Origin of the sequence: Enterobacter sp. SORGH_AS_0287, assembly GCF_031453695.1 — a bacterium.
GTDB lineage: Bacteria > Pseudomonadota > Gammaproteobacteria > Enterobacterales > Enterobacteriaceae > Enterobacter > Enterobacter ludwigii.
Genome location: NZ_JAVIZW010000001.1, coordinates 3448800 through 3506470 on the forward strand (window position 1 = coordinate 3448800; position 57671 = coordinate 3506470).

At 55.7% G+C, this 57671-nt stretch carries 54 protein-coding genes, 1 tRNA gene and 3 pseudogenes (1 of these 58 only partly in view); 33 read left to right on the forward strand and 25 right to left on the reverse strand.

Annotated features, from left to right (window positions below; genetic code table 11):
• Positions 1-5: 5 nt before the first annotated feature.
• The 3 genes and pseudogenes from rpmG to radC all read right to left on the reverse strand — a co-directional run bounded on the left by rpmG (position 6) and on the right by radC (position 1316).
• A complete protein-coding gene (rpmG, locus tag QE396_RS16345; RefSeq protein ID WP_003024094.1) occupies positions 6-173 on the reverse strand; it encodes a 50S ribosomal protein L33 in 168 nt (55 codons plus the stop codon).
• Positions 174-195: 22 nt separating this feature from the next.
• On the reverse strand, positions 196-432 hold the full coding sequence (gene rpmB, locus QE396_RS16350) for a 50S ribosomal protein L28 (RefSeq protein WP_002436699.1): 237 nt from the start codon (positions 430-432) through the stop codon (positions 196-198).
• 217 nt (positions 433-649) lie between these two features.
• Positions 650-1316, reverse strand: a pseudogene (gene radC, locus QE396_RS16355) (DNA repair protein RadC).
• 172 nt (positions 1317-1488) lie between these two features.
• Between radC and coaBC the strand changes: the two are divergent.
• The 3 genes from coaBC (at position 1489) to slmA (ending at position 3853) form a co-directional block, all read left to right on the forward strand.
• Positions 1489-2700, forward strand: a complete 1212-nt coding sequence (coaBC, locus tag QE396_RS16360; protein WP_127353175.1) for a bifunctional phosphopantothenoylcysteine decarboxylase/phosphopantothenate--cysteine ligase CoaBC — start codon at positions 1489-1491, stop codon at positions 2698-2700.
• On the forward strand, positions 2678-3136 hold the full coding sequence (gene dut / locus QE396_RS16365) for a dUTP diphosphatase (RefSeq protein WP_014168052.1): 459 nt from the start codon (positions 2678-2680) through the stop codon (positions 3134-3136). Before coaBC ends, dut begins: the two co-directional genes overlap by 23 nt.
• Positions 3137-3256: 120 nt before the next feature.
• Positions 3257-3853 (forward strand): nucleoid occlusion factor SlmA, encoded by a 597-nt coding sequence (gene slmA / locus QE396_RS16370; RefSeq protein ID WP_020882692.1) that lies wholly within the window; start codon positions 3257-3259, stop codon positions 3851-3853.
• 39 nt (positions 3854-3892) lie between these two features.
• On the opposite strand, the gene pyrE is transcribed toward slmA, so the two are convergent.
• Both pyrE and rph read right to left on the reverse strand, forming a co-directional pair.
• Entirely contained in the window at positions 3893-4534 is a 642-nt protein-coding gene (gene pyrE, locus QE396_RS16375) for an orotate phosphoribosyltransferase (protein ID WP_014168048.1), read from the reverse strand.
• Between the two features lie 68 nt (positions 4535-4602).
• On the reverse strand, positions 4603-5319 hold the full coding sequence (gene rph / locus QE396_RS16380; RefSeq protein WP_013094888.1) for a ribonuclease PH: 717 nt from the start codon (positions 5317-5319) through the stop codon (positions 4603-4605).
• Between the two features lie 125 nt (positions 5320-5444).
• On the opposite strand from rph, the gene QE396_RS16385 reads away from it, so the two are divergent.
• On the forward strand, positions 5445-6308 hold the full coding sequence (locus QE396_RS16385) for a YicC/YloC family endoribonuclease (RefSeq protein ID WP_020882693.1): 864 nt from the start codon (positions 5445-5447) through the stop codon (positions 6306-6308).
• Between the two features lie 252 nt (positions 6309-6560).
• On the forward strand, positions 6561-7178 hold the full coding sequence (locus QE396_RS16390; RefSeq protein ID WP_020882694.1) for a trimeric intracellular cation channel family protein: 618 nt from the start codon (positions 6561-6563) through the stop codon (positions 7176-7178).
• A gap of 68 nt (positions 7179-7246) precedes the next feature.
• Here QE396_RS16390 and ligB read toward each other — a convergent pair whose 3' ends face one another.
• Entirely contained in the window at positions 7247-8917 is a 1671-nt protein-coding gene (gene ligB, locus QE396_RS16395; protein WP_020882695.1) for an NAD-dependent DNA ligase LigB, read from the reverse strand.
• Between the two features lie 251 nt (positions 8918-9168).
• On the opposite strand from ligB, the gene gmk reads away from it, so the two are divergent.
• The 5 genes from gmk to recG are packed head-to-tail and all read left to right on the forward strand — an operon-like array spanning position 9169 to position 15035.
• Positions 9169-9792, forward strand: coding sequence for a guanylate kinase (gmk, locus tag QE396_RS16400; protein ID WP_014168044.1), 624 nt, complete (start codon positions 9169-9171; stop codon positions 9790-9792).
• A gap of 54 nt (positions 9793-9846) precedes the next feature.
• Positions 9847-10122 carry a DNA-directed RNA polymerase subunit omega gene (gene rpoZ, locus QE396_RS16405; protein WP_000135058.1) on the forward strand — a complete coding sequence of 92 codons (276 nt, stop codon included), beginning with the start codon at positions 9847-9849 and terminating at the stop codon, positions 10120-10122.
• Positions 10123-10141: 19 nt separating this feature from the next.
• Complete coding sequence (spoT, locus tag QE396_RS16410; RefSeq protein ID WP_014168043.1) at positions 10142-12256, forward strand: bifunctional GTP diphosphokinase/guanosine-3',5'-bis pyrophosphate 3'-pyrophosphohydrolase; 2115 nt, start codon at positions 10142-10144, stop codon at positions 12254-12256.
• A gap of 4 nt (positions 12257-12260) precedes the next feature.
• Positions 12261-12950, forward strand: coding sequence for a tRNA (guanosine(18)-2'-O)-methyltransferase TrmH (gene trmH, locus QE396_RS16415; protein WP_014168042.1), 690 nt, complete (start codon positions 12261-12263; stop codon positions 12948-12950).
• Positions 12951-12953: 3 nt separating this feature from the next.
• Positions 12954-15035, forward strand: a complete 2082-nt coding sequence (gene recG / locus QE396_RS16420) for an ATP-dependent DNA helicase RecG (RefSeq protein ID WP_020882696.1) — start codon at positions 12954-12956, stop codon at positions 15033-15035.
• 2 nt (positions 15036-15037) lie between these two features.
• Here the strand turns inward: recG and gltS are convergent, their stop codons facing one another.
• Positions 15038-16240, reverse strand: a complete 1203-nt coding sequence (gene gltS / locus QE396_RS16425; protein WP_014168040.1) for a sodium/glutamate symporter — start codon at positions 16238-16240, stop codon at positions 15038-15040.
• A gap of 225 nt (positions 16241-16465) precedes the next feature.
• Here gltS and xanP point away from each other — a divergent pair, with 225 nt between their 5' ends.
• Positions 16466-17857: a xanthine/proton symporter XanP gene (gene xanP / locus QE396_RS16430; protein ID WP_020882697.1), complete on the forward strand. Its 1392-nt coding sequence runs from the start codon at positions 16466-16468 to the stop codon at positions 17855-17857.
• A gap of 119 nt (positions 17858-17976) precedes the next feature.
• Complete coding sequence (locus QE396_RS16435) at positions 17977-19680, forward strand: AsmA family protein (protein ID WP_020882698.1); 1704 nt, start codon at positions 17977-17979, stop codon at positions 19678-19680.
• A 60-nt stretch (positions 19681-19740) separates the two neighbouring features.
• Here QE396_RS16435 and yicI read toward each other — a convergent pair whose 3' ends face one another.
• Both yicI and QE396_RS16445 read right to left on the reverse strand, forming a co-directional pair.
• Positions 19741-22059 (reverse strand): alpha-xylosidase, encoded by a 2319-nt coding sequence (yicI, locus tag QE396_RS16440; protein WP_020882699.1) that lies wholly within the window; start codon positions 22057-22059, stop codon positions 19741-19743.
• 12 nt (positions 22060-22071) lie between these two features.
• Positions 22072-23463 (reverse strand): glycoside-pentoside-hexuronide family transporter, encoded by a 1392-nt coding sequence (locus QE396_RS16445; RefSeq protein WP_020882700.1) that lies wholly within the window; start codon positions 23461-23463, stop codon positions 22072-22074.
• 287 nt (positions 23464-23750) lie between these two features.
• Between QE396_RS16445 and QE396_RS16450 the strand changes: the two genes are divergently transcribed.
• Positions 23751-23845, forward strand: a tRNA-Sec gene (locus QE396_RS16450).
• A 322-nt stretch (positions 23846-24167) separates the two neighbouring features.
• Here QE396_RS16450 and QE396_RS16455 read toward each other — a convergent pair.
• Positions 24168-24605, reverse strand: coding sequence for a GNAT family N-acetyltransferase (locus QE396_RS16455; protein WP_032669531.1), 438 nt, complete (start codon positions 24603-24605; stop codon positions 24168-24170).
• A gap of 62 nt (positions 24606-24667) precedes the next feature.
• Between QE396_RS16455 and QE396_RS16460 the strand changes: the two genes are divergently transcribed.
• Positions 24668-24823, forward strand: coding sequence for a hypothetical protein (locus QE396_RS16460; protein WP_153852750.1), 156 nt, complete (start codon positions 24668-24670; stop codon positions 24821-24823).
• 76 nt (positions 24824-24899) lie between these two features.
• On the opposite strand, the gene QE396_RS16465 is transcribed toward QE396_RS16460, so the two are convergent.
• The gene (locus QE396_RS16465) at positions 24900-25946 is read right to left on the reverse strand and encodes a class I SAM-dependent methyltransferase (RefSeq protein ID WP_020882703.1); all 1047 of its coding nucleotides are present in this window, start codon (positions 25944-25946) and stop codon (positions 24900-24902) included.
• 77 nt (positions 25947-26023) lie between these two features.
• Complete coding sequence (locus QE396_RS16470; protein WP_020882704.1) at positions 26024-26548, reverse strand: lipocalin family protein; 525 nt, start codon at positions 26546-26548, stop codon at positions 26024-26026.
• A 117-nt stretch (positions 26549-26665) separates the two neighbouring features.
• On the opposite strand from QE396_RS16470, the gene QE396_RS16475 reads away from it, so the two are divergent.
• From QE396_RS16475 to QE396_RS16490, 4 genes are all read left to right on the forward strand, one after another.
• The gene (locus QE396_RS16475; protein WP_014168030.1) at positions 26666-27391 is read left to right on the forward strand and encodes a MerR family transcriptional regulator; all 726 of its coding nucleotides are present in this window, start codon (positions 26666-26668) and stop codon (positions 27389-27391) included.
• Positions 27392-27490: 99 nt separating this feature from the next.
• Positions 27491-27901, forward strand: a complete 411-nt coding sequence (gene uraH / locus QE396_RS16480; protein ID WP_014168029.1) for a hydroxyisourate hydrolase — start codon at positions 27491-27493, stop codon at positions 27899-27901.
• A gap of 102 nt (positions 27902-28003) precedes the next feature.
• Complete coding sequence (locus QE396_RS16485; RefSeq protein WP_020882705.1) at positions 28004-28963, forward strand: DUF523 and DUF1722 domain-containing protein; 960 nt, start codon at positions 28004-28006, stop codon at positions 28961-28963.
• 148 nt (positions 28964-29111) lie between these two features.
• Positions 29112-30200 carry an AAA family ATPase gene (locus QE396_RS16490; protein WP_020882706.1) on the forward strand — a complete coding sequence of 363 codons (1089 nt, stop codon included), beginning with the start codon at positions 29112-29114 and terminating at the stop codon, positions 30198-30200.
• Positions 30201-30306: 106 nt separating this feature from the next.
• Here QE396_RS16490 and QE396_RS16495 read toward each other — a convergent pair whose 3' ends face one another.
• The 3 genes from QE396_RS16495 to QE396_RS16505 all read right to left on the reverse strand — a co-directional run bounded on the left by QE396_RS16495 (position 30307) and on the right by QE396_RS16505 (position 33048).
• Positions 30307-31260 (reverse strand): GlxA family transcriptional regulator, encoded by a 954-nt coding sequence (locus QE396_RS16495; protein WP_020882707.1) that lies wholly within the window; start codon positions 31258-31260, stop codon positions 30307-30309.
• Positions 31261-31286: 26 nt separating this feature from the next.
• The gene (locus tag QE396_RS16500) at positions 31287-32066 is read right to left on the reverse strand and encodes an MBL fold metallo-hydrolase (RefSeq protein WP_020882708.1); all 780 of its coding nucleotides are present in this window, start codon (positions 32064-32066) and stop codon (positions 31287-31289) included.
• Positions 32067-32160: 94 nt separating this feature from the next.
• Positions 32161-33048 (reverse strand): LysR family transcriptional regulator, encoded by an 888-nt coding sequence (locus tag QE396_RS16505; protein ID WP_020882709.1) that lies wholly within the window; start codon positions 33046-33048, stop codon positions 32161-32163.
• A 198-nt stretch (positions 33049-33246) separates the two neighbouring features.
• Between QE396_RS16505 and QE396_RS16510 the strand changes: the two genes are divergently transcribed.
• Positions 33247-34443: an MFS transporter gene (locus tag QE396_RS16510; RefSeq protein ID WP_020882710.1), complete on the forward strand. Its 1197-nt coding sequence runs from the start codon at positions 33247-33249 to the stop codon at positions 34441-34443.
• Positions 34444-34445: 2 nt separating this feature from the next.
• On the forward strand, positions 34446-35474 hold the full coding sequence (locus QE396_RS16515; RefSeq protein WP_020882711.1) for an alpha/beta hydrolase: 1029 nt from the start codon (positions 34446-34448) through the stop codon (positions 35472-35474).
• A gap of 43 nt (positions 35475-35517) precedes the next feature.
• Here the strand turns inward: QE396_RS16515 and nlpA are convergent, their stop codons facing one another.
• Together nlpA and QE396_RS16525 are read right to left on the reverse strand one after the other, a co-directional pair.
• Positions 35518-36318, reverse strand: a complete 801-nt coding sequence (gene nlpA, locus QE396_RS16520; protein WP_020882712.1) for a lipoprotein NlpA — start codon at positions 36316-36318, stop codon at positions 35518-35520.
• 108 nt (positions 36319-36426) lie between these two features.
• Entirely contained in the window at positions 36427-37944 is a 1518-nt protein-coding gene (locus tag QE396_RS16525) for an MDR family MFS transporter (RefSeq protein ID WP_032669507.1), read from the reverse strand.
• A 78-nt stretch (positions 37945-38022) separates the two neighbouring features.
• On the opposite strand from QE396_RS16525, the gene QE396_RS16530 reads away from it, so the two are divergent.
• Complete coding sequence (locus tag QE396_RS16530; RefSeq protein WP_020882714.1) at positions 38023-38670, forward strand: TetR/AcrR family transcriptional regulator; 648 nt, start codon at positions 38023-38025, stop codon at positions 38668-38670.
• On the opposite strand, the gene QE396_RS16535 is transcribed toward QE396_RS16530, so the two are convergent.
• Positions 38667-39086, reverse strand: a complete 420-nt coding sequence (locus QE396_RS16535; protein ID WP_014168016.1) for a GNAT family N-acetyltransferase — start codon at positions 39084-39086, stop codon at positions 38667-38669. The two genes, QE396_RS16530 and QE396_RS16535, sit on opposite strands and share 4 nt — an antisense overlap.
• Positions 39087-39272: 186 nt before the next feature.
• Here QE396_RS16535 and QE396_RS16540 point away from each other — a divergent pair, with 186 nt between their 5' ends.
• The 5 genes from QE396_RS16540 (at position 39273) to QE396_RS16560 (ending at position 46012) form a co-directional block, all read left to right on the forward strand.
• On the forward strand, positions 39273-39842 hold the full coding sequence (locus QE396_RS16540; RefSeq protein WP_020882715.1) for a TetR/AcrR family transcriptional regulator: 570 nt from the start codon (positions 39273-39275) through the stop codon (positions 39840-39842).
• A 146-nt stretch (positions 39843-39988) separates the two neighbouring features.
• A complete protein-coding gene (locus QE396_RS16545; protein ID WP_020882716.1) occupies positions 39989-41110 on the forward strand; it encodes an efflux RND transporter periplasmic adaptor subunit in 1122 nt (373 codons plus the stop codon).
• Entirely contained in the window at positions 41110-44220 is a 3111-nt protein-coding gene (locus tag QE396_RS16550) for an efflux RND transporter permease subunit (protein WP_020882717.1), read from the forward strand. The genes QE396_RS16545 and QE396_RS16550 overlap by 1 nt, the downstream gene beginning before the upstream one ends.
• The gene (locus tag QE396_RS16555) at positions 44220-45584 is read left to right on the forward strand and encodes an efflux transporter outer membrane subunit (protein ID WP_020882718.1); all 1365 of its coding nucleotides are present in this window, start codon (positions 44220-44222) and stop codon (positions 45582-45584) included. Before QE396_RS16550 ends, QE396_RS16555 begins: the two co-directional genes overlap by 1 nt.
• 131 nt (positions 45585-45715) lie before the next feature.
• Entirely contained in the window at positions 45716-46012 is a 297-nt protein-coding gene (locus QE396_RS16560) for a YicS family protein (RefSeq protein ID WP_020882719.1), read from the forward strand.
• Positions 46013-46039: 27 nt separating this feature from the next.
• Here QE396_RS16560 and QE396_RS16565 read toward each other — a convergent pair whose 3' ends face one another.
• Positions 46040-46990, reverse strand: a complete 951-nt coding sequence (locus QE396_RS16565) for a LacI family DNA-binding transcriptional regulator (RefSeq protein WP_014168010.1) — start codon at positions 46988-46990, stop codon at positions 46040-46042.
• 293 nt (positions 46991-47283) lie between these two features.
• Here QE396_RS16565 and QE396_RS16570 point away from each other — a divergent pair, with 293 nt between their 5' ends.
• From QE396_RS16570 to QE396_RS16595, 6 genes are all read left to right on the forward strand, one after another.
• Complete coding sequence (locus tag QE396_RS16570) at positions 47284-47598, forward strand: PTS sugar transporter subunit IIB (RefSeq protein WP_020882720.1); 315 nt, start codon at positions 47284-47286, stop codon at positions 47596-47598.
• 11 nt (positions 47599-47609) lie between these two features.
• Positions 47610-48935, forward strand: coding sequence for a PTS cellobiose transporter subunit IIC (locus tag QE396_RS16575; RefSeq protein ID WP_014168008.1), 1326 nt, complete (start codon positions 47610-47612; stop codon positions 48933-48935).
• Positions 48936-48952: 17 nt separating this feature from the next.
• Positions 48953-50335: a glycoside hydrolase family 1 protein gene (locus QE396_RS16580; protein WP_020882721.1), complete on the forward strand. Its 1383-nt coding sequence runs from the start codon at positions 48953-48955 to the stop codon at positions 50333-50335.
• Complete coding sequence (locus QE396_RS16585) at positions 50335-50637, forward strand: PTS lactose/cellobiose transporter subunit IIA (RefSeq protein WP_014168006.1); 303 nt, start codon at positions 50335-50337, stop codon at positions 50635-50637. Before QE396_RS16580 ends, QE396_RS16585 begins: the two co-directional genes overlap by 1 nt.
• Before the next feature lie 138 nt (positions 50638-50775).
• Entirely contained in the window at positions 50776-52155 is a 1380-nt protein-coding gene (locus QE396_RS16590) for a carbohydrate porin (RefSeq protein WP_020882722.1), read from the forward strand.
• 140 nt (positions 52156-52295) lie between these two features.
• Positions 52296-53201, forward strand: coding sequence for a DMT family transporter (locus tag QE396_RS16595; protein ID WP_020882723.1), 906 nt, complete (start codon positions 52296-52298; stop codon positions 53199-53201).
• A gap of 40 nt (positions 53202-53241) precedes the next feature.
• Here QE396_RS16595 and nepI read toward each other — a convergent pair whose 3' ends face one another.
• Positions 53242-54432 carry a purine ribonucleoside efflux pump NepI gene (nepI, locus tag QE396_RS16600; protein ID WP_020882724.1) on the reverse strand — a complete coding sequence of 397 codons (1191 nt, stop codon included), beginning with the start codon at positions 54430-54432 and terminating at the stop codon, positions 53242-53244.
• Positions 54433-54639: 207 nt separating this feature from the next.
• On the opposite strand from nepI, the gene QE396_RS16605 reads away from it, so the two are divergent.
• Complete coding sequence (locus QE396_RS16605; RefSeq protein ID WP_020882725.1) at positions 54640-55638, forward strand: aldo/keto reductase; 999 nt, start codon at positions 54640-54642, stop codon at positions 55636-55638.
• Between the two features lie 65 nt (positions 55639-55703).
• Here the strand turns inward: QE396_RS16605 and QE396_RS23520 are convergent.
• From QE396_RS23520 to QE396_RS16625, 5 genes and pseudogenes are all read right to left on the reverse strand, one after another.
• Positions 55704-55829, reverse strand: a pseudogene (locus QE396_RS23520) (acetyl-CoA C-acetyltransferase); the annotation flags it as partial.
• Positions 55823-56002, reverse strand: a pseudogene (locus tag QE396_RS16610) (acetyl-CoA acetyltransferase); the annotation flags it as partial. The pseudogenes QE396_RS16610 and QE396_RS23520, both read right to left, overlap by 7 nt.
• Positions 55999-56412, reverse strand: coding sequence for a carboxymuconolactone decarboxylase family protein (locus tag QE396_RS16615; protein WP_014167999.1), 414 nt, complete (start codon positions 56410-56412; stop codon positions 55999-56001). The pseudogene QE396_RS16610 and the gene QE396_RS16615, both read right to left, overlap by 4 nt.
• Positions 56399-57619, reverse strand: coding sequence for an MFS transporter (locus QE396_RS16620; protein WP_020882727.1), 1221 nt, complete (start codon positions 57617-57619; stop codon positions 56399-56401). The genes QE396_RS16615 and QE396_RS16620 overlap by 14 nt, the downstream gene beginning before the upstream one ends.
• Before the next feature lie 21 nt (positions 57620-57640).
• Positions 57641-57671, reverse strand: partial view of an HAD family phosphatase gene (locus QE396_RS16625; RefSeq protein ID WP_020882728.1) — the 3' end only. 563 nt of this gene lie beyond the right edge of the window; the window shows 31 of its 594 coding nt (coding positions 564-594); its start codon lies beyond the right edge, outside the window; the stop codon is at positions 57641-57643.

Sequence of the window (57671 nt, forward strand, 5' to 3'; positions counted from 1 at the left end):
TAAAATTATTTGATTTTAGCTTCTTTGTACAGTACGTGCTGGCGTACAACTGGATCGAATTTTTTCAGTTCCAGTTTTTCCGGCTTAGTACGTTTGTTCTTCGTGGTGGTGTAGAAGTGACCTGTACCAGCAGAAGAAACCAGCTTGATTTTCTCGCGAATACCTTTAGCCATGATTTATTTCCTCTTTAAGTACTTAGTACTTTTCGCCACGGGCACGCAGTTCGGACAGAACTGTATCAATGCCTTTCTTATCGATTACACGCATACCTTTAGCAGATACGCGCAGGGTGACAAAACGCTTCTCGCTCTCAACCCAGAAACGGTGAGAGTGCAGGTTCGGCAGGAAACGGCGTTTAGTCGCGTTCAGTGCGTGGGAACGGTTGTTACCGGTCACCGGACGCTTGCCAGTAACTTGGCAGACTCGGGACATGTCTATTCTCCAAAAATCAAATTAGCTCGAGCTTCGTATGGGGTATCGGCGCCTCGTCAGGCTTTACAGCCCGGTCATCGCATAGTTCTATGGAACTCTCGATTGCCAGGCCCAAATGCCAAACCCGAGATTCTCAAAGGTGGCGTAGTATACGCTGACTCGGCGGTGTGCTCAAGTCCCGAACAGACAAAGATCCCGATGGATCGCGAGAAATAGCCTAAATCCAGCCATGTTCTGCAAAAGAAATGTACTCGCCGCGACCAATTATCAGATGGTCGAGCACACGAATGTCCATGAATTGACAGCATTTGATAATGCGTTCGGTCATCTCTTTGTCAGCTCTGCTTGGTTCTGCACAGCCAGAGGGGTGATTATGCGCGAGTATCACGCCGGCTGCATTCACTTTTATCGCTTCCCGCACAATTTCTCGTGGATGAACCTCAACGTGGCTCAGTGTTCCGGAAAAAAGACGGCTATGTTTTAGTACCCGGTTCCTGTTATCAAGAAAGATCACCATAAAGATCTCGCGCTCCAAATCTGATAACTGGCTCTGGAGAAATACGCGTGTCATATCCGGGGTGAGTATGGGATCTTCCTCTTCCATACGGACGTCGTAAAAAACGGCGGGCCAGTTCAGCAATCCCCCTCAGTTGGGCGAACTTCGCCACGCCAATTCCTTCGACGTGCCTGAATTCCGTCAGATCCGCCGTCAATAAGCCATACAGCGAACCAAAATGGTCGATAAGCTCTTTTGCCAGCGTAAATACCGTTTTGCCGGGCGTTCCGGTGCGTAAAAAGAGTGCCAGCAACTCGTCGTCCTTTAACAACGTGACGCCATAGCGCAGCATTTTTTCACGCGGTAGCAGCAGTTCAGTCTCTTCCATGCCTGTCTCCTTCGGTTTGCCATCATGCTGCCACAGCCACCCCCGGCGCTCGACGCCCACTTTTCATTCCTGCGTAACGCCTCGCAAACTGACCGAAGGACAAAATCACCCCCTTTTTGGGATTGTGATAAAATGCCCGCTCTCTGGTGAAACCCAACAGGAAAGAATCATGATGAGCCTGGCCGGTAAAAAAATCGTTCTTGGCGTGAGCGGCGGTATCGCTGCCTATAAAGCGCCAGAGCTGGTGCGTCGTTTGCGCGAGCGCGGGGCGGATGTGCGGGTCGCGATAACGGAAGGTGGCAAAGCCTTTATCACGCCTCTGAGCCTGCAGGCCGTTTCAGGGTACCCCGTCTCTGACAGCCTCCTTGATCCGGCCGCCGAAGCCGCGATGGGCCATATTGAGCTGGGAAAATGGGCAGACCTGGTTATCCTTGCCCCCGCCACAGCAGATTTAATTGCCCGCGTAGCAGCCGGCATGGCAAACGATCTGGTCTCGACCATTTGCCTGGCCACGCCCGCACCTGTTGCCGTCGTCCCCGCGATGAACCAGCAGATGTACCGCAACGCCGCCACCCAACATAATCTGACGACGCTGGCCTCACGCGGCCTGCTCATCTGGGGGCCGGAAAGCGGTAGCCAGGCGTGTGGTGATGTGGGTCCTGGTCGTATGCTTGACCCGCTGACCATCGTTGAGCTGGCCGCCGGCCATTTTTCACCTGTCAACGATCTGCAACATCTCAACATCATGATTACCGCGGGCCCAACGCGCGAGCCGCTGGACCCGGTGCGTTACATTACCAACCATAGCTCCGGTAAAATGGGCTTTGCGATTGCTGCCGCGGCGGCAAAACGCGGTGCAAAGGTCACGCTGGTGAGCGGCCCGGTCTCGTTACCGACACCGCCATTTGTGCAGCGTATTGATGTCACCACCGCCCTGGAGATGGACGCCGCCGTACAGGCGCATGCGCAGAACCAGCAGATTTTTATCGGCTGCGCGGCTGTTGCAGATTACCGTGCCGAAACCATTTCCGGGTCAAAAATTAAAAAGCAAGGCGATGAATTAACACTAAAAATGGTGAAAAATCCGGACATTGTTGCGGGTGTCGCCGCACTGAAAAGCCATCGTCCTTACGTTGTTGGGTTTGCCGCAGAAACAAATAATGTGGAAGAATATGCCCGGCAAAAACGTACCCGCAAAAACCTCGATTTGATTTGCGCGAACGACGTATCGCTGGCCACGCAAGGATTTAACAGCGACAGCAACGCACTGCACCTTTTCTGGCAGGATGGAGATAAAGTCTTACCGCTTGAGCGCAAGGAACTCCTGGGCCAACAATTACTGGACGAGATCGTTACCCGTTATGATGAAAAAAATCGACGTTAAGATTCTGGACCCGCGTGTTGGTAAGCAATTTGCGCTGCCAACCTATGCCACCTCCGGCTCTGCCGGTCTTGACCTGCGCGCCTGTCTCGATGACGCCGTAGAGCTGGCTCCGGGTGCAACCACCCTGATCCCAACCGGCCTGGCAATCCACATTGCTGACCCGTCGCTGGCAGCGGTGATCCTGCCGCGTTCTGGTCTGGGTCATAAGCATGGAGTGGTACTGGGTAACCTGGTCGGCCTGATCGACTCTGACTACCAGGGTCAACTGATGGTTTCCGTCTGGAACCGTGGTCAGGACAGCTTCACCATTGAACCGGGCGAGCGTATCGCACAGATGGTCTTTGTACCGGTGGTTCAGGCAGAATTTAACCTGGTGGAAGACTTTGACGCCACCGACCGTGGCGAAGGCGGCTTCGGCCATTCCGGGCGCAAATAACCGCCCGACCGACACGTATCCCACAGCGCCATAATGCAATAACAAACCGCAAACGTCAGTTTGCGGTCGCTGTGTGGATGCCAGCCTGGCAAGTGCTTATTTTCAGGGGTATTTTGTAACATGGCAGAAAAACAAACCGCGAAAAGGAACCGTCGCGAAGAAATACTTCAATCTCTGGCGCTGATGCTTGAATCCAGCGATGGTAGTCAACGCATCACCACCGCAAAACTGGCCGCCTCCGTGGGCGTGTCTGAAGCGGCGTTGTATCGTCATTTTCCGAGCAAAACCCGGATGTTTGACAGTCTGATCGAATTTATCGAAGACAGTCTGATCACTCGCATCAACCTGATTCTGAAAGACGAAAAAGACACGACTGCGCGTTTGCGTCTGATTGTGCAGCTCATTCTGGGCTTTGGTGAGCGCAATCCGGGCTTAACCCGTATCCTGACTGGCCATGCGCTGATGTTCGAGCAGGACCGATTGCAGGGCCGTATTAACCAGCTCTTCGAGCGTATTGAAGCACAACTGCGCCAGGTACTGCGCGAGAAAAAAATGCGTGAGGGTGAAGGTTACAGCACCGATGAAACGCTGCTGGCAAGTCAGATCCTGTCGTTTTGCGAAGGCATGCTCTCCCGCTTTGTACGCAGCGAGTTTAAATACCGTCCAACGGACGATTTTGACGCCCGTTGGCCGTTAGTGGCGGCACAGCTGCAATAATCTTCAGGCCCGGTAAGCAGAACGCCACCGGGCTTGATATTACACGCCGAAAGCTTCGCGATACCCACGTACCGCAGCCAGATGATCCGCCATCTCAGGCTTCTCTTCCAGATACGCAATCAGGTCTTTCAGGGTGATGATTGAGGTCACTTTACAGCCGTAATCGCGCTCAACTTCCTGGATAGCAGAGATTTCGCCACGCCCGCGTTCCTGACGATCCAAAGAGATCAGCACGCCAGCAAGCGTAGCGCCGTTGGCCTGAATAATCTCCATCGATTCGCGAATAGCGGTACCGGCGGTGATCACATCGTCCACCAGCATAACGCGACCCTGCAGCGCGCTGCCTACCAGATTACCGCCTTCACCGTGGGTTTTAGCCTCTTTACGGTTAAAGCAGTACGGTACGTCGCGGTCGTGGTGTTCCGCCAGCGCAACCGCAGTGGTAGTGGCAATCGGAATGCCTTTATAGGCCGGGCCAAACAGCAGGTCAAAATCAATGCCGGAGTCCACCAGCGCTTCGGCATAGAAACGGCCTAACAATGCCAGATCGCGCCCGGTATTAAACAGTCCGGCGTTGAAGAAATAGGGGCTCTTACGCCCGGATTTCAGCGTAAACTCGCCAAATTTCAGGACCTGCTTGTTAAGCGCAAACTCAATAAACTCACGCTGCCAGGATTTCATGGGCTTACTCCTCCGACTTTTGCTTTTGTACGAACAAAAAAAAGGCGACTCATCAGTCGCCTTTAAAATCAATTTTCTAACGCCGCCTTCTGCGTCGTTACGATAGATTCAATTCCCCCTCGGGCCAACGCCAGCAAGGTAAGAAGTTCTTCATGGGTGAACGGCTCACCTTCTGCCGTGCCCTGCACCTCAATGATGCGACCGTCTTCAGTCATCACCACGTTCATGTCAGTCTCGGCAGCGGAATCTTCGACGTATTCCAGATCGCAAAGCGCTTCACCGTTAACGATACCCACGGAAACAGCCGCGACCATCCCTTTCATCGGATTCGTTTTCAGCTTACCGGCTGCAACCAGCTTATTCAGGGCATCAGCCAGCGCCACACATGCACCGGTAATCGACGCCGTACGCGTACCACCGTCTGCCTGAATGACGTCGCAGTCCAGAGTAATGGTAAATTCACCCAGTGTTTTCAGATCAACGGCGGCGCGCAGCGCACGTGCGATCAGACGCTGGATTTCCATGGTACGGCCGCCCTGCTTGCCTTTTGCCGCTTCGCGGGCGTTTCGGGTATGGGTTGCACGCGGCAACATGCCATATTCCGCAGTGATCCAGCCCTGGCCCTGACCTTTCAGGAAGCGTGGAACGCCCTCTTCGATGGACGCGGTGCACAGCACTTTGGTGTCACCAAACTCAACCAGTACGGAGCCTTCTGCGTGTTTTGTATAGTTACGGGTCAGGGTGACGGGACGCACCTGATTGGCGCTACGACCTGCTGGACGCATGATGAAATCTCCGGCTTGAAACGAATGTGGCTGCGCATTATACGGATAAAGGACGCTTATTCCTATCCTGAGAAGCCCCCGAAAGCTATAATCCCCCCATCTCTCCTTTAAAAACGGGAATGTCTATGATCCGCAGTATGACCGCCTACGCCCGGCGTGAAATCAAGGGTAGCTGGGGTAGCGCTACATGGGAAATGCGCTCGGTAAACCAGCGCTACCTGGAAACGTATTTCCGTATGCCGGAGCAGTTCCGCAGCCTTGAACCTGTTGTACGCGAGCGTATCCGTGCTCGTCTGACGCGCGGTAAAGTGGAATGTAACCTGCGTTTTGAGCCTGATGCCAGCGCCCAGGGTGAGCTGATCCTCAACGAAAAACTGGCGAAACAGCTCGTCACTGCAGCGAACTGGGTCAAGATGCAAAGCGATGAAGGGGAAATCAACCCGGTCGATATTCTGCGCTGGCCTGGCGTCATGGCCGCCGGTGAGCAGGATCTGGACACGATTGCCGCTGAAATTCTCAGTGCCCTCGACAGCACGCTGGATGACTTTATCATTGCCCGCGAAACTGAAGGCCAGGCCCTCAAAGCGATGATTGAGCAGCGTCTGGAAGGTGTGACCACCGAAGTGGCTAAAGTCCGTACCCATATGCCTGCGGTCCTGCAATGGCAGCGTGAGCGCCTGGTGGCCAAACTGGAAGAAGCGGAAGTTCAGCTGGAAAATACCCGTCTGGAACAAGAGCTGGTGCTGATGGCACAGCGCATTGACGTCGCCGAAGAGCTGGATCGTCTGGAAGCGCACGTTAAAGAGACTTACAACATCCTGAAGAAGAAAGAAGCCGTAGGGCGTCGTCTCGACTTTATGATGCAGGAGTTCAACCGCGAGTCGAACACCCTGGCCTCTAAGTCGATCAATGCTGAAGTGACCAACTCCGCCATTGAACTGAAAGTGCTGATTGAGCAGATGCGCGAGCAGATCCAGAATATCGAGTAACGCTTTATTCAAGCCGCTTTCTCATCATGGCCCCGTTCAGGGGCCATTTTTTTATCGGAACAGGCTATCGGCGGCAAACGCCTATAACATGAATAATTGTAATGTGAAAATTACCGTTTAACGCCATCACACCCAGCCAAACAACGTTTAGTCATTACCAAAAATAAGGCTAACGTCCTCACACAAGAAAAACTAAATCGTGACAGACCGCACAAAACGCTACCCTGTTGCCCTCACTATCGGGGGGAACACATGCTGCTACATATCCTTTATCTCGTCGGGATCACTGCCGAAGCCATGACCGGTGCACTCGCTGCCGGACGCCGTCGTATGGATACGTTTGGGGTCATCATTATTGCTACCGCCACCGCGCTGGGAGGCGGATCGGTACGTGATATCCTGCTGGGGCATTACCCTCTCGGCTGGGTTAAGCACCCCGAGTACATCATCATTGTGGCTGTCGCCGCAGTGCTGACCACTATCCTTGCTCCTGTAATGCCCCATCTTCGACGTCTGTTTTTAGTGCTTGATGCTCTGGGCCTGGTCGTGTTCTCCATCATCGGGGCACAAATTGCGCTGGATATGGGCGAAAGCCCGGTGATTGCCACTATTGCCGCAGTCGTGACGGGCGTATTTGGCGGCGTACTGCGCGATATGTTCTGCAAACGCATTCCCCTGGTCTTTCAAAAAGAACTCTACGCCGGGATATCCTTTGCATCAGCCGTTCTGTATATCGCTTTACAGCATTATGTTTCCAGCCATGACGTCGTGGTCATCGCCACCTTGTTATTTGGCTTCACGGCTCGCTTGCTTGCGCTGCGCTTGAAACTGGGACTGCCCGTGTTTCATTACACTCAGGACACCCACTGACTGGCCGCCATCTATTCTCCCCGATAAAGTGGCGGCATTTATCCGCGATAAGCGACAGCAAGCTCATGTCAGAATCCTTGCACTCCCTGTTTGCCGAGCCAGGCAACCAGGCCGGCAATGCCAGGATCATGAATAAACGCAACAAGCTGCCGGGCTTTCTCCTTTCCTGTGCCGGGAAGCGCCTGCCAGTCTGCTGCGTTACGCTCACGCATTTTCTGCCACGTCAGGTCTCCCATAGCGTTTAGCGAGGCCTGCGTCAGCGGAACACCCAATGCCATGATCCAACGAATAAAGGGTCGCTCACGTACCAGATTAAAGCGATGCCAGAGCGCCAGCCCGCGTGCTGCGGAAAACCCCGGGGTAGACTCCAGCTGCGCCTGCGTTAATGTCAGCCATGAGAAGATATGTTCAAAATGATGCGCCTGATGCAGCGCCCGCCAGCCTGACTCACCGACTCCTTCAATATTCAGCACGTGCTTTGAACTGAGCCACTTCAGGCGGGCAAAGAACTGCTCCATACACGCCGGCGAGGCGTAAAAACAGCTCTGCGCATGATAATGCGAGGCCGGGGGTGTGGGCTTTTGTCTCTCTTCCCCCCGCCAGACCACCTTATCGAACCGCGGGATACCCTGCCCGGCCAGACTGACCTGTATCTGATCACCCGTCGCAATATCCAGCCTCTGCCAGCGTTCAACGGACCCAAGACTGACCCGTTGTACCTGCTTATCATCCAGCAGGACAGGGACCAGCGCCGCCACGACCGAGATTTTTCCCGTGCGCCCCACGGCAAAATGAATATCTCTTACTTCGGCAATCTGTGCGACCGGGGGGTATTTCCATGCGACGACCCAGCTGCCTTCTCCGGGCAACCAGTTTTCGCCGGGAGGAGCATCCGCGGACCGCACCACAATGCCGTCCGTGGCAAAGGGTAATGCCGTGTTGTGCCACGTCGAGCGCTGTTTCTCGACAGCATCAACAGCCTGTACAGGCAAGGTATAACGTGCCGTCAGGGAAAAGCCGGCTTTAGATAACTCAGACAGCGCACTCGACATCACTTTCGGTCCATCCGGCCAGGCCCAGATAAATATCCCTGTCTGGCTCAGAAGCGGACTGTCCTTTTGCCGCATCATCGCGCCCGCCACTTTTGCCCGTGCGTTCATTCCCCCCATCTGTCGCTGAAGATGGTTGTCGCGTAACCAAAAAAGCTCTCCCTGTAAGACGCTATTGGCCAGCGCTCCGGTCACTTTTTTGGGCACTGCGGGAATTAAATACACTTGTGCAGTCCAGTCTTCACCTTTAAGCCCATCACCACGACTGATAGCCTGGGTTAACTTTCCGTCGCGATACACCAGCGTCACTGCCACCCCGTCGACTTTTGGCTGCATCCAGAGAGTGTCACGACCACGCATCCACTGGCGTAGCTCTTCTTTACTGGCCGCTTTATGCACTCCCGTATGGGCAACAGGATGTCTTACGCTCCCCGTTAGAACCGGTAAGGCCTCCTCAGCAGGTATATCGCCGAAGCAGCGCTGCCACTGCTTTAAACGGCCATTGAGCTGGTCATAGACGTCGTCATTCACCTCGCTCACGCCCTGCTTCCAGTAGGCATCATCCCAGCGTTTGACTTGCGCACTCAATGTCGCAATCTCTTTCTCTGCTTTTGTCTGAGACCACACGGGACATACCGCTGCACCGTAGCCGCACCACAACAGCATTAATCCGCTCATCCATCGCCACATCGCCACCCCTCCTTTGCAATGGTGGAGGTATAACCCGACGCGGAAAACCGTGCTAATGGCCATCTTTCACTCTGCGAGGCGTTGTCAGACGTTTATTTTTATTGCTGCAAAACAGCTGTAAAACCTGAAAACGGCGCGCAAAATTCAATAATGCAGGGGAAAAAGTGTGACAAAGGCTACGTCACACAGCGGCGACGTGTATAATAAGCCCGTATGTAGGACTTCTTCGTTAACACATACAAAAGACTCTCATGGCTCAAGGCACGCTTTATATTGTTTCTGCCCCTAGTGGCGCGGGTAAATCCAGCCTTATTCAGGCACTGTTAAAAACCCAACCGTTGTACGACACACAGGTTTCTGTTTCTCACACCACGCGTAAACCGCGTCCGGGTGAAGTGCACGGTGAACACTATTTCTTTGTTGATCACGATGAATTCAGAGCGATGATTGGCAGAGACGCGTTTCTTGAACACGCAGAAGTTTTCGGTAACTACTACGGCACTTCGCGTGAAACCATTGAGCAGGTTCTGGCCACGGGCGTAAATGTGTTCCTGGATATCGACTGGCAGGGCGCACAGCAGATTCGCAAGAAAATGCCTGATTCACGCAGTATCTTTATTTTACCGCCATCGAAAGATGAGCTGGATCGCCGACTGCGTGGCCGCGGTCAGGACAGCGAGGAAGTGATCGCCCGGCGTATGGAGCAGGCAGTTGCAGAAATGAGCCATTACGCGGAATATGATTACCTTATTGTGAATGATGATTTTGATGCCGCGCTGAGCGATCTCAAAACCATTCTTCGCGCAGAACGCTTGCGTATGAGCCGCCAGAAGCAGCGACATGACGCATTAATCACCAAACTGTTGGCAGACTGAACCCACTTTCAGTATCATGCCCAGTCATTTCTTCACCTGTGGAGCATTTTAAGTATGGCACGCGTAACTGTTCAGGACGCTGTAGAGAAAATTGGTAACCGTTTTGACCTGGTGCTGGTCGCCGCGCGTCGCGCTCGTCAGATGCAGGTAGGCGGTAAAGATCCGCTGGTACCGGAAGAAAACGATAAAACTACCGTTATTGCACTTCGCGAAATCGAAGAAGGTCTGATCAACAATCAGATCCTCGACGTACGTGAGCGCCAGGAGCAGCAAGAGCAGGAAGCCGCAGAACTGCAGGCCGTAACCGCCATTGCTGAAGGTCGTCGTTAATTAAACCTGCGGGTCGCCCTTGTATCTGTTTGAAAGCCTGAATCAACTGATTCAAACTTACCTGCCTGAAGATCAGATTAAGCGTCTTCAGCAGGCGTATCTCGTTGCACGTGACGCTCACGAGGGCCAGGCACGTTCAAGCGGTGAACCCTATATCACGCACCCGGTAGCGGTGGCCTGTATTCTGGCCGAGATGAAACTCGACTACGAAACGCTGATGGCCGCCCTGCTGCATGATGTGATCGAAGATACCCCTGCCACCTACCAGGATATGGAACAGCTGTTTGGCAAAAGCGTTGCCGAGCTGGTGGAAGGGGTCTCTAAGCTTGATAAGCTGAAATTCCGCGACAAGAAAGAGGCGCAAGCCGAAAACTTTCGCAAGATGATTATGGCGATGGTGCAGGATATCCGCGTCATTCTTATCAAACTTGCTGACCGTACCCACAATATGCGCACGCTGGGCTCACTTCGCCCGGACAAACGTCGCCGCATTGCCCGTGAAACCCTCGAAATCTACAGTCCGCTGGCGCACCGTTTAGGTATCCACCACATTAAAACCGAGCTGGAAGAGCTGGGTTTTGAAGCGTTATACCCGAACCGCTATCGCGTGATTAAAGAGGTGGTGAAAGCCGCACGCGGCAACCGTAAAGAGATGATTCAAAAGATCCTCTCTGAAATTGAAGGACGTTTACAGGAAGCGGGAATTCCGTGCCGCGTCAGCGGTCGCGAAAAACATCTGTACTCCATTTACTGCAAAATGGTGCTCAAAGAGCAGCGTTTTCATTCGATCATGGATATCTACGCGTTCCGCGTGATCGTCCACGACTCTGATACCTGCTACCGCGTGCTGGGCCAGATGCACAGCCTGTACAAACCGCGTCCAGGGCGCATGAAAGATTACATCGCCATTCCAAAAGCGAACGGCTATCAATCTTTACATACCTCGATGATCGGTCCACACGGCGTGCCTGTTGAAGTGCAGATCCGCACCGAAGACATGGACCAGATGGCGGAGATGGGTGTGGCTGCACACTGGGCTTATAAAGAGCACGGTGGCGAAAGCAGTACGACCGCACAAATCCGCGCCCAGCGCTGGATGCAAAGCCTGCTGGAGCTGCAGCAGAGTGCGGGTAGCTCGTTTGAATTTATCGAGAGCGTTAAATCCGATCTCTTCCCGGATGAGATTTACGTTTTCACCCCAGAAGGCCGCATTGTCGAACTGCCTGCAGGCGCTACGCCGGTCGACTTTGCTTACGCCGTGCATACCGATATCGGCCACGCCTGCGTGGGCGCGCGTGTCGACAGGCAGCCTTATCCGCTCTCTCAGCCGCTTTCTAGCGGCCAGACGGTGGAAATTATTACCGCACCGGGCGCACGCCCGAACGCGGCCTGGCTGAACTTTGTCGTGAGTTCCAAAGCACGTGCCAAAATCCGCCAGTTGCTGAAAAACCTTAAGCGCGATGATTCCGTCAGCCTGGGGCGTCGTCTGCTCAACCATGCGTTGGGTGGTAGCCGTAAGCTGGCTGAAATCCCGAAAGAGAACATTCAGCGTGAGCTGGAGCGCATGAAGCTCGCCTCGCTTGATGACCTGCTGGCAGAAATCGGCCTCGGCAACGCCATGAGCGTGGTCGTGGCGAAGAACCTGCAGCAAGGTGATACCACGGCGATCCCGACGACGACGCAAAGCCACGGTCATCTGCCGATCAAAGGCGCGGACGGCGTACTTATCACCTTCGCGAAATGTTGCCGTCCTATCCCGGGTGACCCGATTATTGCGCACGTCAGTCCGGGTAAAGGTCTGGTTATCCACCACGAATCCTGTCGTAACATCCGCGGCTATCAAAAAGAGGCGGAGAAGTTCATGGCAGTCGAGTGGGATAAAGAGACGGCACAGGAATTTATCACCGAAATTAAGGTGGATATGTTCAACCACCAGGGTGCCCTGGCGAACCTGACGGCAGCAATCAATACGGCCTCTTCCAACATTCAGAGCCTGAACACGGAAGAGAAAGATGGCCGCGTCTACAGCGCCTTTATTCGTCTGACCGCCCGTGACCGCGTGCATCTGGCGAACATTATGCGCAAGATCCGCGTGATGCCGGACGTGATTAAAGTCACCCGTAACCGAAACTAGACTTATGAATTCAAAACGTTACGAGCGTATCTGCGAAATGCTCGCCAGGCGTCAGCCTGACCTGACGGTCTGCATGGAGCAGGTCCACAAACCTCATAACGTCTCTGCAATTGTCCGTACCGCAGACGCCGTAGGCGTGCATGAAGTGCACGCCGTCTGGCCGGGTGCCCGCATGCGAACCATGGCTTCAACTGCCGCAGGCAGCAACAGCTGGGTGTCCGTCAAAACCCACCAGACTATTGGCGAAGCCGTATCGCACCTGAAAGGTCGCGGTATGCAGGTCCTGGCCACTAACCTGTCCGCAAAAGCCGTCGATTTTCGTGAGATCGACTACACCCGCCCGACCTGTATTTTGATGGGTCAGGAGAAAACCGGGATCACCCAGGAAGCGCTGGATCTGGCGGATCAGGATATCATCATCCCCATGATCGGCATGGTGCAGTCTCTCAATGTCTCCGTGGCCTCTGCGCTCATTCTCTATGAAGCGCAGCGCCAGCGTCAGAACGCGGGCATGTACAAGCGCAGCAACAGCATGCTGCCGGAAGAGGAGCAGCAGCGCCTGCTGTTCGAAGGTGGTTACCCGGTGCTGGCTCGCGTCGCGAAACAGAAAAAACTGCCTTACCCCCACGTCAACGCGCAGGGCGAAATTGAAGCCGATGCCGAGTGGTGGGCCACCATGCAGTACGCAGGATAACCGATGAAAGGCCGTCTGCTGGATGCCATACCGCTCAATAGCCTGACGGGCGTAGGTGCGGCGCAAAGCAGTAAACTGGCAAAAATTGGCCTGCACACCGTGCAGGATCTCCTGCTCCATCTCCCCCTGCGTTATGAAGACCGCACCCAACTCTATAAGATTGGCGATCTGCTGCCTGCCATTTACGCCACCGTTGAAGGCGAAGTACTGAACTGCAATATCACCTTTGGCGGACGCCGGATGATGACCTGTCAGATCAGCGACGGCACCGGCATTCTCACTATGCGCTTTTTCAACTTCAATGCGGCCATGAAAAACAGCCTTGCGACCGGTCGCAGGGTGCTGGCCTATGGTGAAGCCAAACGCGGGAAATATGGCGCAGAGATGATCCACCCGGAGTATCGCGTTCAGGGAGATCTGAGCACGCCGGAGCTGCAGGAGACCCTAACCCCGGTTTATCCGACGACCGAAGGCATCAAGCAGGCAACGCTGCGTAAACTCACTGACCAGGCGCTGGAACTGCTGGATACCTGCGCCATTACCGAGCTACTGCCGCCTGAGCTGGCTCAGGGCATGATGAGTCTGCCCGAGGCGCTGCGCACCCTGCACCGCCCGCCGCCAACCCTGCAGCTTAGCGACCTGGAAAGCGGCAAACACCCCGCTCAACGGCGTCTTATCCTTGAGGAATTACTGGCTCATAACCTGAGCATGCTGGCGGTAAGAGCGGGCGCGCAGCGTTTTCATGCCCAGCCCTTAAGCCCGCGAGATGAACTCAAAGATAAGCTGCTGGCCTCCCTGCCGTTTAAACCTACCGGTGCACAGGCACGCGTCACGGCCGAGATTGAACGCGATATGGCGCTTGATGTGCCCATGATGCGCCTGGTTCAGGGGGATGTGGGTTCCGGTAAAACGCTGGTTGCAGCCCTGGCTGCCCTGCGCGCAATTGCCCACGGCAGGCAGGTGGCGCTAATGGCCCCCACCGAACTGCTGGCTGAACAGCACGCTAATAACTTCCGCGCGTGGTTTGCCCCGCTTGGGATTGAAGTGGGCTGGCTTGCCGGGAAGCAAAAAGGTAAAGCGCGTCAGGCACAACAGGACGCCATTGCCAGCGGTCAGGTACAGATGATTGTCGGCACGCACGCGATTTTCCAGGAGCAGGTACAGTTTAATGGTCTTGCCCTGGTGATTATCGACGAACAACACCGCTTCGGTGTACACCAGCGTCTGGCGCTGTGGGAGAAAGGGTTGCAGCAGGGCTTCCACCCGCATCAGCTGATCATGACTGCCACACCTATCCCGCGCACCCTGGCAATGACCGCCTACGCCGATCTCGATACATCGACCATCGACGAACTGCCGCCGGGCCGTACACCGGTCACCACGGTCGCCATTCCGGACACACGCCGGAGCGATATCATCGACCGCGTGCGCAACGCCTGCACTCACGAAGGCCGTCAGGCCTACTGGGTCTGCACGTTAATTGAAGAGTCTGAACTGCTTGAAGCGCAGGCCGCGGAAGCGACGTGGGAAGAGCTGAAGCTGGCGCTGCCCGAGCTGAACGTGGGTCTGGTTCACGGGCGGATGAAGCCTACTGAGAAACAGGCGGTGATGCAGTCGTTCAAACAGGGTGAACTGCATTTGCTGGTTGCCACAACGGTGATTGAAGTCGGCGTAGACGTCCCCAATTCAAGCCTGATGATCATCGAAAACCCGGAACGTCTTGGCCTTGCGCAACTCCATCAGCTGCGCGGCCGCGTTGGCCGCGGTGCTGTCGCCTCTCACTGCGTGCTGCTCTACAAAGCACCGCTCTCGAAAACCGCACAGATGCGTTTGCAGGTGCTGCGCGACAGTAACGACGGTTTTGTGATTGCACAAAAAGACCTGGAGATCCGCGGCCCAGGCGAACTGCTGGGCACGCGTCAGACGGGTAACGCCGAATTTAAAGTGGCGGATTTACTGCGCGATCAGGCCATGATCCCCGAAGTTCAGCGCCTCGCACGCCATATTCATGAGCGCTACCCCGAACAGGCGGCAGCGTTAATTGAGCGCTGGATGCCGGAAACCGAACGCTATTCTAACGCCTGATCTCAGGCAAACATCGGCAGCATCAGGTAAAGCTTGATCACCAGCGCGTTGACGATATCAATGAAGAACGCCCCGACCATCGGGACCACCAGAAACGCCATATGCGAAGGCCCAAAACGTTCGGTGATCGCCTGCATGTTGGCGATAGCCGTTGGCGTTGCCCCCAGACCAAACCCACAATGCCCGGCCGCCAGCACTGCTGCATCGTAGTTTTTGCCCATCATGCGCCAGGTTACAAACATGGCGTAGAACGCCATAAACAGCGCCTGAACGGCCAGAATAGCCACCATCGGCAGCGCCAGTGAGGCCAGCTCCCAGAGCTTGAGGCTCATCAGGGCCATCGCCAGGAACAGCGACAGGCAGACGTTACCAAGCACCGATACGGCACGTTCAAATACGCGGTAGAAGCCCATCAGCGCCAGACCGTTACTCAGCAGCACCCCAACAAACAGCACGCACACAAACGTCGGGAGCTCGAACGCTGAACCTGCCAGCCATTGCGCAACCACTTTGCCCACCGTCAGACAGATGGCAATCATCGCGATAGTTTCAATCAACACCAGCGAAGTGATGGTGCGTCCGACGTCGGGTTTTTCAAAGGCAGTGGGCACCAGCTCATCGTCCGGTCTTCCGTCTGGCGTACCAGAGTGCTTCACCAGATACCGCGCCACCGGCCCGCCGATCAGGCCGCCCAGCACCAGACCGAAGGTGGCGCAGGCCATCGCCACTTCGGTGGCGTTTTCAAAGCCGTAGCGCTCAGTAAACAGCTTGCTCCACGCCGCCCCGGTACCGTGGCCACCAGAGAGGGTGATTGATCCGGCCAGCAGCCCCATCAGCGGATCCAGCCCCAGCAGCGTGGCCATCCCGATACCAATGGCGTTTTGCATCACTAGCAGCCCTACCACCACGATCAGAAATACGCCGAGCACTTTGCCACCCGTCCGCAGGCTCGCCAGGTTGGCATTCAGGCCAATGGTGGCAAAGAAGGCCAGCATCAGCGGATCTTTCAGGGACATATCAAAATCAATTTCCCAGCCCATGCTTTTCTTCAGCACCAGCAGGGCCAGCGCCACCAGCAGTCCGCCGGCAACAGGTTCAGGAATGGTGTATTTCTTCAGAAGGGAAACGCTGTGTACGAGCTTACGGCCAAGCAGTAAGACCAGCGTTGCGGCAACAAGGGTCGACAACGTATCGAGATGAATCATAAAAGGCTCCTGTTATGCGCGTGTTCCATACACACGCGGCGTTATCCTGGGCCGGCTTGCGCTCGTCATGAGCCGCCGGCGCAAAAAGTGTAATTTTTTTTCCCCATGGGTTGTAGAAAACCTGCTCACAGCGGCAGATTTTCTTGTCTTTTTTTGTTGGCAATCGTTTGCTTTTACCAGGTGGTCAGATAAAATGCCCGCTTTTCCACCGTGGGATTGCCGCCGATGTCCGTTAACACCCTTGAGTCTTCCGATGCGCAACCGATTGCGCAGAAGCAAAATAGCGAACTGATTTACCGCCTTGAAGACCGTCCGCCTCTTCCTCAGACGCTCTTTGCCGCCTGCCAACACCTGCTGGCTATGTTCGTTGCGGTGATCACCCCGGCGCTGCTCATCTGCCAGGCGCTTGGTTTACCGGCTCAGGATACACAGCACATCATCAGTATGTCCCTCTTTGCCTCCGGCGTGGCGTCCATTATTCAAATTAAAGCGTGGGGCCCGGTGGGGTCTGGATTGTTGTCGATCCAGGGCACCAGTTTTAACTTTGTCGCACCGCTGATCATGGGCGGTACAGCCCTCAAAACCGGCGGCGCGGATGTTCCGACCATGATGGCGGCGCTGTTTGGCACGCTGATGCTGGCCAGCTGCACCGAGATGGTGATCTCCCGGGTACTGCACCTGGCGCGTCGCGTGATCACGCCGCTGGTATCCGGCGTGGTGGTGATGATCATTGGCCTGTCGCTGATTCAGGTTGGCCTGACCTCCATCGGTGGCGGTTATGCGGCAATGAGCGACCACACTTTTGGTGCACCGAAAAACCTGCTGCTGGCCGGCGTGGTGCTGGCAATCATTATTCTGCTTAACCGTCAGCGTAACCCGTATCTGCGTGTGGCATCGCTGGTGATCGCCATGGCGGCCGGTTATCTGCTGGCCTGGGCGCTGGGTATGCTGCCGGAGAACACCCCGCAGACCAACAGTGCGCTGATCACCATTCCAACGCCGCTGTACTACGGCCTGGGCATTGACTGGGGTCTGCTGTTGCCGCTGATGCTGGTCTTTATGATCACCTCGCTGGAGACGATTGGCGATATCACCGCCACGTCTGATGTCTCCGAGCAGCCGGTCTCCGGCCCGCTGTATATGAAACGCCTGAAAGGCGGCGTGCTGGCGAACGGCCTGAACTCGTTTGTCTCTGCGGTCTTCAACACCTTCCCGAACTCCTGCTTCGGCCAGAACAACGGCGTGATCCAGCTGACTGGCGTTGCCAGCCGCTACGTTGGTTTTGTGGTGGCACTGATGCTGATCGTCCTCGGCCTGTTCCCGGCGGTAAGCGGTTTTGTGCAGCATATACCTGAACCGGTGCTGGGCGGCGCAACGCTGGTGATGTTCGGGACCATCGCGGCTTCCGGTGTACGTATCGTCTCTCGCGAACCGCTGAACCGCCGCGCCATCATGATCATTGCCCTGTCGCTGGCCGTGGGTCTGGGTGTTTCACAGCAACCGCTGATCCTGCAGTTTGCCCCGGACTGGGTGAAAAACCTGCTCTCTTCCGGCATTGCGGCAGGCGGTATCACCGCGATTGTTCTGAACCTCGTTTTCCCGCCTGAGAAAAATTGATCGCCCTCACGGCAGGCTGTCAACGCCTGCCGTGACATCTCTTTACACCATTCCCGCCTTGAGCATTGCGCATAAATCGTGCATAACTCCCTTATGTGCGTTTCGCGGGATGGAAGACCATGAAATTTATTGGAAAGGTACTCGTCTATCTTCTGGTGGCCCTGCTCATTGTGGTGCTGGCGCTCTATATTCTGCTCCAGACCCGCTGGGGAGCATCTCAGGCCAGCAACTGGATAACGGTGAATACCGATTACGAACTCAATTTCGACCTGATGGATCACCGCTTTTCGTCACCTTCCCACATCATTCTGGAAAACGTCACGTTTGGCCGCGACGGTAAACCCGCCACGCTGGTGGCCAGGAAAGTCGATATTGGTCTGAGTAGCCGACAGGTCACCGATCCGCTGCACATGGACACCATTACCCTGTTCGATGGCACGCTTAATCTTTCTCCTCAGACGGCACCGCTCCCGTTCCAGGCGGACCGTTTGCAGTTGAACAACATGGCCTTTAACAGCCCCAATACGGAATGGGATCTTAGCGCACAGAAAGTGACGGGCGGCGTCAGCCCGTGGCAGCCAGAAGCAGGCAATGTGCTGGGTAAAAACGCACAGATCCAGGTGAGCGCAGGCTCGCTTACCCTGAATGGCGTGCCGGCCACCAACGTGCTGATCCAGGGACAACTCAACGGCAAAGAGGTGGTGCTGAACACCATTGGTGCCGATATGGCGCGCGGTTCGCTCACCGGGTCCGCCCTGCGCAACGCTGACGGCAGCTGGATTATCGACACCATGCGTCTGAATGAGATCCGCCTGCAAAGCGATAAGTCACTGGTGGATTTCTTCGCGCCTCTGACCACCATTCCCTCGCTGCAGATTGGCCGTCTGGAAGTGACTGACGCACGCCTGCAGGGGCCGGACTGGGCGGTGACCGATCTCGATTTAAGCCTGCGCAACCTGACACTCAGCAAAGGCGACTGGCAAAGTCAGGAGGGGCGTTTGTCCATGAACGCCAGCGAGTTTATTTATGGCTCTCTGCATCTGTTCGACCCGATCATGAATGCGGAGTTCTCCCCGCAAGGCGTGGCGCTGCGCCAGTTTACCTCCCGCTGGGAGGGCGGCATGGTACGTGCTTCCGGCAACTGGCTGCGCGAGGGTAACGCGCTGGTGCTGGACGATGTCGCCATCGCCGGGCTGGAATACACCCTGCCACAGAACTGGAAAACGCTGTGGATGGAGCCGTTACCGGAATGGCTTAACAGCCTGACGCTGAAAAAATTCGGCCTGAGCCGCAACCTGGTTATCGATATCGACCCGGCCTTCCCGTGGCAAATCACCTCTCTTGATGGCTATGGTGCGAACCTGCAGCTGGCGAAAGATCGCCAGTGGGGCGTATGGGGTGGCAGTGCAACGCTGAACGGCGCGGCGGCGACCTTTAACCGCGTGGACGTGCGTCGTCCGTCGCTGGCGCTGAACGCTAACGCCTCAACGGTAAACATTACCGACCTGAGTGCTTTCACCGAAAAAGGCATTCTGGAAGCCACGGCGACGGTTTCACAGCTTCCGCCACGGCAGACCACAATCAGCCTGAACGGACGCGGCGTGCCGCTCAACGTGCTGCAGGCGTGGGGCTGGCCGGCGCTACCCATTGGCGGTGATGGCAATATCCAGCTAACCGCCAGCGGCAGCGTGCAGGCCAACGCACCGCTGAAACCGACGGTTAACGGGAAACTGAACGCGGTAAATATGGATAAACAGCAGGTGCAACAGACGATGACGGGGGGAGAGGTGTCGACACTATCCTCGCCCCAGCCCTCTCCCTGAAAGGAAGAAGAAGCAAACCCTTCCCTCCCCCCGTTGGGGAGAGGGTTAGGGTGAGGAAAATTAAAGGTGTACCACCACCTCATTACCCTCCGCTTTCACCACCACGCCCCACTCGCTCCCGGCCTCTGAGCCGCCTTTTACACCACTCAGTTTCTGCACGTTGCGCAAGCAGACCGACCAGGTTCGCGCGTCACCTGTGCCGGTAATGGTCACGGTGTCGCCGCTGCGTGTGGCTTTCAGCGTAAATGTCACAGAACCGTCCGCCGCAGGCACTTCGCTCACCGCCATCGAGCCATCACCCAGGTTAAACAGCTGGAAAGCTGTCCCTTCGTTCCAGGCGTAGTCCGGTTTCTGTTGATTGTTGCCCAACGCCAGCAGGGTGTTATCGCGCACATAGACCGGCAGGCTGCGGAAATCATGCTGCTGTTTATGCCAGCGGCTCCCCTCGATTTCATCGTTATGCCAGAGATGGGTCCAGCGCCCTTCCGGCAGGTAAAACTGCACGTCACCGGCCTCAGAAAACACCGGGGCTACCATCACCGACTCCCCCAGCATGTACTGACGGTCGAGGTAATCGCATGCCGGATCGTCCGGGAACTCCAGCATCATCGCCCGCAGCATCGGTGTGCCATACTCGCGAGCCAGGGCACCCTGGCGATAGAGATACGGCATCATCTGACATTTCAGCTGAGTGAAGTGACGCACCACATCACAGGACTCATCATCGTACGCCCACGGTACGCGGTAAGATTTGCTGCCATGCAGGCGGCTGTGGCTGGATAAGAGCCCAAACGCGCACCAGCGTTTGTAGACGTGTGCCGGCGCGGTGTTCTCAAATCCACCGATGTCATGGCTCCAGAAGCCAAAGCCGGACAGACCAATCGACAGCCCGCCGCGCAGGCTTTCCGCCATCGACTCGTAGTTGGCGTAACAGTCTCCACCCCAGTGCACCGGGAACTGTTGCGCACCTACCGACGCCGAGCGGGCAAACAGCACCGCCTCATCCGCGCCCACCGTTTCTTTCAGTACGTTCCACACCAGTTCGTTATAAAGGTATGCGTAGTGGTTGTGCATCTTCTGCGGATCGGAACCGTCAAACCACTGGACGTCCGTCGGGATGCGCTCGCCAAAGTCGGTCTTAAAGCAGTCGACGCCAATATCCACCAGGCCTTTCAGCTTGTCGGCATACCACCGGCACGCGTCCGGGTTAGTGAAGTCATAAATCGCCAGGCCCGGCTGCCATTTGTCCCACTGCCACAGGGAACCGTCCGGGCGCTTGAGCAGGTAGCCCTTCTCTTTCAGTTCGCGAAATACCGGCGACTTCTGGCCGATGTACGGGTTAATCCACACGCAAACCTTCAGCCCTTTCTCCTTCAGGCGGCGGATCATCCCCTGCGGATCCGGGAAAGTCACCGGGTCCCACTCAAAATCACACCACTGGAAGGCCTTCATCCAGAAGCAGTCGAAGTGGAAGACATGCAGCGGCAGATCGCGCTCCGCCATGCCATCAATAAAGCTGTTCACCGTGGCTTCATCGTAGTTAGTGGTAAACGAAGTCGTGAGCCACAGGCCGAAGGACCATGCCGGGGGCAGTGCCGGACGCCCGGTGAAGCGCGTATAACGGTTCAGGACCTCTTTTGGCGTCGGGCCGTCGATCACGAAGTACTCCAGATACTCCCCTTCGACGCTGAACTGCACTTTGGAGACTTTCTCCGAACCCACTTCGAACGAGACGTTTTCCGGGTGATTCACCAGCACGCCGTAGCCGCGGTTGGTCAGATAGAACGGGATATTTTTGTATGACTGCTCGGTACTGGTGCCGCCGTCGCGGTTCCAGGTCTCGACCGTCTGGCCGTTGCGCACCAGGGCGGTAAAGCGCTCGCCCAGACCGTAGACCGTTTCACCTACGCCCAGATCCAGACGCTCAAAAACATAATTACGATCGGTACGGGTATCCTGCACGTAACCGTTGTTTTTCAGCTGACTGCCGGTAATACGCTGTCCGTTGCGCAGAAAATCCAGCGCCCAGCACTCGCCTTTGGTGACGCGCACGCTAAGGTGACCGCTTTTCAGCTCAGCAAATTCGGCATTGTTTTCAATCTCAACGTTCACCTCTTTGATGACATTCAAAGGATAGTGCGGACCGTTGTTCAGCGCGCCCTGGAAGTGCTCGATGCGCACGCCAACAATCCCTTCCTCCGGGGAGAAAAGACGGACGGTGAACATCAGGGTATCAAGCTGCCAGGTACGTTCTCGTACATCACGCGGCGCCACGTACACCACAAGGTCATTGCCCTGCTGCTCTACATCGAACACCTGAACCGGGCAGGTGACGTTCAGGCCCGGTTGAATGAGCCAGTTTCCATCACTGATTTTCATACTCTCGTCCTCTTAGTTCTGTAATTCTTTACTGACCGGCAGGTTGTCAAACTCCTGCTGATTGCGGCGCGCGCCGTGTGCCAGCTCGCTCATGATTTTGGTCAGGAAGGGCGTTTTCAGGGTGTAGTAGCGTTTGGCGATGATGGCGCTCAGCACGTAGCAGACCGCCGGGGCCAGGGTGAACAGGCCGATAATGATGCTGATGGTCGCGCTGTTCTGGGTTTTAGCTGCGGCGTCATAACCCCCCCCTGCCAGCATCCAGCCGATCATCGCCCCGCCCAGCGCCAGGCCGAGTTTCAGCACAAACAGCGTGCCCGCGAAGCTGATGCCGGTAAGACGCTTGCCGTTGGTCCATTCGCCGTAGTCGACGGTATCGGACATCATGACCCACTGGATCGGCGTCACCAGCTGATGCAACACCCCAATCACAAAGATGAAGGTGAACATCACCACCGTGGCATGCATGGGAACGAAGAACATCGCCACGCTGACCACCGCCAGGGCGGCGTTGGTCCACCAGAAGATGCTGACCTTGCATTTCCAGTCGGTGAGCGGTTTCGCCAGCGCAGAGCCAATCAGGTTGCCGACACAGTAGGTGGTGAGGAACGCGACAAAGATTTCCGGCGAGCCCATGATCCAGGTGCAGTAGTACATCATCGCGCCGCCACGCACGCAGACGGCGAGGATATTGAGAATGGTCAGCACACCAACAATACGCCACTGGTCGTTGTGCCAGATATCTCGCAGGTCTTCGCGCATGGAGGTGGTGCTCGGCGGCACCTGGATGCGCTCTTTGGTGGTGAAGAAGCAGAACGCCAGCATCAGGAACGCGACCACCGACAGCACGGCGATCCCGCCCTGGAAACCGAACGCTTTGTCATCGCCACCAATCAGGTTAACCAGCGGCATCATCAGTACCGTCGAGAGCATGCCGCCCGCAGTCGCCAGCACAAAGCGCCAGGACTGCAGGGAAATACGCTGCGTCGGATCGTTGGTGATCACACCGCCCAGCGCGCAATAAGGGATGTTAACCACGGTATAGAGCAGCGTCAGCAGCGTGTAGGTAATGGCGGCATAGATCATTTTGCCGTTGAGGCTGAGGTCCGGCGTGGTGTAGGCCAGCACGCAGACAATGCCGAACGGGATAGCTCCGAACAGTATCCACGGCCGGAATTTACCCCAGCGGCTGCGGGTGCGGTCAGCGATCAGGCCCATGCACGGGTCCGAAATCGCATCCAGCGCACGTGCCAGCAGGAACATCGTGCCGACAAACCCGGCAGGAATGCCGAAGATATCGGTATAGAAAAACATCATGTACAACATAACGTTATCGAAAATGATGTGGCTGGCGGCGTCACCCATGCCGTAACCAATCTTCTCTTTTACTGACAATACGTCGCTCATTTTTTTATCCTTCACGCTGTAGGGGGCGCTGAGACCGGTTACAGATTTTTAAACCATTGTTTCAGGAGCGGGTATTGCGTTTTCTGGTTAGCTGGTTACGTTTCTTGTTTTTTGTGATCGCGGTAAATATTGACGAGCACGAAATGCTAACCTGAGGATTTTCTTAGGAATTAACTGAAACAGGGGTGTTAAGGTCAAAAGAGAGGTGAAAAAAGTGTGCCGGGGTATGTGGTAAATGCCTGAAAGTAGCTATAATGCGCCCCGCCTCCATGTAGCAATGCAGGCGCGGAAGATCGTCATCTCCGGTGAGGTGGCTGGACTTCAAATCCAGTTGGGGACGCCAGCGTTCCCGGGCAGGTTCGACTCCTGTGATCTTCCGCCAAAATTCTTTGAAGAGATTATTCTCATATTTGTTCCACCATTAAACCCAAATAATAATTAAATCTATTCACTAAAATTTTTTATGTGACTCTTCTGCTTTTCAGTAATTCTTAAGTCATCCTTTTTAGTTTTCTCACCCACAAATATTCAGGCATTAAACTTTACCCATGTGTTTTAACTAATTAATTACGTTGATATTGATTTGTTCGGTTATATTACGGATATCATAATAGCCAAACTTTAATCGTAAGGTATAATTCCTGAACGGCAAAACGCGTTTCATTTCATATCTAACGAGTAGGATATCTGCGTTAAGTTAGCATTCACTCACCCAACCGCATATGCAACAACGGAAACGCATTCCCCTGTCCGTCGCGTTCTGAGCGCCCGACCTGCACAAACCCCATATGCTGATAAAACGCAACGCCCTGCGGGTTTTGCTCGTTTACATCCACTTCATTCGCACCAAAATGCGCAATGGCATAGTTCAGCAGCAATTTCCCTACGCCTTTTCCCCGGCTCGCATCATCCACAAACAGCATTTCAATGCGGTTTTCATCGACGCCTAAAAAGCCATGAATAACACCCGCTTCATCGCGGGCAATCATAACCTTGAGATTGGGCAGATAGGCATTGAGCAATAACGGGCGCAGGGTCGCAATATCACTTTCCTGCAAAAAATGGTGGGTGGCACGAACGGAAGACTCCCAGACTGTGACGAGACGTTCGAAGTGTGAGGGGTGTGCGGTTTCGATTTTCATGAGGGGGATCATTATAGAGCGCAGCGATTAAATCAAGTATCCAGAAGCATGGAGGCAATAAAATGAAGACCTTAAATGAAGTAATAAACTCTCGAACCTGTGAAAGTCGAGAGCGTATCAAGGAAATGGCCCGGAAGTTGGTTCAGGAGACTGGTCAACAGATAGAGCATGAAAAGCAAGAATCCCCAACAGACATTGAGAATAAAGAAACCAGCTAATCCTTCATGGTAGTTGTTCGGGTAAACCGAACAACTGAGGAACGGTAAATATTCTAGCGCCCTGTCCCCCCTCACCCTAGCCCTCTCCCTCAGGGAGAGGGAACTGACCGTGCGGTTTGTTATCCCCCACCTTAATCTCCATCACTGCATATACCCCGTCTTTCGGGACCACCACGGTGACATTTTCCACCGGCACGCCTGCCGCGATATGAATATCCTGCAGCTGCCGGAGCGTCCGCGGGTAAATATCCTCCCAGCCGATACAGCGCAAAATAAAATCGATTTGTGGGCTGCTGGCCAGCATATTCGAGACAATCACCGCCCCGCCGGGCTTTATCAGCCGCAGCGCACGCTGGAGAAAAATCACCGCATCGGCATCGTTGAAATAGTCGAAAATCCCGAGTGCATCCACCAGTTCGGCCTGATGCTCGCCCAGCTCATGCAGTAAATCTTCGTTACGCACCAGCGTATGGAGCAAGTTGCGCCTGAGCAGGGTCAGCTGTTCACCCACGATAATGCCTTCCTGCGCCGCCATGGTTTCGGCCCAACTGAGCGCCACAGGGTCTTTATCCACCAGCGTCAGATACACCTGCTGGCCGTCGAGCTTCGCCTCGCGCAGCGCCTCCAGCACGGGGATTGCAGCCCCGCTTGCCAGGCTCACCCAATTGTTATCGTTCCCGTTGCGGATGTATTTATCCACCATCGCAGCCAGTACTTTTGCACGGGAGCGCACACCAATGGCATCGTTCGCATGGATAAACCACTGGCGGCTGTCGCTGTCCATTCGGGTTCCGTCTGGCAGGCGCTCCTCCAGCGGGTTTTGCACCACAAAAAGCGCCAGCGCGGAGGGAACCAGCCGGGTACGCCACGCGGTGAGCGCCGGACGATTGCGGTAGGCTTGCCCGGAATAACGGTTCTGTGGGACAAGCACGGCCTGTCCCCCCTCTTCGTATTCAATCAACGGAGGACGAAGCGCCGGGTCGGCTTTCAGCGCCCGGTTAATCGAATTGATCTCACGGGCAGTGTCGTCTTTCATCGGCCACTGGTCGCTAATATCCGGAAATGACGCACTGAAAATGGTCATATTTTCCGGTGCGTCGCCGCGAAAAGGCTGCCAGTTCATGTCGTCGTCTCCCGTTGAGCTTTTAACGGAAGTCTATCCAGGCGAGCCAGTAAAACCCTACGAAGAAAGCACGATCTTCACTGCTTAACCCACACCAGCTGATCAACCTTGAAGCCCAGACTGCGTGCGGTATTCAGGTAGTCCTGTTTCACGGCATCCGGAATCGTCGGCGTACGAGACAGGATCCACAGATAGTCGCGGTTCGGCCCGCTCACCAGCGCATACTGGTACTTATCGTCCAGCTTGATCACGTTATAGCCGCCGTAGAAGGGGCCGAAGAACGACACCTTCAGCGCTGCCGTCGTCGGTTCGCCGGTAAAGTACGCTTTGCCTTCACTCTCATTCCACTTGTTTTTGACCGGGTCGAAACCCCGGTTAAGCACGCTGATGCCACCGTCGCTGCGCTCGCCATAGGTGGCGGTCACCTGCTCCAGACCCCGTTCGAAGCGGTTTTCCAGGCGGGCAACTTCATACCACTTGCCGAGATAGCGGCTGGCTTCAAAATTTGAAATGGGCTTTACGCCTTTCGGTGGCGTAGGGGATTTGCAGGCCACCAGAGTCAGGGCAATGGCGACACCCGTCACAACAGGCCATAGTTTCATGAGAATTCCTTTCATTTGCACGGTTGGAAGTAAAGTGTAGTGCACCGTTACGGCGCTTCATCCCGTGAGGGAAAATTCGTAGTATATTGAGAGTATTCCTCCACTCTGGACACGGACATGGCTTACTCCATCGGCGAATTCGCCAGACTCAGCGGGATCACCGCCACGACGCTGCGGGCATGGCAGCGTCGCTATGGTTTACTCAAGCCACAGCGCACGGAGGGCGGCCATCGCCAGTACAGTGATGAGGACGTCCAGCAGGCACTGAAAATCCTCGACTGGGTGAAAAAAGGCGTGCCCATCGGCCAGGTCAAACCGCTACTGGAACGCCCCGTCCCGCGCCGGACCAACAACTGGCAAACGTTGCTTGAGACCATGCTGCAACGCCTGCAGGACGGGAAAATTGAATCCCTGCGCCAGATGATTTACGACGCCGGCCGCGAATACCCCAGGCCAGAGCTGGTTGCAAATGTGCTGCGTCCGTTGCGCAGCCAGATGTCAGCCAACATCCCTGCCGCCATGACCCTGCGCGAGATCCTCGACGGCATTATCATCGCCTACGCCTCGTTCTGCCTTGAGGGCGACAAAAAAGCGCCGGGTGATAACATCCTGCTTAGTGGCTGGTACCTGAATGACCCGTGTGAAATCTGGCTCGAGGCCCTGACGCGTACCGGACAAGGACACCGTATCGATATTTTGCCTACTCCCTCCACGTCATTGGCGCCTGAGATTTTCCCCGAGCGCAAATGGCTTCTGGTGACCAGCGGTAAACTGACCGCCGCCCGGAAAAAGCAGGTGGCGCAGTGGCAGCAGCAGGTATCCCTTGAAGTGATTATCCTCTGATTATTTTCTCCTGCGGTAAACTTCACGAAAAGTTGAATATTTTTCCGTCCCGCAAATGCTAACGTTTTCCTGTGACTGACAACCCCACAGGAAAACACAATGAAAAAAACAACCCCTCTGCTGATGCTGGCCGCCATGGCCTTTACCCCTGCCGCGTTTAGCGCCCCTGCCGGCACCCTGAGCGTACATATTCTCGACCAGCAAACCGGGATGCCGCCATCTGACGTTACCGTCACGCTGGAGAAGCAGCAGCAGAACACATGGACCCAGATTGCCAGCGGCAAAACCGACCACGACGGACGTATCAAATCACTCTATCCGCAGGATCAAGACATGCAGCCAGGCGTGTATAAAGTGACCTTTAAAACCGCTGATTACTTCCACGGCAAAAAGCTGGACACCTTCTTCCCGGAGATCCCAGTGCTATTTACCGTGACCCGAACCAACGAGAAACTTCACATCCCGCTTCTGCTGAGCCAGTATGGCTACTCGACCTACAAGGGCAGTTAAGAAACATTGATTTTAAAGGATAATAAAAAATAACTCCGCCAATACTTGGACAAATTACTCATGTTGTGTAAGTTTTAGATATACGAACTGGAGACACACACCATGACAATGAAACCTGTAATCGGTATTAGCGGATGTTTGACCGGTTCCGCCGTTCGCTTCGACGGCGGACATAAGCGTATGGGCTTTGTCATGGACGAACTGGCCCAGTGGGTGAATTTCAGGCCCGTCTGCCCTGAGATGGCCATCGGCTTGCCGACGCCACGCCCTGCACTGCGTCTTATCGTGACGGACAGCGGTGAAACCCAGATGCGTTTTAGCCACGCCCCGCACGAAGACGTTACGCAAAAGATGGCTGACTTTACGGCAGATTATCTGCCTAAAATCGGCGATCTGGCGGGATTTATCGTCTGTGCAAAATCCCCCAGCTGCGGCATGGAACGCGTGCGGCTGTATGATGAAAACGGCAACCGGGGCCGCAAGGAGGGTGTCGGGCTGTTCACTGCCACCCTCCTTGAAACCCTGCCGTGGTTACCCGTGGAAGAAGATGGCCGCCTGCACGATCCGGTGTTGCGGGAAAACTTTGTTGAGCGTGTTTTCGCGCTTCATGAACTGAACACACTGCGCGCCCAGGGTCTGACGCGCCGTGCGCTATTGGACTTCCACAGCCGCTACAAACTTCAGCTGCTGGCGCACCATCAGGCGGGTTATCGTGAAATCGGCCCGTTCGTTGCCACGCTGCACGAGTGGGAAGATCTGGACGCCTTCTTTGTGGCGTACCGCGAAAAGCTGATGACCATCCTGAAGAAACCGGCCTCGCGGAAAAATCACACCAACGTGCTGATGCATATTCAGGGGTATTTCCGTAACCAGCTCAACAGCCGTCAGCGCGGCGAACTTCGCGACGTGATCCTGCACTACCGTAACGGGCAATTGCCCATCCTCGCGCCGATCACGCTGCTGAAGCACTACCTGGCCGAATACCCTGACCGGTATCTGATGACGCAAAACTACTTTGATCCCTATCCTGATGATTTGGGTCTGCGTCTGGCAGTCAAGTGATTATAAAAATGCGAAGGCCCCATTGACCCTCAGAGGCCCAAAGCAGTACCCCGTTTAGACGACACCCTCACTGTCGTCTCTTTTTTTGCATTTAACCTTAAAGACTGTAATTATATACAGGCCTACAGTGCAAAAAAGGAGCCTGCCTGTGATCAAAAGCCTGCACATCCAAAACTACCGCTCGATTCGCGACATGTCGCTGGAGCTGGAAGCGCTCAATATCGTCTTCGGCCCGAACGGTACCGGGAAATCGAATATCTACAAGGCGATACACCTGATGCACAGCGCGGCGCAGGGGCAGTTCTCCCAGGCGCTGGCAAATGAAGGCGGTATTCTGAAGGTGTTCTGGGCAGGTAAGACCCGTAGCGACCAGCTCCGGCGGATGAACCTCGCGGTGGAAACGGACACTTACGAGTACGAGCTGCAGGTGGGCTTTGTCGAGCAACTGCCCTATCCCTCCCAGTTTCAGCTCGATCCGGTCATTAAAGAAGAGTCCATCTGGCTTACCGGTCAGCGCCGTCGCCCTTCATCACAGCTGATGAAGCGCAGGAATCAGGCGGTATTTCTCAACAACGTGCACCACGAAAAAGTGACTCACAGCGGCACGCTGTATGAAAACGAATCGGTGTTCGGGCAGCTCGGTGAACCGCATCTCTACCCGGAAGTGTCGCAAATGCGCGAGTCCCTGCGTAACTGGCGCTTTTATCATGAATTTTCCGTCTCGTCCGGCTCGGCGATGCGTGCCCCGCAGGTCGGTTTCCGCTCCCCGGTACTGGCCAGCGACGGCGCCAACCTGGCGGCCGCATTTCAGACCATTGTCGAGATTGGCGATGAAATGTTGCTGATGCGCATTCTCGACCAGGCCTTCCCCGGCTGCGAGTTTTACAGCGACAACACCGGCGGCCGCTTTCGCATGATGATGCAGCGCGAGGGGCTGAGCAGGCCGCTGGAACCGGCGGAGTTTTCCGACGGCACGCTGCGCTTCCTGTGCCTGGCGGTAGCGCTGTTAAGCCCGCGCCCACCGGCCTTTATCGCGTTGAACGAACCGGAAAATAGCCTGCACCCGCAGATGCTGCCCGCGCTGGCGAGCTTAATCGCCGAGGCCAGCCGCTACTCGCAGATCTGGCTCACCAGCCACTCGCCGGAGCTGGCGAAGTTGATTGAGAAGCAGCGGTCGTTTTCGCTGTATCAGCTGTCTATGGTTGAGGGGGAGACGCGGGTGGAGAGGCTGGGGTAAGCCCGGTGCGAAAGCATGCGCTGCCACCGCCTGCGTGATACCTTCCGTTAAGATAAAATATAAAGGCCTTTATTTGCCTCTTAACTCTTGAGTTAGCAGTAATAAATTAATGACGAAGCCGAAAAGTCTTACGCCACTCTGCCGGACTCACGCCAAAACGCGCCTTAAATTGCTGGCGCCAGGTCACAGCAGAGTTAAACCCTACCAGCTCTGCCACGCTTTCAATGGGCATATTCCCGGCTTCTAACAGTATCTGGCTGCGCCGCAGGCGCTCGGTGGTCAGCCAGTCGGCCACGCTCATTCCGGTGGCTTTTACAAAATGGCGGGTAAGCGTGCGGCGGCTCATCGATACCACCTCTGCCAGCGAGTCCAGATTATGCGGTTCGGTAATGTGCTGCTGGAGATAGTCAATCAGGGAGTTGATTCGTCCGTCACGGGTATCTTTTGGTACCGGCTGGGCAATAAACTGTGCCTGCCCCCCCTCGCGGTGTGGCGGCACGATCATACGGCGGGCAATCTGGTTGGCGACCACGCTGCCAAAGCGCTGGCGGATGATGTACAGGCAGCAGTCAAGCGCGGCAGCGGTACCCGCAGAGGTGATGATATTGCCGTCATCGACGTAGAGCGCATTGATATCCAGCTTTACGTCCGGGAAAAGCGTCTGAAACTGATGTTCAAACTCCCAGTGCGTGGCCGCGCGTTTACCGTCGAGAATGCCCGCATAACCCAGCACAAACGACCCCAGACAAAGCCCGACGATCTCCGCCCCGTTGTCTCTGGCCTGGACCAGGCTGTCGAGAAGCGTCTGGGGCGGGCGTTGCTGGACATGCTGCCAGTAAGGCACCACGACGATATCTGCCTGGCCGATGGCGGAGAAATCGTGAGTCGCGTTAAGCGCAAACCCGTCTTTGGATGTCAGTAATCCGGGTTTTTCGGCGCAGATCAACACACTAAAGCGCTTTTCGCTGGATACCGTATCACCAAACAAAATGCAGGGAACGGAGTAGTGGAACGGGCTGAACCCGTCTACCGCAACAATCGCGACGTTGATTAGCGCCATGTGTCTCTCCTTTCCCCTGGTGATGCTCAGAATATAACGGTTTCACCATCCTCGGGAATGCTCACCGCATCACCAATCAGGTTCGCGTCAACGTACTCACGCAGCGCATGGCGGGTCAACAGACAGTGGTTGATGGCCTCCATATGGGTCGCCACAATTTTCGCCTGCGGCAGCAGGAAGTGGACGTTGAGCACATCTTCCTGGCCCATGATAATCGGCCCAAACCCGATGACGTGAGCATAGCCCGCGTTAAGCACCACCACATCCGGCTGATGCTTTTGCAGATCGGCTGCCACTTCATTACGCCAGATGGTATCCCCGACAATGTAGAGCGTCTTCTCATCAGGATGACGTAAAACCACGCCACAGGCTTCACCCAGCCGTTCCGCCAGCTCCGGCACGGCGTAAGCACGATCGGTACCGTGCTGGCCGCCGCGGGTTTTCACGATCCGGATATCGCCAAACGCCGTCTCCTCGGTCATTACCGTCAGGTGGGTAAATCCCTGGCTGCGCAGCAGCGCGGCGTCGCTGTCGTTCTGCACAAAGACAGGTTTATCTTTGCCGATCAGTTCCACTGCGGCGCGATCCCAGTGATCGTCATGGGTATGGGTGACGATCACCGCATCCGCCTCCAGCAACGTGTTGACGTCAACGGGTAGCTCAACCATCGGGTTGCGGATCTCCGCATGCGCCGTGCCGGGGAAGCCCGGATAAGCGCCCTTCGGGGCCAGCATTGGGTCGATTAAAAAGCGTTTCCCGGCGTAGGTAATCAGCTGAGTGGCATTACGAATCTGGGTGATGTTCATGGGTATTCTCCTCATAGTGTGAAGAGGAGAATAGCCCGATGCCGCGCGTAACAATGTGGGCCACAGGGCGATGATCGATGAAATCGGGTCAACGTTATCGCATCCGCAACGCATCCACCACCAGCGAAAAGGCCGGCGACGGCTGCTTTCGGCTCGGGTAGTAGAGATAATACCCCGGGAAGGGCAGACACCAGGGTTCCAGCACGCGGATTAACCGGCCTTCAGCAATATGATCGCCAAACTCGTCTTCGGGCAGGAAAGCAATCCCGAATCCCGCCAGGGCAGCTTCGACAATATGCCAGGAAGTATTAAAGGTCAGCTGGCCATTCACGCGCACGTTCAGATCGCCACCGTCCTGATCAAAATCCCAGACGTAAATCCCGCCGGATTTAATCATCCTCTGGTTAATACACTGGTGCTGCGTCAGCTCATGCGGCGTTTGCGGAACAGGATGACGGGCGAAGTAGTCCGGCGAGGCGACCGCGGCCATACGCAACTGCGGGCCTATCGGCAACGCGATCATGTCTTTATCGATGGTATCTCCCATACGAACGCCCGCATCGAAGCGGTCGGCAACGATATCGCGAAAACCGTGATTGGCATCGAACTCGATGTGAATGTCGGGGTATTGCCGCAAAAGTGGCGTCAACTTAGGTAACAGAGTGCGCGATAACACATCGGGTCCACAGGTGATCCTCACCGTGCCGGCGGGCTTGTCGCGAAGCTCCGTCAACATGTCCAGCTCTGCTTCGATCTCATCGAAACGGTTGCCAATGGCGTTGAGCAAGCGTTCGCCGGCTGCGGTGGGGGAAACGCTGCGGGTGGTGCGGGTCAGCAGGCGGATCTGCATCCGGTTCTCCAGCCCGGTTATGGCCTGGCTTAACGCGGGCTGGGTCACGCCCAACTGTGCCGCAGCACGGGTAAAACTGCCCTCACGCGCCACGGTGACAAAAGCAAAAAGATCGTTCAGGTTACGCTTCATCACACCCTCATTTATAAGCCATACTTATAAGCTCATTAAGCATTGATTAGCTAGTCAGAATACACCCGCCGTGTAAAATTTTCACTGTGACCTGACGTCAACCACATTCCAACCTTTCATCTGCATGCGTTATTCCCGTGAATAGCGCCCGGCCCCGGCTTGTCCGAATCTGGCCGAACGAATAACAAGGTAAACACGATGTCCGCTATGGTGAACGAAACATCAGCGCGCCAGTCCCGTGCCTGCTGGAGCGGCGTGCTGGCAATGACCCTCTGCGCTTTTACGCTGGTCGCCTCAGAATTTATGCCTGTAAGTCTGCTGACGCCCGTCTCGCGGGATCTCGCCGTCAGTGAAGGCCTGGCGGGTCTCGGGATCGCGATATCCGGCGCGCTGGCCGTATTGACCAGCCTGTTTCTCTCTTCTCTTGCGGGAGGCATTAACCGCAAATCGCTGCTGCTGGGCCTGACGGCGTTGATGGCCGTCTCCGGTCTGATTATCGCCGTGGCTGAGAGCTATCCCCTTTATATGCTGGGACGCGCACTGCTTGGCGTGGCCATTGGCGGCTTCTGGTCGCTCTCCGCGGCGACCGCAATTCGCCTTGTGCCACCGCATCAGGTTCAACGTGCGCTCGCCATTTTTAACGGTGGCAACGCCCTGGCGACCGTCGTTGCGGCTCCGCTCGGCAGCTGGCTGGGGGCGACAATCGGCTGGCGCGGTGCCTTTTACTGTCTGGTGCCCGTGAGCCTGCTCGCGTTTATCTGGCAGTGGTTCAGCCTGCCTTCCATGTCCGTGGAAAAGCGCACCGCGTCGTCCACCAGCGCCTTCGGCCTGCTGAAAAACCCTCTGGTGGCAAAAGGAATGGTCGCGTGCGGCGTCTTTTTCATGGGGCAGTTCGCGCTGTTTACCTATGTGCGTCCGTTCCTGGAAACCGTGACTTTCGCCAGCGCGACGCAGTTATCGTTAATCCTGCTGGTGATTGGCGTGGCGGGTTTTATCGGTACCCTGCTGATCGGCACGTTTCTGCGCCGCGGATTTTACACCACGCTGGTCGCCATTCCCGTGGTGATGGCGCTGATTGCCGCAGCACTGATGGCCTTCGGCCATCACCTTGCCGCCGTCACCGCCCTGCTCGGCCTCTGGGGACTGGTCGCGACGGCCGCCCCCGTTGGCTGGTGGACCTGGGTTGCCAGAACGCTTCCTGAAAATGCCGAGGCGGGGGGCGGACTGATGGTGGCAATGGTGCAGCTCTCCATTGCGCTCGGCTCCACGCTCGGTGGCCTGGCCTTTGACCACAGCGGCTGGCAAAGCACCTTTGCACTCAGCGGTGTACTGCTTATCGCCGCTGCCATGTTCACGTTTTACACCTCACACAACGACACACTTTACAGGAGTTAATCATGAGAAGATTCACCATGGCGCTCGGGCTGTTAGTCAGCGCCTTCGCCGCCAGCGCTGCCGATATGTCCCGGGGCGCAGATAATTTCTACAAAAGCGATAAGGTTACGCAGCAGAAGGTGACCTTTAAAAACCAGTATCAGATGAACGTCGTCGGCAATCTGTATAGGCCAAAAGAGGCGGATAAAAACGCCAGACTGCCGGCGATCGTGGTCGGCCATCCGATGGGCGCGGTGAAAGAGCAAAGCGCCAGTCTCTATGCGCAAAAGCTCGCGGAACAGGGCTTTGTCACCCTGGCGATTGATCTCTCATTCTGGGGGGAAAGCGAAGGTAAACCGGGGCATCTGATCTCACCAGAAATCTATTCCGATGATTTCAGCGCGGCCGTGGATTATCTGAGCACTCAGTCTTTTGTCGATCCACAGCGCATCGGTGCGCTGGGCATTTGCGGCAGCGGCAGCTTCGTTATTAGCGCGGCGAAAATTGACCCGCGCATGAAAGCGATCGCCACCGTCAGCATGTATGACATGGGCTCCGCCTTCCGCAACGGTCTCAACCATTCCGTGACGGTTGAACAGCGTAAAGCGATGATTGCCTCTGCCGCTGAGCAGCGTCTGAAAGAATATCAGGGTGCAGAGACAGCCTACATTCCCGGGACGGTAAATAAGCTGGATGATTCTACGCCGGCTATCCAGCGTGAGTTCTTCGATTTCTATCGCACCGAACGCGGCGGGTACACGCCACAGGGCGAGGAAGAGGCGCTGACGACGAAACCGATGATGAGCAGCATCGGTAAGTTTATGAACTTCTATCCGTTCAACGATATCGAAACCATTTCACCGCGTCCGATGCTGTTTATCACGGGTGATAAAGCGCATTCGAAAGAGTTTAGCGAAGACGCCTATAAACGCGCCGGTGAACCGAAAGAGCTGTATATCGTGCCGAATGCAGGCCACGTTGACCTGTATGACCGCACGGATCTGATCCCGTTTGCAAAACTGGCCTCGTTCTTTAAAGCCAACCTGAAATAACCCGGTAAGGCGTATAACACCCTGTTATACGCCTTTGTCCTGACTACCAGCCCGGCACCGCGCCACCGTTAAAGAGAGTCTCTGCGGCCTTCGCCACTTCCGGCGACTGATACGACTGGATAAATTCCTTCACGTTTTCCGCGTCTTTGTTGTCTTCCCGCGTCACCACGATGTTCACATACGGCGAGTTTTTATCTTCAATAAACACGCTGTCATGCACCGGCGACAGCCCGGTTTGCTGGAGATAGGTGGTGCTGATAATGGCAACATCCACTTTCGGATCATCCAGCACGCGCGGCAGTTGCGCCCCTTCCAGCTCCATAATGTTCAAATGCTTCGGATTGGCGGTGATATCCAGCGCCGTCGGCAGCAGGCCAACGTCCGGCTTCAGGGTAATCAGCTTCTCTTTTTGTAACAGCAGCAGTGCGCGGCCAAGGTTGGTCGGATCGTTTGGAATGGCGATGGTCGCGCCGTCCTTCAGCTCAGACACGGATTTGATCTTGCGGGAGTAGCCGGCCATCGGGAAAACAAAGGTGTTCGCCACAGCAACCAGCTTGTAGTGATGCGCCTTGTTATCTTCTGCCAGGAACGGGCGATGCTGGAAGACATTGGCATCAAGATCGCCCTGACTGGTGGCATCATTGGGCAACAGCGAGCCGCTGAACCCCACCAGTTCCACATCCAGACCGTATTTCTCTTTCGCCACTTTTTTAGCGACTTCCGCGACATCCTGCTCAGCGCCGTTAATCACGCCGACTTTGATGTGTTTGGCATCGCTGCCGCCTTGATCGCAACCTGCCAGCAGCAGGCCAGCGAGAACCAGAGCACCCAATCGAAGTTTCACGAGACATATCCTTTTGATAAACGTTTCAGTGACTATATCGACAACGGTACGGCTGGCTAAAAAACGAAAAAGCATCAATAAGACGGATAAGTTATATGTGCGGGGGTGCTATTGATCCGACCTGAGCATGTCCGCACGGCGTAACGGCGTTTCCCGTAAAAACCACGACAGTACAAACGCCAGCACCATAATGCTTGCCGCCAGCAGGAACACCGCGTGAATGGCTGAGCCAAACGCGGCCAGGTAATCGAGCCGCAGGGCTTCTGGCAGCCGATGAATGGCCGCTGGATTGAGCTCATGCGGTAACTCCGCCCCTTGCGGTAAACGGTCCATCAGACCCGATTGCAAAACGTGGGTGAAGACCGCGCCAAACAGCGCGACGCCGATGGCCCCGCCAATGGAACGAAACAGCGTGACCCCGGAAGTCGCTACCCCGTATTGATCGGCAGAGACGCTGTTCTGCACGGCCAGCACCAGTACCTGCATGACCAGCCCCAGACCCATCCCCAGCACGCCGGTAAAAATGTACAGCTGCCAGGTCGGCGAGTGGATCGAGATACGCGTCAGCAGCACCATGCCCACCACGCCAAGCAACGTACCGGCGATCGGAAACAGACGGTATTTTCCGGTACGGCTGATAATCCGCCCGCTGATGATCGAGGTTAGCAGCAGTCCGCCCATCAGCGGGATCAGCTGCAGACCGGCCTGAGTCGGCGTGGCGTCTTTCACAACCTGCAGATAGAGCGGCAGGAAGGTGACCGAGCCAAAGAGCGACATCCCGATAATAAAGCCAATCAGGCTGCAGAGCAGAAAGCTGCGATCGCGGAACAGCGAGAGCGGAATGATCGGCTCCCAGGCCAGACGCTCCTCATAGATAAACCCGGCGATACCCGTCAGGCCAAAGGCCAGAATGCACCACAGCTGCGGGTCGTTCCACTGGCGTATCGTCCCGCCTTCAGTGGTAAACAGGATGATACACAGCAGCGCCATGCTGAGGTAAATCGCCCCCAGATAATCAATCTCGTGCTTGTTGCGCCGTGCGCTGCCGTGGAACACCGCGCCTATCACCAGCAGGGCAAAGAGGCCGAGCGGCAGATTGATATAAAAAATCCAGCGCCAGGAGGCGTGCTGCACGATAAACCCGCCGATAAGCGGCCCGATCACCGTCGCCAGACCAAATACTCCGCCAAACAGCCCCTGATAGCGGCCACGCTCCGCAGGCGGAATAACGTCCGCCACGGCGGCCATACTGATGACCATCAGACCGCCGCCGCCCAGCCCCTGCAGGCCGCGCATCAGCACCAGTTGGGTCATGTTTTGCGCCAGACCGCAGAGCACCGACCCCGCCAGAAACAGCACAATAGCGATTTGAAGGACGATTTTACGCCCAAACAGATCGCCGAATTTTCCGTACAGCGGCACCACAATGGTCGAGCTGAGGATATAGGCCGTCACCACCCAGGAGAGCTTATCCAGGCCACCCAGTTCCCCAACGATGGTGGGCAATGCCGTGGAAACAATCGTCTGGTCCAGCGCCGAAAGCAGCATCACCAGCAGCAACGCGCAGAACAACAGCTTTATCGACGGCGCGTTTTGCGCAGGTTGAGTCATTACGTCGGACTCCATAAGAGATCGCTTGAAATTAATTAATTGGATAATTAATATTTAAGTAAGTGATGAATAAGATCAAGAGATCCTGCGACTATGCCAGCACATAAGGACAATTCTGAACCGCGCCGCCCCGGTCGACCACGCGGCGGAAAGCGGGCAACCGCCAGCCGCGAACAGCTGCTGGATATTGCGTTGAGCCTCTTTTCCCGCCAGGGGATCGCTCAAACCTCGCTGAACGCCATCGCCAAAGAAGCGGGCGTAACGCCAGCGATGCTGCATTACTACTTCAATTCACGAGAACAATTGCTCGACGCGATGATTGAGGAGCGCTTCCTGCCCTTACGTAATCGGATCGGCACAATTTTCGCCGAAAACCCCGACTCGCCGGTCAACGCATTAACGCAAATGGTGAAGGTACTGGCCGAGCTGGCGGAGCAGCACCGCTGGTTTGCCCCGCTGTGGATGCAGGAGGTCATCGGGGAGATGCCTGTACTGCGCACGCATCTGCACGCGCGGTTCGGTGACGACAAATACCAGGCAACGCTTGCCACCCTTAAACGCTGGCAGCAGGAAGGGCAACTGAACCGGGCACTCGCGCCAGAACTGCTGTTCACCACGCTGCTAAGCCTGGTGCTGGTGCCGTTCTCAAGAATGCGCAACGACGAGAGGCTACACGCCCTCTCGCCAGAGATCATTGTGCGTCATGCGCTGGCCGTGATGGGCAACGGCATCGGCGGTTAAAGGGATTTGGTCAGATAATGCCTTTGCATACCCGGGTACGGGTAATCCGGCAACGACATCTGCAGCTGATAGCCCTGCTTTTCATAGAATGGACGTGCCTGGAAGCTGACCGTATCCACCAGCGCATGGGTGCAGCCTTTGCGTCGGGCTTCGTCTTCTGCCGTTTTGATAAGCTGGCTGCCGACGCCCGATCCCCGCACGGTGTCGCTGACCCACAGAAAATCGATGTTTAGCCAGTCGCCTTTGCGCACGCCAATTAACCCGCCCAGCATCACGCCCTTATCGTCTCGCACATAAACGCCAATGTCGCCGCTAAAGTTTGAGAGATCTAAAAATTGTCCGTTGTAGGCACGAAGCCCTGTTAATAATTCTTCTTTTTCATCGTGTGTGACGTTATCCGTCGTGCTCAGATGCATATTTTTCTCCTTATTTTCTGTGCAATCTTAATATTGCACAGCCTTTCCTTCATCAAAACTCCTTTTTTTCTCCATTCTTTAAACATTGAAATATTCATTCAATAAGTACTTAAAAAAAGTCTTTCCAATACGCACCTGAAACGTATAATGAGAACGATCATTCTCACTTTTATAGGGTAACCGACGATGAGCACAAAACTGGAAGAACGCCAAAAGCAGCGTCAGGACGATATCATCGCTGCCGCGCGTCAGTGCTTTCGCGCCAGCGGTTTTCATGCGGCCAGCATGTCGCAGATCGCCAGTAAGGCAAAGCTCAGCGTCGGGCAAATCTACCGTTATTTCAGTAACAAAGATGCGATTATTGAAGAGATGATTCGCCGTATCATCGACTCACGCATCGAAGAGATTCAGGGTAAAACGCTGGTCGAGGGGATGCCTCAGGCGCTCGCCTGGCGACAGACCCTGAATGAAGATGACGATGCGCTGATGCTTGAGATGTCGGCTGAAGCCACGCGTAATCCCCAGGTGGCGGCCATGCTGGTCGAAGCGGAAAAGCGGATGTTTACTAATGCCTGCGCACACCTGAAAAAACAGTTTCCCCACCTGAGTGATGATCATATTCGCTGCTGCGTGGAGATTACTGCGGTAATGATTGAGGGGTCTATTTACCGTCGACTGACACCCTTAAACGTACCCTCTGAACAATTAGAGCCTCTTTATCAAAATATTTTAAATATGCTTTTCTCTGCGAAGTAATCGCATGTGAATAATTAGCGGGAAGACGTTATTCCCTTATTAACATTTCCGGCTCTGCCGGAGATGCGGTATCGCTGTGCCTTTAAATAGCCCCCTTCCTTGTTAAGCCATTAACAGGGCAGGCATCGTTCACCCTGGAAAAAATTATGAAAGCCATAACAACCTCCATCGCAGCATTATTCCTCCTGACGGGGTGCGATAATGCACAAACATCTGCTCCTCAACATCCCCTCCCGCAAGTGGGGATTGTTACGCTCCTGAGCCAACCCGTTGCCGTGGTCAGTGAACTGACCGGACGCACCACGGCCGCCATGAGCGCGGAAGTGCGTCCTCAGGTGGGCGGCATTATTCAGAAACGGCTCTTTACCGAAGGCGATACCGTGCAAGCCGGACAGGCGCTGTATCAAATTGACCCTTCCAGCTACCGCGCCGCCTACGATGAAGCCGCCGCGGCCCTGAAACAGGCGCAGGCGCTGGTGCAGGCCGATTGCCAGAAAGCTCAACGCTATACACAACTGGTGAAAGACGACGGCGTATCGCGTCAGGATGCCGAAGATGCAAAGTCCACCTGCGCGCAGGACAAGGCCAGCGTGGAGTCGAAAAAAGCAGCCCAGGAAAGCGCGCGCATTAACCTCAACTGGACCACGGTGACCGCCCCGATTGCCGGACGTATTGGCATCTCTTCGGTCACCCCCGGCGCACTGGTCACTGCCCAGCAAGAGACCGCGCTCGCCACCATTCGCGGCCTGGACAATATGTACGTCGATTTAACCCGCTCCAGCGCCGATCTTCTGCGATTACGCAAACAAACGCTTGCCAGCAACAGCGAGACATTGAGCGTGTCGTTGATCCTTGAAGATGGCAGCACCTATCAGGAAAAAGGCCGTCTGGCCCTGACTGAAGTGGCAGTGGACGAATCCACCGGGTCGGTCACACTGCGCGCCGTCTTCCCCAACCCGCAGCATCAGCTTCTGCCCGGGATGTTTGTTCGCGCCAGAGTGGATGAAGGGGTAATGAGCGAGGCCATTCTCGCCCCGCAGCAGGGAATTACCCGTGATGCCAAAGGCAACGCCACCGCGCTGGTGGTGGGGGCCGGCAATAAGGTGGAACAACGTCAGCTGGAAACGGGTGACACCTACGGCGACAAATGGCTGGTGCTGAGTGGACTGAAGGCTGGCGATAAGCTGATTGTGGAAGGCACCGATAAAGTGACCGCCGGTCAGCAAGTTAACGCCGAAGAGATGAAAACCGCGGGAGGAAACGCCTGATGTTTTCCCGCTTCTTCGTGCGTCGCCCGGTTTTTGCCTGGGTGATTGCTATTCTGATTATGCTCGCCGGGGTGCTGGCGATCCGTACCCTGCCCGTCGCGCAGTATCCCGACGTCGCCCCGCCGTCGATAAAAATCTCTGCCACCTACACTGGCGCGTCGGCACAGACTCTGGAAAACAGCGTCACCCAGGTCATTGAGCAACAGCTGACCGGGCTGGATAACCTGCTCTATTTTACCTCCACCAGCAGTTCGGACGGCTCGGTAAGCATCACCGTCACGTTCGAACAGGGAACCGACCCGGATACCGCGCAGGTTCAGGTGCAGAACAAAGTACAGCAGGCCGAGTCGCGCTTGCCGACCGAGGTACAGCAGGCCGGCATTACGGTGCAAAAATCGCAGAGTAACTTCCTGCTGATCATGGGCGTGTACGATAAAACCGACCATGCCAGCAGTTCGGATATCGCCGACTGGCTGGTGAGTAATATGCAGGATCCGCTGGCACGCGTAGAAGGCGTCGGCAGCCTGCAGGTGTTTGGTGCGGAATACGCCATGCGCATCTGGCTTGACCCGGCAAAGCTGGCGTCGTACTCGCTGATGCCATCCGACGTTCAGAGCGCTATTGAAGCGCAGAACGTGCAGGTTTCCGCCGGTAAAATCGGCGCTTTACCCGCGTCCGGTACCCAGCAGTTGACCGCCACCGTGCGTGCCCAGTCGCGCCTGCAGACGGTCGATCAGTTTAAAAATATCATCGTTAAGAGCCAGTCCAGCGGCGCAGTGGTGCGTATTGGCGACGTGGCGCGCGTGGAGATGGGCAGCGAGGATTACACGGCTACCGCCAGGCTGAATGGCCACCCGGCAGCCGGTATGGCGGTGATGCTCTCGCCGGGCGCAAATGCGCTCAATACCGCCACCGCGGTGAAAGATAAAATTGCCGAATTCAAACGGGCAATGCCGGAAGGCTATGATGTGGCCTATCCGAAAGACAGCACCGAGTTCATTAAGATCTCGGTGGAAGATGTGATTCAGACGCTGTTTGAGGCCATTATCCTCGTGGTGGTGGTGATGTATCTGTTTCTGCAGAACATTCGCGCCACGCTCATCCCCGCGCTGGCGGTACCGGTAGTTCTGTTGGGCACCTTTGGCGTGCTGGCGCTGTTCGGTTACTCCATCAATACCCTGACGCTGTTTGCGATGGTGCTGGCGATAGGTCTGCTGGTCGATGACGCCATCGTGGTAGTGGAAAACGTCGAGCGCATTATGCGCGATGAAGGTCTGCCCGCCCGCGAAGCCACCGAAAAATCGATGGGCGAAATTTCCGGTGCGCTGGTCGCCATTGCGCTGGTGCTTTCCGCCGTGTTTCTGCCGATGGCCTTCTTCGGCGGCTCAACCGGCGTCATCTACCGCCAGTTTTCGGTCACCATTATCTCAGCGATGATCCTCTCGGTGGTGGTGGCGCTGACCCTGACACCCGCGCTCTGCGGCTCGGTACTGCGCCATACGCCTCCTCACAAAAAAGGGTTCTTCGGCGCGTTTAACCGCTTCTACAGTAAGACCGAGCATGGCTACCAGAATAAAGTCCTGCGCGCGCTGCGCCGCTCCGCGGGCATGCTGGTGGTCTACGCCCTGCTCTGTGGCGCGATGGCCGTGGCAATGCTGAAGCTGCCCGGCAGCTTCCTGCCCACGGAGGACCAGGGTGAAATCATGGTGCAGTACACCCTGCCTGCCGGTGCGACAGCAGTACGTACCGCGGAGATCAGTCGTCAGGTTCGCGAGTGGTTCCTCACTAAAGAAAAAGCCAACACCGATGTGATTTTTACGGTCGAGGGCTTTAGCTTTAGCGGCAGCGGCCAGAATGCCGGGATGGCGTTTGTCTCCCTGAAAAACTGGTCCGAGCGTAAAGGCGATGAGAACACCGCTCAGGCGATTGCCCTGCGCGCCACTCAGGAACTCGGCTCCCTTCGCGATGCCACCGTCTTTGCCATGACGCCCCCGGCCGTAGACGGCCTCGGTCAGAGCAACGGTTTTACCTTCGAGCTCATGGCCAGCGGCAGCACCGATCGCGACACGTTGCTGAAGATGCGTAATCAGCTGATCGGCCAGGCGAATCAGGACACCTCCCTGCATGCCGTTCGCGCCAATGATTTGCCGCAGATGCCGCAGCTGCAGGTGGATATCGACAACAACAAAGCCGTATCGCTGGGGCTTTCCCTGAGCGACGTCACCGATACCCTCTCCAGCGCCTGGGGCGGAACCTACGTGAATGACTTTATCGATCGGGGCCGCGTGAAAAAGGTCTACATCCAGGGAGACAGCGATTACCGCGCCGTGCCTTCCGATCTCAACAAATGGTACGTACGCGGTAGCGACAGCACCATGACACCGTTCTCCGCTTTCGCCACCACGCGCTGGGAATATGGCCCGGAGAGTCTGGTGCGCTACAACGGCTCGGCGGCCTATGAAATTCAGGGCGAGAACGCCAGTGGTGCCAGCTCCGGTACGGCGATGACCCGGATGGAACAGCTGGCGAACAACCTGCCGTCCGGCACAACCTGGGCGTGGAGCGGGTTGTCGTTACAGGAGAAACTGGCGAGCGGCCAGGCGATGAGCTTGTATGCCCTCTCCATCCTGGTGGTATTCCTGTGCCTGGCCGCGCTGTATGAGAGCTGGTCGGTGCCGATTTCAGTCATTCTGGTGATCCCGCTTGGGGTGCTGGGTGCGGCGCTGGCCGCCTCGCTGCGCGGGCTGAGCAACGACGTCTATTTCCAGGTGGCACTGCTGACCACCATCGGCCTGTCGTCGAAAAACGCCATTTTGATCGTTGAGTTTGCGGAGGCGAAAGTCGCGGAAGGTTACTCCCTGACGCGTGCCGCGCTGCGTGCGGCTCAGACGCGACTGCGTCCGATCATCATGACGTCGCTGGCGTTTATCGCCGGGGTAACACCGCTGGCCGTCGCCACCGGTGCAGGCGCCAACAGCCGCGTGGCGATTGGGACCGGCATCATCGGCGGGACGCTCGCGGCAACGCTGCTGGCCATCTTCTTTGTTCCATTATTCTTCGTACTGGTGAAACGTCTCTTCTCCGGTAAGCACGCAAACCGGAGGGCATAATGTTTCGTGTATCTGTTTTAGTGTTAGCGCTGCTGAGCGCAGGCTGTGTTTCGTTAGACCCTACCTATCAGCGTCCTGACGCGCCCGTCCCGGCCACGTTGCCGGGCGCCCACGGCGAAGCCACCGCCGTGGTCAGCCAGTGGCAGCAGGTGATGAACGATCACCGCCTGAACAAGGTGGTAACAATGGCACTCACCAGAAACCGCGATGTGCAAAAAGCGATTGCTGATATCGACGCCGCCCGCGCCCAGTATGGTGAGACGCGCTCGTCTCTGTTCCCGTCGGTGGATGCCAGCCTGAGCCATACCCGCAGCCGCACGCTGGCCAGCGGCGTGAGCACCAGCGATGAGGCTAACGGCGCCGTCTCCAGCTTCGAGCTGGATCTGTTTGGTCGTAACCAGAGCCTCTCGCGCGCCGCGCGTGAAACCTGGCTTGCCAGCGAGTTCACGGCGCAGAACACGCGCCTGACAATGGTCAGCGAGCTGACCACCGCCTGGATTACTCTGGCAGCAGATAACAGCAATCTGGCGCTGGCAAAATCCACTCAGGAGAGCGCAGCGAACTCGCTCAAGATTGTGCAGCGTCAGCAGGACGTTGGGGTCGCCGCCGCAACGGATGTCAGCGAAGCAATGGCGGTTTATCAGCAGGCCCGCGCCAGCGTCGCCAGCTATCAGACGCTGGTGATGCAGGACAAAAACGCCCTGAATTTGCTGGCGGGCGAGACGGTACCGGAAAACCTGCTACCCGGTACGCTGGAGAGCCTGAGCGATAACGCCATCACCCTGATCCCGGCGGGCGTTAGCTCCGCCACGCTGCTGCGTCGCCCGGATATTCAGGAGGCTGAACATAACCTGTTGAGCGCCAATGCCAACATCGGTGCTGCGCGCGCCAACTTCTTCCCGACGATTTCGCTTACCGCCAGCGCCGGGGTCGGCAGCGATTCGCTCTCGTCATTGTTCAGCCACGGCATGAAGGTCTGGTCGTTCGCGCCGTCCATCTCCCTGCCGCTGTTCAGCGGCGGCAATAACATGGCGCAACTGCGCTATGCCGAAGCGGAGAAAAAAGGGCTGATTGCCACCTATGAGAAAACCATCCAGAGCGCGTTCAAAGATGTAGCCGATGCGCTGGCGCGCCGAGAAACCCTGAGTGAAGAGCTTGATGCGCAACGTGAATACGTGGCGGCAGAGCAAAAAACGCTGGATGTGGCAACGCGCAGCTATCAGGTGGGTGCGGGTGATTACCTGACCGTTCTCACCGCGCAGCGCGCCCTGTGGTCGGCACGGGCATCATTGATTGCCCTGCAGCAGACCGACTTTGAAAACCGTATTACGCTGTGGCAGTCGCTGGGCGGAGGGATTCAATAACCGCCGGTGCCGGTCCGGGTGCAGGGTTCTCATACGCAGGAAGACAAAAATTCATACTTTCGGCTGGCGTCGCTACACTGAATGTAACGATATATTTCATGGGAAGCCTGTGACGTCTAAAGGGGATTTTGATGAAAGCTGCACACCTGGTTTGCCTGCTCGTTTGTCTGCTCTTCGCCGCGTTTGTCCATGCCCAGGAAAAAGACGATCCCGTGAAAGAGGCCCAGATAAAGCAGCAGATCCTTAAAGATGTGAAGAAGGCCTGCACGCCCCAGAAAAAGCAGAGCGATAAAGCCTGGCAGGCGATGATTTTGTCGTCTGAGGCCAATCAACTGTTGATCAAAAACGCCATCACGGCCGTGAAGCGCGACAATCTGGATGCTTACTGGGACGCGGTCAGTCAGGTAGATTGTATGGAAGATTATTAAGCGTGAAGCCGGGCTTCACGCTTTTTTTTAGCGCTTTCGTACATCCGGAATAATCAAATCCCCGCGCAGAACATAGGACCCCAGCATCTGCGTTTTCTCCGTCAGCCAGCCCACAATACGTGCCGCCATAGCATCCATCGAGTATTCAATGGCCGGGATCACCGGGATACCCGGCAGATGCAGCGATCCGGCAAGGCTAAAGACCATAATGTCGTCCGGCACGGATTTATTAAACGCCTGCAGCTGCGGGATCACCCGCTGAGCTTCCTGTTCGTCCGCCACCAGCAGTGCGTTAAAATTCAGCGTGCTCGCATTGTTAAGCAACTCCTGCAGCGCAACGGATGAGGAGGTGGCATCCATAAAGACGAGGTTGCGATTAAAGGGCAGGAAATTTTTCTCCAGCGCGTGTTTATAGCCCAGCAACACCTGGTCGGCGAAACCGCTGCCTTGCGGATGGATCAGGGCTATCTGGCGTCGCCCCTGGCTGGTCAGATAGTTACAGGCGGTTTCGGCGGCAAAGGCGTGATCGAACTGGATGCTGTTGGAATTATCGGACTCCATACAGTCAACGAGAATGACATTGTCCATCTCGACGTCCAGCGGGAAACGCGCGCCAATCACCAGGATGTCATCACATAACCCACAGGAAAGTTCTTCCAGGGCGTGCATCACTTCCGCTTTGGTATGCGCGAAGCGCAACAGCAGATGTTTTTGATGCTGGCTGAGGTGCTTTTCCAGCGCGTAAAGATAACCGGTGGTCTGGTTAATATTCTCCTGCGCGCAAATCACCCCAATACACCCCGTCGACTGGCTCAGCAGCGACTGCGCAATCACATTGGGCCGGTAGTTCAGTTCATCAACCGCTTTTAAAACGGCCTGGCGGCTGGCTTCCTTTACGCCACGCGACCCACTCAACACTCGCGATACCGTGGCTTTAGACACCCCGGCAAGACGTGATACATCATTGATTGTCGACATCTCTTTCCCCTGGCAGGCTTACTTCGCACCTGCAAATTCCATCACCGCTACGGCTCATATTATAGCCAGAATGGAGTATATCCTTTTCCGTTTTTCATGGAAACCGATTTTCCATTTCAACTCAAAATGATGTCAAAACGCGCAAATTATGTGACATGCATCTGGTTAATTAGCGTCATAAGCAATGGATATTGATGGTTGTCACACTTCTGTCTTTTATAAATGGAAACCGGTTTCCGTATAATGTCCAATCATCCTCGCAATAACTTTTTACATTTAGAGGATGGTTGTCGATGTTCAAGATCATGCTGTGTTGCTCTGCCGGGATGTCCACCAGCCTGCTGGTCAGCAAAATGGTCGATGTCGCGAAAGAGCGCGGGTTGCCGGTAAAAATAGACGCGTATGGCGTTTCCGAATTTGATACGCAGTTTCCGCAGTACCAGGTTGTCCTTCTCGGACCCCAGGTGAAGTACATGTTACAGACACTCTCAGACAAGGCGGCTACAAAGGGCATCCCGGTCCAACCCATCGACATGATGGATTACGGTATGCAACGTGGCGATAAAGTACTGGACTATGCTCTGTCGCTCATCAAAGCGGCACACTAAAAGGTGTTCACATGAGTTCGTTATATCAATCAATGGTCGCGGTTATTGAGCAGTCAATTACCCCGCTGGCCGCGAAGCTCGGCCAGCAAAAGTATGTGATTGCCATCCGCGACGGCTTTACCGCCGCGCTGCCGTTTATGATCATCGGCTCGTTTATGCTGGTGTTCATCTTCCCGCCCTTCTCCGCGGATACGACAAACAGCTTTGCCCGCGGCTGGCTGGATTTCTCCCAGACTTACCGTGAACAGCTGATGCTGCCGTTCAACCTCAGCATGGGCGTGATGACGTTCTTCATTTCGGTGGGGATTGGTGCAAGCCTGGGGCGTCAGTTTAACCTCGATCCGGTGATGTCCGGTCTGCTGGCCTTTATGGCCTTCCTGCTGGTGGCAGCTCCGTATGCCGACGGCAAGATCTCGACCCAGTACCTCTCCGGCCAGGGGATTTTCACCGCGCTGATCACCGCCATCTACTCCACCCGCGTGTATGCGTGGCTGAAGCAGAACAACGTGACCATCCGTCTGCCGAAAGAAGTGCCGACCGGTGTGGCGCGTTCGTTTGAGATCCTGATCCCGGTCATGGTGGTGATCGGTACCCTGCACCCGCTGAACCTGTTTATCGAAGCACAAACCGGGATGATTATCCCGCAGGCGATTATGCACCTGCTGGAACCGCTGGTCTCTGCGTCTGACTCCCTGCCTGCCATTCTGCTCTCCGTGCTGCTGTGCCAGATCTTCTGGTTTGCCGGTATCCACGGCTCGCTGATTGTCACCGGCATCATGAACCCGTTCTGGATGGCCAACCTGTCCGCAAACCAGGCGGCACTGGCGGCTGGCGCGGCGCTGCCACACGTTTACCTGCAGGGTTTCTGGGACCACTACCTGCTGATTGGCGGCGTCGGCTCCACGCTTCCGCTGGCCTTCCTGCTGCTGCGCAGCCGCGTCACACACCTGCGCACCATCGGCAAAATGGGCGTTGTGCCCAGCTTCTTTAACATCAACGAACCGATTCTGTTCGGCGCGCCAATCATCATGAACCCGATGCTGTTTATCCCGTTCGTGTTTGTTCCGCTGGTGAACGCCTGCCTGGCGTACGGCGCCACCAAAATGGGCTGGCTGGCACAGGTGGTGTCGTTAACCCCGTGGACGACCCCGGCCCCTATTGGCGCATCGTGGGCGGCAAACTGGGCGTTGAGCCCGGTGGTGATGTGTCTGGTGTGTATGGTGATGTCAGCGCTGATGTACCTGCCGTTCCTGCGTGCTTACGAGCGTACGTTGATGAAAAACGAAGAGCAGAAAGCCCAGGCAACCGTCGGTGCCGCTGAAACAGCAAGTCATTAAGTCAAAGAGGAAAGGTCATGAAATACGCATTTCCCGATAATTTCTGGTGGGGCAGCGCAAGCTCCGCCCTCCAGACCGAAGGGACACGAGAGGGTGAAACCACCTGGGATTACTGGTTTGCCCGCGAGCCAAACCGTTTTCATAATGGCGTGGGACCGCAGCACACCTCCACGTTTTATCAACACTGGAAAACGGACATTCAGTTGTTAAAGCAGCTGAACCACAACAGCTTTCGCACCTCGATTAGCTGGGCGCGCCTGATCCCCGACGGTATCGGTGAAGTGAACCCGGAAGCGGTCGATTTTTATCATCAGGTCATTGATGAGCTGATTGAACAGGGTATTACCCCGTTTATCACCCTGTTCCACTTCGACATGCCGATGGCGATGCAGGAGATTGGCGGCTGGGAAAACCGCAACGTGGTGGACGCTTACGCCCGTTATGCGCAGATTTGCTTCGATCTGTTTGGCGATCGCGTGCTGCACTGGTTTACCTTCAACGAGCCGATTGTGCCGGTGGAAGGCGGCTATCTGTACGATTTCCACTATCCCAACGTGGTGGATTTTCGTCGTGCGGCCACCGTGGCATATCACACCGTGCTGGCGCATGCGCAGGCGGTACGCGCTTACCGTGCCGGGCACTACGCTGGGGAGATCGGTATCGTACTGAACCTGACGCCGTCCTATCCGCGCTCGCAAAACCCGGCTGACGTCAAAGCGGCACACATTGCGGACCTGATGTTTAACCGCAGCTTCCTTGACCCCGTCCTGCGCGGCGAATACCCGGCGGACCTGGTGGCGTTGCTGAAATCTTACGATCAGCTCCCCGCCTGCAAACCGGAAGACAGTTTCCTGATTGCGGAAGGAAAAATCGACCTGCTCGGCATTAACTATTATCAGCCGCGTCGCGTGAAATGCCGTGACAGTGCGGTGAACCCACAGGCACCGTTTATGCCGGAGTGGTTCTTTGATAATTACGAAATGCCTGGCCGCAAGATGAATCCATACCGTGGCTGGGAAATTTATGAGCCGGGTATTTACGATATTCTGATTAACCTGCGCGACAATTACGGTAACCCACGCTGTTTTATTTCTGAGAACGGTATGGGTGTCGAAAATGAACAGCGCTTTATTGAGAATGGTCAGATAAACGATCAATACCGCATCGATTTTATTTCCGAACATTTGGCCTGGCTGCATAAAGGTATTAGCGAAGGGTGCCAGTGTCTTGGCTACCATATGTGGACCTTTATTGATAACTGGTCGTGGTGTAATGCGTATAAAAATCGCTACGGATTTATCCAGCTCGATTTAACTACCCAGCAGCGCACCATCAAGAAAAGCGGCGAGTGGTTTGCCGCCACCGCATTAAATAACAGTTTTGACAGAGAGTCAGTGTAATGATCGCATTAGAAGAAGCCGTAATGGAAATTATCGTCAACGCCGGTCAGTCGCGTAGCCTGTGCTTTGAAGCCCTGCACGCGGCGCGTCAGGGCAACCTTGACGAAGCCAAAAGCCTGCTGCGTGAAGCCGATGGCTACGCGCGCCAGGCGCACAAAATGCAGACCAAACTGATCGAACAGGATGCGGGCGAAGCCCGCCAGCCGATGACCTTAATAATGGTTCACGCGCAGGATCATTTAATGAATTCCCTGCTGGCACGTGAATTATCCGAAGAAATAATCCATTTATATCAGAGATAATGTATGGCGAAAAAACGTTAATGTAATCACTCTGTACCTAAAATAGAAATCCACTTGTTCTGATGATAGCGACAAACTCTGTCAGATCGGAGCGGGATGGTTATTGTCTGAATAAAATTAAACTATATTGAGATAACCATGAATTATATTAAAAAACTTCCATTAACCATGGCGGTTGTCGCCGCGCTTTGCCCAATTTCTGTACTCGCACAAGAATTTACGCAAGAGCAAATCGACGCCATCGTGGCGAAAGCGGTAGACAAAGCGCTGGCCGAACGGCAGGCCAAAATGGACGCCGCCGTCGCGAAAAAAGCGGACGTGGTCACCGAACCGCAAAGCGCGGCGCAATCACCGGACCTCGCGATTCCGTTTGGGGTTAAATTTACCGGCTATGCCCGCTACGGCGCGCACTTCCAGGCAGCCGATCAGAAATACGTGGCGGTAGACGGTTCCTATAACGGCGCATCCGCGATTGGTCGTCTGGGTAACGAAGGCAACGGCGGTGAATTCCAGCTCTCCAAAGCCTTCAAGGGGGACAACGGTGCCATCTGGGACATCAACGTGATGATCGACCACTGGGGCGACGAGGTTAACCTGAAAAAAGCCTATGCCGGTGTGACCAACATTATGGCCTCCAACCCGAACGCCTACTTCTGGGCCGGCCGTGACTTCCACCAGCGTCCACAGCAGGGTATCAACGATTACTTCTGGATGAACCACGACGGCCAGGGTGCCGGGGTGAAGAACTTCGACATCGGCGGCGTGCAGTTTGACGTTGCCGCGGTGGCCGCGGTGGAATCCTGTAGCCCGGAAGTGATGGAAGATGAGGCGAACCCGTCGCGCATTACCTGTACCGGCGGTTCCGGCACGGGCGACAAAGGTAACTACGCTGCGACCTCAAAAATCCACGGCATGAAAGTCGGCCCGCTGGATCTGGAGCTGTACGCGAACTACGGTTTTGACTCCAAAGCCATTGAGAGTGAAGAGCGTCTGAAGGCCTGGCAGGGCGGCGTGGTGCTGAGCCACACCAACGACAGCGGCGTGAATAAGGTGATTGCCCGTTATTCTGATAACTCGGACAACAGCGTATTCAACAAAACCGAGGATCTGACCACGGTCTACGCCAGCTTCGAAGGGTTGTACAAATTCACCCAGGCCACGCAGGTGGAGTACATCCTCGCCTTCCACGACTATGACAACAGCCGCGATAAAACCGACAACCGTAAGAACTACAACGCCATCGTGCGTCCGATGCACTGGTGGAACGACGTTCACTCCACCTGGCTGGAAGCGGGCTGGCAGCACGTGGATTACGACAATGGCGGTGATAACAAAGGCTGGAAGCTGACCCTGTCGCAGAACATGTCTATCGCCATGGGGCCAGAGTTCCGCCCAATGCTGCGCTTCTACGTGACCGGCGGCAAAGTGGATAACGAACGCACCGCCCGTGTGAACGGTACAAAAGATGAGACGCTGGATGATTTCAACGTCGGCGCGATGTGGGAAGCGTGGTTCTAAGCAAGGTAAAAGCAAAACGGCAACGCACGTTGCCGTTTTTCGTGTTTGCCCCCTCTCCCCGTGAGTGAGGGCATCAGGCCACACCGCACCCGGCAAGACCCATGTTATGCTACACAAAAACCAACATAACAGGGGAGAACATGGGTTCCACACGTAAAGGAATGCTCAACGTTCTGATCGCCGCCGTTTTATGGGGCAGCTCAGGGGTTTGCGCACAGTACATCATGGAGAAAAGCCAGATCTCGTCCCCTTACCTGACGATGATTCGCCTGCTGTTTACCGGCGTCATCTTGCTGACCCTCTCCTTCGTGCATGGCGACAAGATTTTCTCGGTCATCAAACATCGTAAAGACGCCCTCAGCCTGCTGTTTTTCTCGCTGGTTGGTGCGCTCACCGTCCAGCTCACCTTCCTGCTGACGATTGAAAAATCCAACGCGGCGACGGCCACCGTGCTGCAGTTTCTCTCGCCAACGATCATCGTCGCCTGGTTCGCGCTGGCGAGGAAAAAACGTCCCGGCGTGTTTGTTTTATCCGCCATTTTGACGTCACTTGTCGGCACCTTCCTGCTGGTCACCCACGGCGATCCGACCTCGCTCTCCATCTCCCCTGCCGCCCTGTTCTTCGGTATCGCCTCGGCCTTTGCCGCCGCGTTTTATACAACCTACCCGTCGACGCTTATCGCCCGCTACGGCACGCTGCCGATTGTTGGCTGGAGTATGTTAATCGCGGGGGTCGTGCTGACGCCGTTCTACGCCGGACGCGGGACCACATTTGTGATTGATGGCAGCCTGCTGCTGGCGTTTTTCTATCTGGTGGTGATTGGCACAGCGCTGACGTTCAGCCTGTATCTGAAAGGCGCGCAGATGATTGGCGGGCCGAAGGCGAGCATTCTGAGCTGTGCCGAGCCGCTGAGCAGCGCCCTGCTGTCGGTGATTTTGCTTGGGGTGGCGTTTACGCTGCCGGACTGGCTGGGCACGCTGCTGATTGTGTCGTCGGTGGTGCTGATTTCGATGGATTCGAGAAGACGGGTTCAGACATCGGCGTAGCCTGATATCCCCTCTTCCCTGTGGGAAGAGGGGGATTTACTTATTTCGCTTTAACCTTACTCGCCACCAGCAGCGCCGTCAGCAACATCAGGGTTCCTGAAATCACCAGCGGTGACGTCAGCCCCAGATGGTCCAGCGCAACGCCGCCGATCGCCGCACCGCAGGTGTTCGCCAGCTGGATCACCGCGACCTGAATCGACCCGGCTTTTTCCGCCTGATCGGCGAGCGAGCGGGTGATCCACGTCGACCAGCCCACCGGCACCAGCGCAAAAGCAAAGCCCCAGATAATCGCAATCGCCGACGCAACCCACTTATCGCTGCCCCACAGCACCAATACCGCAGCGCTAATTGCCAGCACCAGCGGCGCGCCCGCCAGCGCCACTTTCAGGGAACGCTTCAGGAACGCGGACGACAGCGAGGTGCCGACAAAGCTGGCGATACCGAAGCTCAGGAGCACCAGCGTCAGGCCATCCACATCAAACCCGGCCATGTTCATGAATACCGGGCGGATATAGGTGAAGAAGGCAAACTGTCCGGCAAATGCCATAAAGATGGCGGTCATCCCCGCCAGCACGCCCGGGCGCTTCAGCAGGCTGAACATATTCTGTTTATGGTGTGCCGCTTCCCCCGGTAAGGACGGCAGCGCTTTCCAGACCCAGAGAATGCATAGCACCCCCATCACCGCGGCAGCGTTAAAGACGTTACGCCAGCCGATGATCCCGCCAAGGAAACTGCCCAACGGCGCAGCAATGACCAGCGCAATCGAAACAGCACCAAAGATCACGGAGAGGGCTTTCGGCACGGTGCGCGCGGGAACCAGACGCATGGTGAGCGAGGCCGACATCGCCCAGAAACCACCTAATCCCAGCCCCAGGCAGGCGCGACCCAGCAGCAGCAGGGTGAAGTTATTGGCAAAAGAGACCAGCAGGCAGGAGAGCGTCAGCAGCACGCTGAACAGAATGACCACTTTGCGGCGGTCGATGGTGCCGATCACCTGGGTAATAAACAGGCTCGCGAACATCGCCACAAAGGCGGTCACGGTGACGGACTGCCCCGCCACGCCTTCGGAAATGCCCAGATCCTGCGCCATCGGCGTCAGCAGGCTCACCGGCAGAAACTCAACGGTAATCAGGCAGGCAACGCAAAATGCCACGGAGAAAACCGCCGACCAGTTGGGGCGAGTGACCTCCTGGGTCTGCGGTCTGGGTGTGGGCTGAATGTGTTCTGTCATGGCGTCACCTGAAGATAAAAACGTGCGGAAAAGTCGCGCAGTTTATCATCAAAAGTGTGACGGATTTAACGATTTGACAACTTTTGTCGTTTTTAATGAGCCTGAAGAGAGCGCGTCGTCGACTGATACCTTTTCTGCATAACGAAAATGAAAATTCAGTATCCACATTTGAGGTGAAACAATCATAGCGTCTGAAAAGGAGAAACTATGAAAACACGTAATTTATCTCAAAATCTTACCGTCAGTGCCGTCGGCTACGGTGCCATGGGTCTGAGTGAATTTTATGGCCAGACTGATGACAACGCCTCGCTGCGGGTATTGCATAGCCTCATCGATCTGAACGTGACGTTTATTGATACCGCAAATTTATATGGCCGTGGTCATAATGAAAGACTAATCGGTCATTTTCTTGCCGGGCTGGATAAAAGCACTCGCGAGCAGTTCAAAATAGCCACGAAATGCGGCATCGATCGCTCTCCCGACGAGTCTTATGCCCGCACCATCAACAATACGCCTGACTATATCATCCGCTGCTGTAATGAGTCCCTCAAGCGGCTTGGCGTGGAGCGAATCGACCTCTTTTATCTACACAGACTGAGTAACACCACCCCGGTCGAAGAGAGTATGGATTGTCTGCGCACCCTTGTGAAAGAGGGCAAGATCAACCACATCGGCCTTTGCGAAGTGTCGGCGTCAACGCTGCAACGGGCCCATGCGGTACATCCGGTCACCGCGCTGCAAACGGAATATTCTCTGTGGACACGCGATATCGAGGAAAGCATTCTGCCGGTCGTGAAAGCGTTAGGCATTGGTCTGGTGCCCTACTCGCCTCTTGGCAGAGGCTTCCTGACGGGAAAATACCTGAACAATAGCGAATTTGCAGAGGGTGATTTCCGTAAAAATAACGAGCGCTTTATGCAGTCCAGCCTCGATCATAATCGCCAGCTGCTCGATGTCATCCACCCGCTGGCGGCGAAATACGGCTGTACCGCGGGTCAGATTGCCCTTGCCTGGCTGTTAGCGCAATACGATCGGCTGGTTCCCATCCCGGGCACTAAGCACACCGGCTATCTGGCCGAGAACGCGCGCGCTGCCAACATTGAGCTTGAGAAGAGCGATATTGAATCATTGAACAACCTGCATCGCCGTATAGCGATTAAAGGCGATCGCTATTCTGCCGAGGGTATGAAGGGCGTGAACGCCTGATACCTCATCAAGAAAATAAAAAAACCGGGTTTTCCCGGTTTTTTTATATCGGATACGCCGTGCCGTTAGCGATAAACGCTCAACGCGGCGACGCCACACTTGCCGTCATTACGGACCAGGGCATGAACCAGCGTCATCAAAATCCGGCAGCCGGATGCGCCTATCGCATGCCCAAGCGCGATTGCCCCGCCGTAAGAACCTGACCCATAATGACCTGAGAGATATTACTGGCCTCTACGCCAGATTCTTTCAGGAGCGCCTGAATGACCCGGCTTCCCAGGTCAGCGGCGGAATGTTCCGCAAGCGCGCCCAGAAATGCACCCGTCGCCGTGCGGCGGGCTGCAATAATGACAACCTCGCTCATGCATGACTCCCTTTCAGTCCCGGCAACGTATGACCCGTCGCAGCGATTGCCGCGCGGTAGGCGGTAAGACCGTTCATACAGGCGGGAACGCCGGCATACACCGCCATCTGTATCACAATTTCAAGCAGCTCTTCCGGCGTCACGCCGGTGTTGAGCGCGCCTCTCATGTGCAGTTCCAGCTGCGGCATAGCATTACCCAGCGTCACAAGCGAGGCGACAGTCAGCATTTCGCGCGTTTTGAGTTCCAGTCCCGGACGTCCCACCACATCCCCGAACGCATAGTCGGTTATCAGGGCAGGCAGGCCCGGGTCCAGTTCGCTCAGGCGGCGGGTGACTTTATCCGCGAGCCCTGCTTCAAGACGGTCCATGATCTCTCTGCCATAGCGCGTGCGGTCATTAATTTGACTCATAAGATTTCTCCATACGGGATTGTTTTGCGGTCAAGGTTGCAGGAATAACCGCGACAAGCAGAACGGACAGGCCGATAGCCGTGCCGGCGACGATATACAGGAGAGGCATTGAAAATGATGAAACCATCCAGGCACCGATCGACGCGCCGATACCAATGGCGGTATTGAAAAACGAAACGTAGATTGCGGAGGCCGGGAAGGCTTTATCTTCAGCCATACGTAAAACCCACGTCTGGAAGCCGACAAATATTCCTGACACGGCAACGCCCCAGATAATCATGCTGGTGAATATCAGCGCAGCAGAGAGCGAGGAACCTGACAGGCCCAGGAACAGCAGCACTGCACAGATCAGCAGTACAGACAGCGAAACCGTCAGCTTGAGATACTTATCAATCATCACGCCGGTCAGGAAATTACCGGCCAGACCCGCGATGCCGTAAACAAAAAGCACGGCGGGAATAAAGGCGGTGGACAGTAAACTCTGCGTGTGAAGCCAGGGTTCAATGTACGTAAAGGCGGCAAAGTGCGCCGTAACAGCCAGCAGGGTTGCTGAGTAAATTTTCCATAGGGTAGACGATTTCAGCACGCCCTTAAGCGCATCCAGGCCAAGCGCGCTTTTGCTGGCGATCTGGGGAACAAGCACGCTAATACCCACAAAGGCAATTACGCTCAGCGCGGCCATCAGCCAAAATGCCTGCCGCCAGCCGAAGTGGATACCAATGTAGTTGGAAACCGGTACGCCAAAAACGCTTGCTGCGGAAACGCCACCAAATACGATTGACGTCGCCGCACCAATATATCTGGCAGGAACCATGGCAACCGCCGTTGCGCCGATCATCGCCCAGAATGCACCGTGAGCAAGCGCGCCCAGCACGCGGGCACTAAGCAGCATTCCGTAGGTGTTTACCGTCGCGGCCATGACGTTAGAGATCAGAAGCACCACGGTGAGCACGAGTAAAAGCCGCTTCTTAGCCACATTGCCTAAAAAGACGGAGGCAAACAGCGCACTCAACGCCCCCACCCAGGCATAAAGCGACACGGTCATGCCCACCGCGGATTCCGAAGACCGTAATCCCTCTGCGATTGGCGTTAATAATCCGACCGGCGCCAGTTCGGTAGTGACAATAGTAAACGTTGAAATAGCCAGAATGAATAACGCAAACCATGACCTTAACGTCATATTTTGCGGAGAGAGTTCTGAAGTCATACTACTTACCTCAATAATGGTTTAAATAATGTGCCAATTTTTTTCTGCTGCA

Coding starts and splice junctions, on each gene's coding strand:
- rpmG (WP_003024094.1), bottom strand. CDS start 173: ATGGCTAAAGGTATTCGCGAGAAAATCAAGCTGGTTTCTTCTGCTGGT.
- rpmB (WP_002436699.1), bottom strand. CDS start 432: ATGTCCCGAGTCTGCCAAGTTACTGGCAAGCGTCCGGTGACCGGTAAC.
- coaBC (WP_127353175.1), top strand. CDS start 1,489: ATGAGCCTGGCCGGTAAAAAAATCGTTCTTGGCGTGAGCGGCGGTATC.
- dut (WP_014168052.1), top strand. CDS start 2,678: ATGATGAAAAAAATCGACGTTAAGATTCTGGACCCGCGTGTTGGTAAG.
- slmA (WP_020882692.1), top strand. CDS start 3,257: ATGGCAGAAAAACAAACCGCGAAAAGGAACCGTCGCGAAGAAATACTT.
- pyrE (WP_014168048.1), bottom strand. CDS start 4,534: ATGAAATCCTGGCAGCGTGAGTTTATTGAGTTTGCGCTTAACAAGCAG.
- rph (WP_013094888.1), bottom strand. CDS start 5,319: ATGCGTCCAGCAGGTCGTAGCGCCAATCAGGTGCGTCCCGTCACCCTG.
- QE396_RS16385 (WP_020882693.1), top strand. CDS start 5,445: ATGATCCGCAGTATGACCGCCTACGCCCGGCGTGAAATCAAGGGTAGC.
- QE396_RS16390 (WP_020882694.1), top strand. CDS start 6,561: ATGCTGCTACATATCCTTTATCTCGTCGGGATCACTGCCGAAGCCATG.
- ligB (WP_020882695.1), bottom strand. CDS start 8,917: ATGTGGCGATGGATGAGCGGATTAATGCTGTTGTGGTGCGGCTACGGT.
- gmk (WP_014168044.1), top strand. CDS start 9,169: ATGGCTCAAGGCACGCTTTATATTGTTTCTGCCCCTAGTGGCGCGGGT.
- rpoZ (WP_000135058.1), top strand. CDS start 9,847: ATGGCACGCGTAACTGTTCAGGACGCTGTAGAGAAAATTGGTAACCGT.
- trmH (WP_014168042.1), top strand. CDS start 12,261: ATGAATTCAAAACGTTACGAGCGTATCTGCGAAATGCTCGCCAGGCGT.
- recG (WP_020882696.1), top strand. CDS start 12,954: ATGAAAGGCCGTCTGCTGGATGCCATACCGCTCAATAGCCTGACGGGC.
- gltS (WP_014168040.1), bottom strand. CDS start 16,240: ATGATTCATCTCGATACGTTGTCGACCCTTGTTGCCGCAACGCTGGTC.
- xanP (WP_020882697.1), top strand. CDS start 16,466: ATGTCCGTTAACACCCTTGAGTCTTCCGATGCGCAACCGATTGCGCAG.
- QE396_RS16435 (WP_020882698.1), top strand. CDS start 17,977: ATGAAATTTATTGGAAAGGTACTCGTCTATCTTCTGGTGGCCCTGCTC.
- yicI (WP_020882699.1), bottom strand. CDS start 22,059: ATGAAAATCAGTGATGGAAACTGGCTCATTCAACCGGGCCTGAACGTC.
- QE396_RS16445 (WP_020882700.1), bottom strand. CDS start 23,463: ATGAGCGACGTATTGTCAGTAAAAGAGAAGATTGGTTACGGCATGGGT.
- QE396_RS16455 (WP_032669531.1), bottom strand. CDS start 24,605: ATGAAAATCGAAACCGCACACCCCTCACACTTCGAACGTCTCGTCACA.
- QE396_RS16460 (WP_153852750.1), top strand. CDS start 24,668: ATGAAGACCTTAAATGAAGTAATAAACTCTCGAACCTGTGAAAGTCGA.
- QE396_RS16465 (WP_020882703.1), bottom strand. CDS start 25,946: ATGAACTGGCAGCCTTTTCGCGGCGACGCACCGGAAAATATGACCATT.
- QE396_RS16470 (WP_020882704.1), bottom strand. CDS start 26,548: ATGAAACTATGGCCTGTTGTGACGGGTGTCGCCATTGCCCTGACTCTG.
- QE396_RS16475 (WP_014168030.1), top strand. CDS start 26,666: ATGGCTTACTCCATCGGCGAATTCGCCAGACTCAGCGGGATCACCGCC.
- uraH (WP_014168029.1), top strand. CDS start 27,491: ATGAAAAAAACAACCCCTCTGCTGATGCTGGCCGCCATGGCCTTTACC.
- QE396_RS16485 (WP_020882705.1), top strand. CDS start 28,004: ATGACAATGAAACCTGTAATCGGTATTAGCGGATGTTTGACCGGTTCC.
- QE396_RS16495 (WP_020882707.1), bottom strand. CDS start 31,260: ATGGCGCTAATCAACGTCGCGATTGTTGCGGTAGACGGGTTCAGCCCG.
- QE396_RS16500 (WP_020882708.1), bottom strand. CDS start 32,066: ATGAACATCACCCAGATTCGTAATGCCACTCAGCTGATTACCTACGCC.
- QE396_RS16505 (WP_020882709.1), bottom strand. CDS start 33,048: ATGAAGCGTAACCTGAACGATCTTTTTGCTTTTGTCACCGTGGCGCGT.
- QE396_RS16510 (WP_020882710.1), top strand. CDS start 33,247: ATGTCCGCTATGGTGAACGAAACATCAGCGCGCCAGTCCCGTGCCTGC.
- QE396_RS16515 (WP_020882711.1), top strand. CDS start 34,446: ATGAGAAGATTCACCATGGCGCTCGGGCTGTTAGTCAGCGCCTTCGCC.
- QE396_RS16525 (WP_032669507.1), bottom strand. CDS start 37,944: ATGGAGTCCGACGTAATGACTCAACCTGCGCAAAACGCGCCGTCGATA.
- QE396_RS16530 (WP_020882714.1), top strand. CDS start 38,023: ATGCCAGCACATAAGGACAATTCTGAACCGCGCCGCCCCGGTCGACCA.
- QE396_RS16535 (WP_014168016.1), bottom strand. CDS start 39,086: ATGCATCTGAGCACGACGGATAACGTCACACACGATGAAAAAGAAGAA.
- QE396_RS16540 (WP_020882715.1), top strand. CDS start 39,273: ATGAGCACAAAACTGGAAGAACGCCAAAAGCAGCGTCAGGACGATATC.
- QE396_RS16545 (WP_020882716.1), top strand. CDS start 39,989: ATGAAAGCCATAACAACCTCCATCGCAGCATTATTCCTCCTGACGGGG.
- QE396_RS16550 (WP_020882717.1), top strand. CDS start 41,110: ATGTTTTCCCGCTTCTTCGTGCGTCGCCCGGTTTTTGCCTGGGTGATT.
- QE396_RS16555 (WP_020882718.1), top strand. CDS start 44,220: ATGTTTCGTGTATCTGTTTTAGTGTTAGCGCTGCTGAGCGCAGGCTGT.
- QE396_RS16560 (WP_020882719.1), top strand. CDS start 45,716: ATGAAAGCTGCACACCTGGTTTGCCTGCTCGTTTGTCTGCTCTTCGCC.
- QE396_RS16565 (WP_014168010.1), bottom strand. CDS start 46,990: ATGTCGACAATCAATGATGTATCACGTCTTGCCGGGGTGTCTAAAGCC.
- QE396_RS16570 (WP_020882720.1), top strand. CDS start 47,284: ATGTTCAAGATCATGCTGTGTTGCTCTGCCGGGATGTCCACCAGCCTG.
- QE396_RS16575 (WP_014168008.1), top strand. CDS start 47,610: ATGAGTTCGTTATATCAATCAATGGTCGCGGTTATTGAGCAGTCAATT.
- QE396_RS16580 (WP_020882721.1), top strand. CDS start 48,953: ATGAAATACGCATTTCCCGATAATTTCTGGTGGGGCAGCGCAAGCTCC.
- QE396_RS16585 (WP_014168006.1), top strand. CDS start 50,335: ATGATCGCATTAGAAGAAGCCGTAATGGAAATTATCGTCAACGCCGGT.
- QE396_RS16590 (WP_020882722.1), top strand. CDS start 50,776: ATGAATTATATTAAAAAACTTCCATTAACCATGGCGGTTGTCGCCGCG.
- QE396_RS16595 (WP_020882723.1), top strand. CDS start 52,296: ATGGGTTCCACACGTAAAGGAATGCTCAACGTTCTGATCGCCGCCGTT.
- nepI (WP_020882724.1), bottom strand. CDS start 54,432: ATGACAGAACACATTCAGCCCACACCCAGACCGCAGACCCAGGAGGTC.
- QE396_RS16605 (WP_020882725.1), top strand. CDS start 54,640: ATGAAAACACGTAATTTATCTCAAAATCTTACCGTCAGTGCCGTCGGC.
- QE396_RS16615 (WP_014167999.1), bottom strand. CDS start 56,412: ATGAGTCAAATTAATGACCGCACGCGCTATGGCAGAGAGATCATGGAC.
- QE396_RS16620 (WP_020882727.1), bottom strand. CDS start 57,619: ATGACTTCAGAACTCTCTCCGCAAAATATGACGTTAAGGTCATGGTTT.